General features: G+C 44.3%; 45 protein-coding genes and 1 tRNA gene (1 of these 46 running past the window's edge). 20 read left to right on the top strand and 26 right to left on the bottom strand.

Annotated elements, in window-relative coordinates; translation table 11 throughout:
- Positions 1-29: 29 nt before the first annotated feature.
- From PBAL39_RS20595 to PBAL39_RS20630, 8 genes are all read right to left on the bottom strand, one after another.
- Positions 30-1604, bottom strand: a complete 1575-nt coding sequence (locus tag PBAL39_RS20595; RefSeq protein ID WP_008245188.1) for a SusD/RagB family nutrient-binding outer membrane lipoprotein — start codon at positions 1602-1604, stop codon at positions 30-32.
- 27 nt (positions 1605-1631) lie between these two features.
- Complete coding sequence (locus PBAL39_RS20600) at positions 1632-4898, bottom strand: SusC/RagA family TonB-linked outer membrane protein (RefSeq protein ID WP_008245190.1); 3267 nt, start codon at positions 4896-4898, stop codon at positions 1632-1634.
- Between the two features lie 84 nt (positions 4899-4982).
- Positions 4983-6173: an ROK family transcriptional regulator gene (locus PBAL39_RS20605; protein WP_039867312.1), complete on the bottom strand. Its 1191-nt coding sequence runs from the start codon at positions 6171-6173 to the stop codon at positions 4983-4985.
- Between the two features lie 214 nt (positions 6174-6387).
- Positions 6388-7590 carry a signal peptidase I gene (lepB, locus tag PBAL39_RS20610; protein ID WP_008245194.1) on the bottom strand — a complete coding sequence of 401 codons (1203 nt, stop codon included), beginning with the start codon at positions 7588-7590 and terminating at the stop codon, positions 6388-6390.
- Positions 7591-7596: 6 nt separating this feature from the next.
- Positions 7597-8337, bottom strand: a complete 741-nt coding sequence (gene dapB / locus PBAL39_RS20615; RefSeq protein ID WP_008245196.1) for a 4-hydroxy-tetrahydrodipicolinate reductase — start codon at positions 8335-8337, stop codon at positions 7597-7599.
- Positions 8338-8416: 79 nt separating this feature from the next.
- Positions 8417-9049 carry a DUF5683 domain-containing protein gene (locus PBAL39_RS20620; RefSeq protein WP_008245197.1) on the bottom strand — a complete coding sequence of 211 codons (633 nt, stop codon included), beginning with the start codon at positions 9047-9049 and terminating at the stop codon, positions 8417-8419.
- A complete protein-coding gene (locus tag PBAL39_RS20625) occupies positions 9049-9978 on the bottom strand; it encodes a ParB/RepB/Spo0J family partition protein (protein WP_008245199.1) in 930 nt (309 codons plus the stop codon). Before PBAL39_RS20625 ends, PBAL39_RS20620 begins: the two co-directional genes overlap by 1 nt.
- A 10-nt stretch (positions 9979-9988) precedes the next feature.
- Positions 9989-10792 carry a ParA family protein gene (locus PBAL39_RS20630; protein WP_008245201.1) on the bottom strand — a complete coding sequence of 268 codons (804 nt, stop codon included), beginning with the start codon at positions 10790-10792 and terminating at the stop codon, positions 9989-9991.
- 182 nt (positions 10793-10974) lie between these two features.
- Between PBAL39_RS20630 and PBAL39_RS20635 the strand changes: the two genes are divergently transcribed.
- Positions 10975-11496 (top strand): NADPH-dependent FMN reductase, encoded by a 522-nt coding sequence (locus tag PBAL39_RS20635; protein ID WP_008245202.1) that lies wholly within the window; start codon positions 10975-10977, stop codon positions 11494-11496.
- Here the strand turns inward: PBAL39_RS20635 and PBAL39_RS20640 are convergent.
- Positions 11493-11942 carry a hypothetical protein gene (locus PBAL39_RS20640; RefSeq protein ID WP_008245203.1) on the bottom strand — a complete coding sequence of 150 codons (450 nt, stop codon included), beginning with the start codon at positions 11940-11942 and terminating at the stop codon, positions 11493-11495. The genes PBAL39_RS20635 and PBAL39_RS20640 overlap by 4 nt on opposite strands.
- 54 nt (positions 11943-11996) lie before the next feature.
- On the opposite strand from PBAL39_RS20640, the gene PBAL39_RS20645 reads away from it, so the two are divergent.
- The gene (locus PBAL39_RS20645) at positions 11997-13619 is read left to right on the top strand and encodes an ABC transporter substrate-binding protein (RefSeq protein ID WP_008245204.1); all 1623 of its coding nucleotides are present in this window, start codon (positions 11997-11999) and stop codon (positions 13617-13619) included.
- A 294-nt stretch (positions 13620-13913) separates the two neighbouring features.
- Here PBAL39_RS20645 and PBAL39_RS20650 read toward each other — a convergent pair whose 3' ends face one another.
- The 6 genes from PBAL39_RS20650 to PBAL39_RS20675 all read right to left on the bottom strand — a co-directional run bounded on the left by PBAL39_RS20650 (position 13914) and on the right by PBAL39_RS20675 (position 25651).
- Positions 13914-16346: a TonB-dependent receptor domain-containing protein gene (locus PBAL39_RS20650; protein ID WP_039867315.1), complete on the bottom strand. Its 2433-nt coding sequence runs from the start codon at positions 16344-16346 to the stop codon at positions 13914-13916.
- A 127-nt stretch (positions 16347-16473) separates the two neighbouring features.
- Complete coding sequence (locus PBAL39_RS20655) at positions 16474-18855, bottom strand: glycoside hydrolase family 3 N-terminal domain-containing protein (RefSeq protein ID WP_008245213.1); 2382 nt, start codon at positions 18853-18855, stop codon at positions 16474-16476.
- A 101-nt stretch (positions 18856-18956) separates the two neighbouring features.
- Positions 18957-20393 carry an alpha-L-fucosidase gene (locus PBAL39_RS20660; protein ID WP_008245214.1) on the bottom strand — a complete coding sequence of 479 codons (1437 nt, stop codon included), beginning with the start codon at positions 20391-20393 and terminating at the stop codon, positions 18957-18959.
- A 119-nt stretch (positions 20394-20512) separates the two neighbouring features.
- Positions 20513-21514, bottom strand: coding sequence for an exo-alpha-sialidase (locus PBAL39_RS20665; protein ID WP_008245216.1), 1002 nt, complete (start codon positions 21512-21514; stop codon positions 20513-20515).
- 536 nt (positions 21515-22050) lie between these two features.
- A complete protein-coding gene (gene leuS, locus PBAL39_RS20670; protein WP_008245218.1) occupies positions 22051-24858 on the bottom strand; it encodes a leucine--tRNA ligase in 2808 nt (935 codons plus the stop codon).
- 385 nt (positions 24859-25243) lie between these two features.
- Positions 25244-25651 (bottom strand): lipocalin family protein, encoded by a 408-nt coding sequence (locus PBAL39_RS20675; RefSeq protein WP_008245220.1) that lies wholly within the window; start codon positions 25649-25651, stop codon positions 25244-25246.
- 300 nt (positions 25652-25951) lie between these two features.
- On the opposite strand from PBAL39_RS20675, the gene PBAL39_RS20680 reads away from it, so the two are divergent.
- Genes PBAL39_RS20680 through PBAL39_RS20720 form a run of 9 tightly spaced genes read left to right on the top strand, consistent with a single transcriptional unit; the run spans position 25952 to position 34185 of the window.
- A complete protein-coding gene (locus PBAL39_RS20680; protein ID WP_008245227.1) occupies positions 25952-26830 on the top strand; it encodes an ABC transporter permease in 879 nt (292 codons plus the stop codon).
- On the top strand, positions 26830-27051 hold the full coding sequence (locus PBAL39_RS20685) for a DUF3098 domain-containing protein (RefSeq protein WP_008245229.1): 222 nt from the start codon (positions 26830-26832) through the stop codon (positions 27049-27051). The genes PBAL39_RS20680 and PBAL39_RS20685 overlap by 1 nt, the downstream gene beginning before the upstream one ends.
- Before the next feature lie 8 nt (positions 27052-27059).
- The gene (locus PBAL39_RS20690) at positions 27060-27854 is read left to right on the top strand and encodes an undecaprenyl-diphosphate phosphatase (RefSeq protein ID WP_039867318.1); all 795 of its coding nucleotides are present in this window, start codon (positions 27060-27062) and stop codon (positions 27852-27854) included.
- A 59-nt stretch (positions 27855-27913) separates the two neighbouring features.
- A complete protein-coding gene (truB, locus tag PBAL39_RS20695) occupies positions 27914-28657 on the top strand; it encodes a tRNA pseudouridine(55) synthase TruB (RefSeq protein WP_039867326.1) in 744 nt (247 codons plus the stop codon).
- Positions 28658-28666: 9 nt separating this feature from the next.
- The gene (locus PBAL39_RS20700) at positions 28667-29530 is read left to right on the top strand and encodes a YitT family protein (RefSeq protein ID WP_008245242.1); all 864 of its coding nucleotides are present in this window, start codon (positions 28667-28669) and stop codon (positions 29528-29530) included.
- Between the two features lie 3 nt (positions 29531-29533).
- A complete protein-coding gene (locus PBAL39_RS20705; protein ID WP_008245243.1) occupies positions 29534-30469 on the top strand; it encodes a bifunctional riboflavin kinase/FAD synthetase in 936 nt (311 codons plus the stop codon).
- A gap of 24 nt (positions 30470-30493) precedes the next feature.
- Positions 30494-30856, top strand: coding sequence for a hypothetical protein (locus PBAL39_RS20710; RefSeq protein ID WP_008245244.1), 363 nt, complete (start codon positions 30494-30496; stop codon positions 30854-30856).
- 53 nt (positions 30857-30909) lie between these two features.
- Positions 30910-33132 (top strand): cation:proton antiporter, encoded by a 2223-nt coding sequence (locus PBAL39_RS20715; protein ID WP_039867327.1) that lies wholly within the window; start codon positions 30910-30912, stop codon positions 33130-33132.
- Between the two features lie 15 nt (positions 33133-33147).
- Positions 33148-34185, top strand: coding sequence for a hypothetical protein (locus PBAL39_RS20720; RefSeq protein WP_008245246.1), 1038 nt, complete (start codon positions 33148-33150; stop codon positions 34183-34185).
- On the opposite strand, the gene PBAL39_RS20725 is transcribed toward PBAL39_RS20720, so the two are convergent.
- Positions 34186-34806, bottom strand: a complete 621-nt coding sequence (locus tag PBAL39_RS20725) for a LysE family transporter (protein ID WP_008245247.1) — start codon at positions 34804-34806, stop codon at positions 34186-34188. It abuts the gene before it with no gap.
- A gap of 14 nt (positions 34807-34820) precedes the next feature.
- On the bottom strand, positions 34821-37622 hold the full coding sequence (gene uvrA / locus PBAL39_RS20730) for an excinuclease ABC subunit UvrA (RefSeq protein WP_086000814.1): 2802 nt from the start codon (positions 37620-37622) through the stop codon (positions 34821-34823).
- 261 nt (positions 37623-37883) lie between these two features.
- Between uvrA and PBAL39_RS20735 the strand changes: the two genes are divergently transcribed.
- The 4 genes from PBAL39_RS20735 to recA all read left to right on the top strand — a co-directional run bounded on the left by PBAL39_RS20735 (position 37884) and on the right by recA (position 40608).
- Positions 37884-38459: an RNA polymerase sigma factor gene (locus tag PBAL39_RS20735; protein ID WP_008245251.1), complete on the top strand. Its 576-nt coding sequence runs from the start codon at positions 37884-37886 to the stop codon at positions 38457-38459.
- A 102-nt stretch (positions 38460-38561) separates the two neighbouring features.
- Positions 38562-38753, top strand: a complete 192-nt coding sequence (locus tag PBAL39_RS20740) for a hypothetical protein (protein WP_039867320.1) — start codon at positions 38562-38564, stop codon at positions 38751-38753.
- A 77-nt stretch (positions 38754-38830) separates the two neighbouring features.
- Entirely contained in the window at positions 38831-39493 is a 663-nt protein-coding gene (gene nth / locus PBAL39_RS20745; RefSeq protein WP_008245255.1) for an endonuclease III, read from the top strand.
- A gap of 98 nt (positions 39494-39591) precedes the next feature.
- On the top strand, positions 39592-40608 hold the full coding sequence (gene recA / locus PBAL39_RS20750; RefSeq protein ID WP_008245257.1) for a recombinase RecA: 1017 nt from the start codon (positions 39592-39594) through the stop codon (positions 40606-40608).
- A gap of 150 nt (positions 40609-40758) precedes the next feature.
- On the opposite strand, the gene PBAL39_RS20755 is transcribed toward recA, so the two are convergent.
- Positions 40759-40953 (bottom strand): hypothetical protein, encoded by a 195-nt coding sequence (locus PBAL39_RS20755; RefSeq protein WP_008245259.1) that lies wholly within the window; start codon positions 40951-40953, stop codon positions 40759-40761.
- 34 nt (positions 40954-40987) lie between these two features.
- Entirely contained in the window at positions 40988-41989 is a 1002-nt protein-coding gene (gene tsaD / locus PBAL39_RS20760) for a tRNA (adenosine(37)-N6)-threonylcarbamoyltransferase complex transferase subunit TsaD (RefSeq protein ID WP_008245261.1), read from the bottom strand.
- Between the two features lie 68 nt (positions 41990-42057).
- Here tsaD and PBAL39_RS20765 point away from each other — a divergent pair, with 68 nt between their 5' ends.
- Positions 42058-46479 (top strand): translocation/assembly module TamB domain-containing protein, encoded by a 4422-nt coding sequence (locus tag PBAL39_RS20765; RefSeq protein WP_008245263.1) that lies wholly within the window; start codon positions 42058-42060, stop codon positions 46477-46479.
- 6 nt (positions 46480-46485) lie between these two features.
- On the opposite strand, the gene PBAL39_RS20770 is transcribed toward PBAL39_RS20765, so the two are convergent.
- The 3 genes from PBAL39_RS20770 to PBAL39_RS20780 all read right to left on the bottom strand — a co-directional run bounded on the left by PBAL39_RS20770 (position 46486) and on the right by PBAL39_RS20780 (position 49614).
- Entirely contained in the window at positions 46486-47697 is a 1212-nt protein-coding gene (locus PBAL39_RS20770) for a bifunctional 3,4-dihydroxy-2-butanone-4-phosphate synthase/GTP cyclohydrolase II (RefSeq protein WP_008245265.1), read from the bottom strand.
- An 85-nt stretch (positions 47698-47782) separates the two neighbouring features.
- Positions 47783-49201, bottom strand: coding sequence for an LptF/LptG family permease (locus PBAL39_RS20775; protein WP_008245266.1), 1419 nt, complete (start codon positions 49199-49201; stop codon positions 47783-47785).
- A gap of 32 nt (positions 49202-49233) precedes the next feature.
- On the bottom strand, positions 49234-49614 hold the full coding sequence (locus PBAL39_RS20780) for an START-like domain-containing protein (protein ID WP_039867322.1): 381 nt from the start codon (positions 49612-49614) through the stop codon (positions 49234-49236).
- 103 nt (positions 49615-49717) lie between these two features.
- On the opposite strand from PBAL39_RS20780, the gene PBAL39_RS20785 reads away from it, so the two are divergent.
- Positions 49718-49791, top strand: a tRNA-Met gene (locus PBAL39_RS20785).
- Between the two features lie 848 nt (positions 49792-50639).
- Here PBAL39_RS20785 and PBAL39_RS20790 read toward each other — a convergent pair.
- From PBAL39_RS20790 to PBAL39_RS20805, 4 genes are all read right to left on the bottom strand, one after another.
- Entirely contained in the window at positions 50640-51389 is a 750-nt protein-coding gene (locus PBAL39_RS20790; RefSeq protein WP_008245268.1) for an SDR family NAD(P)-dependent oxidoreductase, read from the bottom strand.
- Positions 51390-51409: 20 nt separating this feature from the next.
- A complete protein-coding gene (locus tag PBAL39_RS20795; RefSeq protein WP_008245269.1) occupies positions 51410-51868 on the bottom strand; it encodes an ester cyclase in 459 nt (152 codons plus the stop codon).
- Between the two features lie 149 nt (positions 51869-52017).
- Complete coding sequence (locus PBAL39_RS20800) at positions 52018-52974, bottom strand: NADP-dependent oxidoreductase (protein ID WP_008245271.1); 957 nt, start codon at positions 52972-52974, stop codon at positions 52018-52020.
- 124 nt (positions 52975-53098) lie between these two features.
- The gene (locus PBAL39_RS20805) at positions 53099-54001 is read right to left on the bottom strand and encodes an AraC family transcriptional regulator (protein ID WP_039867328.1); all 903 of its coding nucleotides are present in this window, start codon (positions 53999-54001) and stop codon (positions 53099-53101) included.
- A gap of 546 nt (positions 54002-54547) precedes the next feature.
- Between PBAL39_RS20805 and PBAL39_RS20810 the strand changes: the two genes are divergently transcribed.
- From PBAL39_RS20810 to PBAL39_RS20820, 3 genes are all read left to right on the top strand, one after another.
- Positions 54548-55159 carry an RNA polymerase sigma factor gene (locus PBAL39_RS20810; protein WP_008245274.1) on the top strand — a complete coding sequence of 204 codons (612 nt, stop codon included), beginning with the start codon at positions 54548-54550 and terminating at the stop codon, positions 55157-55159.
- A 107-nt stretch (positions 55160-55266) separates the two neighbouring features.
- The gene (locus PBAL39_RS20815; protein WP_008245275.1) at positions 55267-56430 is read left to right on the top strand and encodes a FecR family protein; all 1164 of its coding nucleotides are present in this window, start codon (positions 55267-55269) and stop codon (positions 56428-56430) included.
- A 266-nt stretch (positions 56431-56696) separates the two neighbouring features.
- Positions 56697-57671, top strand: the start of a protein-coding gene (locus tag PBAL39_RS20820; RefSeq protein ID WP_198139862.1) for a SusC/RagA family TonB-linked outer membrane protein. It continues 2382 nt past the right edge of the window; only the first 975 of its 3357 coding nucleotides appear in the window; it begins with the start codon at positions 56697-56699; its stop codon lies off the right edge, out of view.

Consider the following 57671-nt stretch of genomic DNA (forward strand, 5'->3'; position numbering starts at 1 on the left):
CGGTCTTTTTTATACTATCTTTTAGATGACTATGGCATCCAGAAGATTTTTGCTGTACGTGTATCTTTACTTTGTACCGCCTGATAATTCTGTGAGTTATTCGTAGTCTCTACCGAAGGATATAACAATCTTGTTGGAGGCAACGTATTGCCAGCCAAAGTAGAAGGCACAAAAGTCAGTGCAGGAATGCCTGTGCGTCTGTACTCTGACCAGGCATGCTGTGATTGCAGTGTACCGTAGTGTAACCATTTCTGAGTTCCGATCAAGCGTAGCTTATTTGCAGTTGTACCTGCATAGGCAATTGTTGAATTCGCAATAAAGTTGTCGATTACCGATGCAAGAGGTTTTTCTTCTCTCTTAAGCGTACTGATGCTATTCAGATAGTAGTAGAAAGATACAGACTGGCCAACAGCTGTTTCGTATGCTGTTTTTGCAGCAGCAGTAGATCCCCAACGCTCCAGTGCTTCAGCTTTCAGGAAGTTCACCTCAGAAGAAGTAACAACCAATCCTGGCAAGTTCATATTCATCCAAATCGTAGCAGAGTCAATGGTTGCATAATCCTGATACTGATCAGTTACCTGCGCATCAGTGAATGTGATCGGCATTGCCCTATAGGTTGCATTAGGAATGAAAACGTTATTGGTGGTACGTCCGAATTTGTCAAAAAGCACAGGAATCCTTGGATCATTCGATGGGTTCATTACTGTGTTCAACATATAATCTGGTGCAAAATACTGGTTTAACTCTCTGTAGGCATCGGCTAAAGTCGATGTGTTGGTAGTTAACGGTCTAAGCAGGATATCACTGGTAAGTGGTGCGTAATCTCTGTTATTGCTACCATCCACAAGAGGATAATTAGCAGGATTGTTTAACATTTCCAATACTGCTGGACGAGCTACAGCTTCATTTTTAGTAGATATACGCATCAGCAAACGTAATCTCACTGAGTTCGCATATCTTCTCCACTTATCTACACTTCCACTGTTCAGAATATCCGATTTATTGAAATCAGCATTAGTAGTAGCAGTTGCGAAATACGTTGAAGCACCTGCCAACCCGTCAATGAACGATGTATAAAGTGCTTCCTGATCATCAAATTTAGGCAATGTGATGGTGTTTGTAGCCGGCAAACTTCCTGCTTCAGAAAAAGGAATATCTCCGAAGTAATCTACCATTTGAGCTGCCTGATCATATAAGATAATCTTAGCCGCCTCCATATAAATTTGCTTCGATGGTTTTTCAGCTTCAGGAAGTGCATTGAATGTCAGTTCCATAGCTCTGTACATCCCAAGAACACCTGGAGAATAGAAATCTCTCCAATAATCATTGGTATATCCATCTTGTTGCTGATATCTGGCAGGAGACGGTGAAAACGCCGCTGTTTGAGAATAAACTGATGAGTGCATCAGTAAAAACGTACGTAAGTTCCAATAAGAAGGTCTTACACGATCATTGTTGATCATGTCAGTCAAAAAGCCTGGCAAACTTGCAGTTGTTGACAACTCTGGGTTCAGAAATTTGTCTTCCAACGACTTCTTACATCCGCTGAAAACCGCAGTAATCAAGCCAAGGACAACGAATGATTTTATAGTTATGTTTTTCATTTCTTTATTTTTTATGCGTTGCAGCGTTTAGAAATTAGCATTTAGAGAGAATCCGAAACTTCTCGTAGCAGCTGTCGAACCAAAGTCAACTCCCTGAGAGAACCATTGGTTACCAGTTGGAGATTCTGGATCAAGATTCTCAATTGTTTTCCAGAAATAGAACAGGTTCCTTCCGATCAATGAGATGCGCAGGTTGTTCATTCCGATTTTCTTCGAAAACTTGTTGTCGACGGTATAACCTATCACAGCTTCACGCATCTTGATAAAGCTATTGTCATAAACCATTCCGATCTCATTTACACCATTATTACCCCACTGGAAAGTATTGAAATAGTATGCTTCACCATCCAATTGTACCGTATTTGGAAGACCGGTGTTCACATTCACACCAGGCAATGTGATGCCATTGTCTCTATATTCCAATGTGCTTTCATAAAGACCAGCAGCAGTTCCGTATTTCAATGGAGGAGATACCAGCTGTCCGCCGAAACGATAGTCTACGGTAAAATCAAGACTGAAGTTTTTGTAGGTAAACGTATTTGTCAAACCTCCAATAGCCTTAGGCATGATATTTCCGACTTTTTTGAAGTTTGCTGGATTCTTGTCAATTGTGTAATATCCATCGTCATCAATCAGGAAGTTTCCGTTATCATCTGTTGCACGTGGAAGTACATAAATATTTCCCAGTGATTCACCTGGTCTTGCACTGATCTTGGCAGAACTCTGATCAGCTTCAAAGAAAATCAGTTCAGGAACTGTACCGTTCAGATAATCTAACCTTGCAGTATTTTTTGAGAAATTTAATCTGGTTCTCCAGCTGAAGTCAGCTGTTTGAATTGGCGTACCATTCAGGGAGATCTCCAGACCTTTGTTTGAGATCCGACCTACGTTCACCAACTGACTGCCAGCACCTGTGGTTGGAGCTGTGGTTAAACTAAGAATCTGATCATCAATATAGTTTGAATAATAACTTGCATCAAAACCTAAACGGTTGTTCAAGAACCTCATCTCTGCACCAAATTCAACCTCATATTTACGCTCAGGCTTTAGCAATAAGTTACCATACTGACCTGGAAGTGTTAATGAAGGAACAGAACCATTAACGGTCTGGATAGGAGTTTGTTCGTATGCAATGTTTGCCCTATAAACTGGCGCGTCATTACCTACGATACCATATGAAGCTCTTACTTTACCGTAGCTAATTGCTTTAGGCAGTTTGAAGGCATCACTAAATACAAAACCAGAATTCAGTGACATATACTGGTAGTTGTTATTTGAAGGAGGCAATGATGATGAATATTCTGAACGGCCTGTAGCCTCTAAAAACAAGTAGTTTTTGAATGAGATATTCGCAATTCCAACATAAGCATATTTCAATAGTTCCTGTCTTTTAGTTCTGTCACCCAAAGAATTGTCAAGTACACCAACAGAGTTTCTCAAAGAAAACCAGTTTTCACTGATCAATCCATTAGCTGTACTTGCATATTGATCATCGTAACGCTCTGATCTTGACTGAAATCCACCCGTTAATGAGAAATCAATATCAGAAGTGATCTTATCATTATAAGTTAACAATGCATCTCCATAAGTGATGGCATAATTTCCTTTTCTGGTACTGTACGAACCAGTGCTGCTTCCTGGAGTGTTATACGCAAGCGAATACTCGTTATAACGTTTGTCTTCGATTCCTAAAGCTGTAAAGTCATTACCGATCCTACCTCTCAACTTTAGTTTAGGGATGATGGTATAGTTGACTGTAGCACTGGAAAGCAACCTGTTTTCCGTTTCATCATAACTGTTTTTATACTGGCTCCAGAAATAATCCATGATACCAGCAGCGTTGGTGTTGAAAGCAAAAGCCTCAGGTCTTCCTGTACCAAATCTGGAGAACTTGTAACCTTGAGAATTCTGGTAAACAGATTTCAGCATATCCATATCTTCCGCACGGTTGAAGAATCCACTGTTGGAAGCCAGAACATTACCCATCAATCCAGAACGGTTATGAGTTCTTGTATTCATGTAATTCACTACGATATCTGCGGTTAAATTATCTGCAAGCTTAACCGTACTATTGATATTAAATGTATTACGTTGTTGTTTACTACCAGGTGTAATACCTTTATAATCCATGCGAGTTGCAGAGAAACGGTAGTTCATCTTCTCTGTTTGGTTAGAGATACTCAAGTTAGCGTTTGAGTTGTATCCATGGTCGAAAACATCTGCAAAGTTATTCTCTTGCGCTGTATAAGGTCTGATCTGACCATCCCACCATAAAACATCTCTACCATCAAACTTAGGACCGAATTGAGCATAAGCGCTCCACCATGGTCTTACACCACCCGGTGCTGAAGCCAAAGGTAACCAGCTCTCTGCATCACCACCGTTCCCTGTACTTGTGGCAGCATCGTAACCCGGGCCATATATGTTTTGCATTTTCGGAAGAAATGCAGCCCTTTCGATCGAGCCTGAATAATTAAAATCGATACCTAAACCTCTATCTTTTGTGCCTTTTTTTGTAGTAATAACGATCACACCACTAGCCGCATCGGAACCATATAAAGCACTTGCACTAGCTCCTTTTAGAATGGTGAATGTTTCAATATCCGCAGGATTGATATCCAGCATACCATTTCCCGCAATGCGATCATTTGCCCAAATTGCCTGACCACCTGCATTTCCTAAACCACCATTGTTATTGACACCAGAAGGGCCGTTTTGCTGATCATTACGGATAACGACACCATCTACAACGTAGAGTGGTTGACGGTTAAAACCTAAAGAGTTGATACCCCTGATCTGGATGTTTACCGCACTACTTGCACCCCCGGGAGCGGTAGTTACTTTAACACCGGCTGCCTTACCATATAGTGCAGAACCAAAGTTCGTCGTACCTGCCTGTGTAATCTCCTTAGCAGTTACGGTAGCGACTGAATATCCCAATGATTTAGCTTCCCTCTTGATACCCAGTGAGGTTACCACCACTTCATTTAAGGATTCTGCACTTTCTTCGATGCTGACGTTATACGAAGATGCTGCTCCCACAGTAACATTTTTAGGCGTATATCCTACCATACTGAAGGTAAGGACTGCCCCTTCGGCAACGCTGATGGAGTACTTACCATTGCTGCCAGTAGTTGTACCTTTACTGGTACCTTTTTCTTTGACGCTGACGCCAGGTACAGGTTGCCCGGATTTGTCCGTCACAGTTCCCGTAACTGTTTTTTGTGCAAAAGCAGAGAATGTTATCAGGGAGAATAACAATCCTACAATGCACTTTAAGTAAATCTGTTTCATGTGAATAAGATTAATTGTTTGAATTTAGGTTATTTGGATATTGTGATTAGTTAGTATTCTATTTTATAATATGGTATGATGCGATTAATTAAACTGGCAATTTTCCACGACCAATATTGCTGCTCCCAGGAGTTCTGACCGTTCGGCGCTTGCAGATACTGAGATTTTGGTATGATCCGCCAGTCTGGGGATACAAAATTCATTGATGGCATGTTGTATAGGCGCCATAAATATTTTCCCTGCTGTTGCGCCACGTCCGCCCAGGACAATCAACTCCGGATTCAAAATATGGATCAGTGTCGATAAGCCCTTTCCTATTAAAAATGCCGCATCCGAAAGAATGGATACCGCTAATGGATCTCCATCCCGCGCAGCGATCAGGAAATGTTCCCCAGGCAACTTACTATCGTCCAGGAAAAGCTGCTCAAGTCTGGAGCTGATCCCGGCGGCAATTTCCGCCTTCGCTCTTTCCACCAAAACCAATAATGAAGTATCTACTTCCAGACAGCCTCTTTTACCGCAAGAACAAAGTTTATTACTCTGTGACAAAGGAATATGGCTAAACTCCCCGGCATAACCACTGTGCCCCCGAAAGATGTCGCCGTTGATGATCATCCCTAACCCAATGCCCCATCCGATATTCACGACCATCACGTCTTTCATATTTCTTCCTTCACCGAATTTCAGCTCCGCAAGCGCAATCAGACTGGAATCATTGTCGATATAAACAGGGAATTTCAATGCATCACTCAAATAGTTTTTCAGATTCCCTTCATTCTTGATTTTGAAGAAAGTGTGGTTTACACCAAGCTTAGCATTGATTACCCCTGGCATGCCGATACCAATTCCTAAAATTTGTTCCTCAGAAATTCCTGATTTAGCAATATATCCGGTAATGAAACTAATGAAAAGGGCCATTGAAGTTTGCTCATCAGCAAGGTTCAAATAAATTTTAGCCGGCTCCACCTGAATATTGTTCAACATATCATAAATCACCACTGTGGTGATCAGTTGATCAACAGATACAGCGACTATAAATTTTTGTTTCTCTTTGTTCAGCAGAAAAGTTAGTGCACGTCTTCCGCCCGTAGATGGAGCAAGGCCATGCTCGACAACATACCCATCCTGAACAAGATCATTCACGATACCAGTCACAAGTGGAAGGCTCTTATGCGTCAGCTTGCTCAAGTCTGTCAGCGTAAGCATTTTGTTATAATACAAATGCCTGATGACATCATTACGAAGCCGATGATATTTAGTCAGTGTGGCGGTCAAGGTTGGTTGGTTTAGTCATATCAAACTTATCTTATTTTTTCATAAATAACCACTACTTTTTAAATTATTTTTTAAGTATAGACGTCTTAATAATTTATTTTACAACAATTATTGGGTTTAAGTGCATCTAAAAGGTATTAGCATCAAAATAAAAAATGCAAAAAAAAACGGCTGATGCACCAAAGCACCAGCCGTTCCGACATATATTGGAATATTATTCTATTCCTTTAAGCAATCTATTCCATCTTATTTTGCTGAAGAAAGATCCATTTGTATCGTAACTCATCCAAATGAAGAGTGCTTTACCGACCACGTGATCTTCAGGCACAAAGCCCCAGTAACGGGAATCTGCAGAACGGTGCCTGTTGTCACCCATCATCCAGTAATAGTCCATTTTGAAGGTATAGCTGTCGGCGGCTTTGCCATTGATCAGCCAGCCATTACCCGATTTCTCCAGTTTATTTCCTTCATAAATACGGATGCTTCTCTCATAAAGTGGCATCGTCACACTATCCAGCTTTACCGTCCAGCCTTTTTTAGGAATGACGATCGGGCCAAAATTATCTACGTTCCAGTTCCTGTTTGGATCATAAGGAAAGATATCGGCATCACGTTTGGCACTCACCTCAAAGGTTGGCTTTACGGATTTCACAAAATCCAGCTTACTCACCTCATTCATCATTGGCTCAGTACCGGTAAACTGATAGATGTCCTGGGTCTGCTGATTGATCTCATCGCCGATGTTGAAGCCCATCTCCTTAAAGACATCAAAGTTTACATCCGTAGATTTAAAGGTCACATCATAAGTTACCTGTCCGGTGCTTTTAAGTTTTTCAGGCTTGCCATTTACATAAGCAGTTCCCCCAATCATACTGATGGTGTCGCCCGCAATACCTATACAACGTTTGATGTAATTCTCACGTTTGTCAACAGGCCTGCTTACAATGGTGTATTGCGAATTGACCTCTTTCCATCCCATGGCCCTAACCATCTGGTAGTAGTCCTGATCCTGGTATTCCAATGCTACTGTATCTCCTTGTGGGTAATTAAAAACTACCACGTCATTTCTTTTGATATCCGATAATCCGGGAAGGCGACGATATTTCCATTGCACTCCATCATAATAAGCTTTAGTACCTGTAATTGGCATCGTATGGTGGGCAAAAGGAAAAGCAACCGGCGTCATTGGCACCCTTGCGCCATAGTTAACCTTGCTGACGAAGAGAAAATCACCGATCAGTAAAGAGCGCTCCATAGATCCCGTAGGAATGGTGTAAGCTTCAATAAAAAACACCCTGATGATCGTTGCTGCAATCACCGCGAAAAGAATAGCATCGATCCACTCACGGCTTTTTGTCTTTTTCTTCTTTGGCGCATGATCAGTAGCCTTATTTTTTCGGCCGAATTTGAAATTCATAGTTCCCTATTTAAAATTGAATATATCGGCTATATTATAAAAGCCTTGTTTATTTTCCAGCCACTCCGCTGCTACAACTGCACCTAATGCAAATCCCGCGCGACTGTGGGCTGTATGTTTCAGTTCAATATCATCCACCTCAGAACTGTAGACCACGGTATGTGTACCTGGTATGTTCTCTACACGATATGATTCGATCAGTACCTGATCTGCCTTTACCACCTCTTTTGCGGGTTCGCTCACCACCTCATTTATCCATTCCTTTTTGGCATCCAACGCATCAATGATCCCTTCTGCCAGGGTCATCGCCGTTCCGCTTGGCGCATCCAGCTTTTGTGTATGGTGGATCTCCTCCACCTGTACCTCATACGCCGGGAAGTTGTTCATCAACTTCGCCAGCACTTGGTTGATGTGAAAGAAGATATTCACCCCTATACTGAAGTTTGACCCGTATAAGAGGGTATTGTTACTGTTCAGGCAGTCATTTTTCACTTGCTGCAGTTCGCCATACCATCCTGTAGTCCCAACTACAACAGGCACATTCGCATCAAAACAAGCATATATATTATCAAGCGCAACAGATGGTGCACTAAAGTCGATGGCCATATCTGCCTTGGAAAGATTCCCCTTAGTCAGATCTCCTGCATTGTCAATATTAATTTTTAAAACTACCTCATGCCCTCTCTCAAGCGCAAAACGCTCAATAATCTGACCCATTTTGCCATAACCAAGCAATGCTATTTTCATTTGAAATATTTTTTATTGTTCATTAAGTCTTCCTGTAGGCATCCGCGTGCTCCATTGTAAACAGGCATGCTCATCAGACCTAAAAGGAAAGTGAAAGTTTAAATCCGGGTGCCGGACTGGCAAACCCGTACATTGTATTTGTGTTCATGTCGATGAGTGTCGGACTGACCTTGAAGGCCACATCGCCCACATCAAAGTACTTCAGGCGTGTATCCACGTAAGCATCTACGACATTCAGGAGATACAAGCCAATAAAAGAAAAGATGACAACATCCTTATTTCTTCTAAAAGTATCCTTCGCCTGGATCACCCCGGCCTCAGAATAAGGTGCATAAAAACTTCCAGGCTTTGTTTGCCCGGGATTTTCACGCCTGTACTGCAAATCAGAAAGGGCCTCTCTGTAATTCTTGCTGTTGTCGATAAATGAGATAGTCAACAAAGTAGCGCCGGTATACAAACCGGCCACCTTAAGACCGCGGTAAACATTAAAGCCATTCCTGAATTGCCCCAAACCGGGAACGATCATAGAGCGGAACATCGCCTGCCGGCCGGCAACCTTACCCTGGTTGATGTATTTGGGCTTGACGGTATCTAATTTCTTGGAGTTGAGTGCTACGCTGTCTTTTTTATTGCGCAATACGGGCTGCGACTGTGACTTAACGGCCGACCCTACAAACAGCAACAATACAGATAAGACAAGAGCCCTTAACATTACCAATCCAATAATTCCAAGATTCTGCTCAGGTCGTCTTCAGAAACAAAAGGGATCTCAATGGCCCCTTTACCATTTTCACCAACTTTAAGTTTCACCTTCGTGGCGAACTTAGAAGCAAGGTCTTTCTGCAGTTTCTGATACTCAAAGGAGAAAGCTTTTGGCGTTCTTTCAAATCTGCTGGGCTTCACCTCCACGCTGTTGATGCTGCGCACCAGCTCTTCGACTTTCCTTACGGACAGCCCCTTATCGATAATCTCCTGATGGATGAAAAGTTGTTTTTCTACCTGTTCCACATTGATCAGCGCACGCGCATGTCCCATGGAAATCTTCTGGTCGCGGATAGAGATCTGGATGGCCGGCGGTAGCTTCAGCAAACGAAGGTAGTTTGTTACCGTCGTCCTGTTTTTACCCACACGCTCGCCCAGCTGCTCCTGCTTCAGGTTACATTCATCAAGCATCCGCTGGAAGCTTAAGGCCACCTCAATGGCATTCAGGTTTTCACGCTGGATGTTCTCAATGAGTGCCATCTCCAGCATCTGCTGATCATTCGCACTGCGGATATAAGCAGGGATTTCAGTAAGTCCGGCCAGCTTCGAAGCCCTCAGCCTGCGCTCACCCGAGATCAGCTGGTATTTGTTACCAGACTGCTGTCTGACAGTAATTGGCTGTATCAGTCCCTGAACCTTGATAGATTCTGCCAGCTCCAGAAGGGCAACCTGATCAAACTCCGTACGCGGCTGAAAAGGATTGGTCTCAATATCACTGATGCTGATGTGCCCAATCGGATTACCCGGATTGTTCCTTTCGGTACGTGTTTCGCTTACAGGATTAACACCACTGTTCTTTGGCGGATTTACAGCATCGCTGTCATCTAAAAGCGCACTTAGCCCTTTACCTAAACCTGTTTTTCGCTGAAAAGATGTCATTAAAATATTTTTATATAATTGCTGTACTTACACCCTCTACTTCAGTCACCAGGCCGTTCTTACGAACAATCTCACGCGCAAGGTTCAGGTAGTTGATGGCTCCCTTACAGTTCGCATCGTGCATGATGACAGAAACACCATAACTCGGTGCCTCACTTAAACGGGTATTCCGCTGAATGATCGTCTCGAACACCAGCTCCTGGAAGTGTGTCTTCACCTCTTCCACTACCTGGTTGGAAAGACGCAGACGTACGTCATACATCGTCAGCAGAATCCCTTCAATCTCCAGCTCGGTATTTAAACGGTTCTGAACGATTTTAATTGTATTCAGCAACTTGCCCAGACCTTCCAATGCGAAGTATTCACACTGCACAGGAATGATCACTGAATCTGCAGCAGTAAGTGCATTGATCGTAATTAAACCCAATGATGGAGAGCAGTCGATAATGATGAAGTCGTACTGGTCCTTGATTTTCTCAAGAACAGCCTTCATCTTATATTCCCTGTTGGTCAGGTTGATCATCTCAATCTCGGCACCTACCAGGTCAATGTGAGCCGGCAGCAGGTCGAGGTTGGGAGTTTCTGTTTTTTGAATCGCATCTGTAGGCTCGATGTCATTGATGATACATTCATAGATGCTGTTTTTGATACTTCTCGGATCAAAGCCGATACCAGAAGTAGAGTTGGCCTGAGGGTCTGCGTCAACCAATAATGTTCTGTATTCCAGTACGGCTAAACTTGCGGCTAAGTTGATGGATGAAGTAGTTTTTCCTACACCACCCTTTTGATTTGCCAATGCAATAATTTTACTCATTTATCTTTTTAATAATTACCAATTATTTACTGAAGGCTTGTTATTTACTTGAATTAAGTCTATAAAAAATGCTATTTTTGTATTGTTTTGGCACATTTTAAGGATTAGCTAAGATACAAACAATTTGACACATAAGGCATATAGCGCATAAGTGTTTTACACATCTTATTAACAATTTTTCGATGGTAACGATCATATCAGGCACCAACAGGCCTGGCAGCAATACACTGAAAGTAGCAAAGTATTATCAGAAGATGCTGGCTCAAAAAGGTTTACAAACCAACCTACTCAACCTGGAGGACCTACCTGATCAGTTGATCAGCTCTGATTTATATGGAAAAAGAAGCGCTGAATTCAGACCTGTACAGGAAATGATCACTGCTTCGGAAAAGTTCCTGTTTATCATCCCGGAATACAATGGAAGCTTCCCCGGAGTACTCAAAACATTCATCGATGCCTGTCTTTTTCCGGAAAGTTTTTACGATAAAAAAGCCTGCCTCGTGGGGATCTCTTCAGGGAAATACGGAAACATCAGGGGCATCGATCATTTCGGTGGCGTATGCAGTTACCTGCACCTTCATGTCATGCCACTCAGGATCCATGTTCCAGCAATAAAAACGGAACTGGATGAAAATGGCGACTTTTTTAAGGAAGACACCCTCAAGTTCAGTCAGGAGCAGATTGATAAATTCATCAGCTTCTAAACCCCGAAGCTCATCCAGTTTTTCCCTTCATTACCGAAGACAAAATATCCCGGATACAACATTTCAGCGATGTCTTCTACCAGCACAACCAAATCTTCGGCGCTTGTTGCAGACTGGTCGTCCAGGATGTATAAACGGTTGTACTCCACTGCGGGCCATTCCGACTGCATCATCGCAGGTACCAACCCCATCAGGTCCAGCATACTGCGTTGCGGCTCAAAATAAATAACCACCCGTGCCTGTGAAGGATTTTCCTCCAGCACCCCACCGGCAAAGTTGATGAACTCCTCCAGCGTAGTATTTAATCGGTTATCGCTGTCCATACAGGCTACCGGTACCTTGTCCATAAACTTAATCTTATGCTGAATGATCTCCAGCCGGTCCCGAAGTTCTTCGGTCTGCTCCCCCTCTTCCAGTTTATTTATCACCCCGTTTAAAAAAGACATATCGATTTATTTATTAATTTGTGCAAAAATACTATTCCTACGCCGATGCGTCATATGATCACCAACATTTTTTGCGGATTATTACTGCTGTCTGCCCTCTCCTGCGGCAACAACAATACAGATGCAACGAAAAAAGTATTCAACATCAACCTTGATCAGAACCTCACCTCCCTGGATCCCGCATTTGCAAGAAACCAGAATGCGCTGTGGATGATCAACCAGATCTTCAATGGTCTTGTACAGATCGACAGCAACCTCAACAGCGTGCCCTGCATCGCGAAGTCCTGGAAAGTTTCCGACGATGGCCTTCACTATACTTTCCAGCTGAGGAATGATGTTTTCTTTCATGATGATCCTATCTTCAAAAACGGCAAAGGCAGAAAGGTAGTCGCGTCCGACTTCACCTACAGCTTTTACCGGCTGATAGATCCTAAGGTGGCTTCTTCGGGAGGATGGATCTTCGCCGACAAAGTAAAGGACATCCATAACTTCAAAGCCCTCAACGACTCTACTTTCCAGATCACCCTGATTAAACCTTTCCCCGCTTTTATCAACCTGCTGGCCGCACAGTACTGCTCCGTGGTCCCTGAGGAAGTTGTGGAACACTATGGAAAAGACTTCCGCAGCCATCCTATAGGAACAGGCCCCTTCAAATTCCGCTACTGGAAAGAGGATGAAATCCTGGTATTGCTCAAAAATGAACATTACTGGGAAAAACAAGTCAACCAGCGGCTCCCATTCCTGGATGCTGTAAAAGTGAGTTTCATCAGCGACAAGCAAAGTGCCTTCATGAACTTCCTCAAAAAGGAACTCGACTTTTTTGACAAGGCCGACGGCAGCTACCGTGATGACATCCTGACGAAAAGCGGCAAGATCACCAGCAAATATAAAGGCCAGTTTCAGATCAGAAAAGGCCCTTACCTCTGTACTGAATATATCGGCATCCTGGTGGACACGACAAAGGATATCGTCAAACACTCTCCATTAAGGATCAAAAAAGTACGTCAGGCGATCAACTATGCCATCGACAGGCCTAAGCTGATCAAATACCTCCGCAACAGCATCGGTGTGCCTGCAACGGCTGGATTTGTTCCCCTGGGGATGCCTGGCTTCGACAGCACCGCCGTAAAAGGATACCATTACAACCCCGAAAAAGCTGAAAAACTCCTTGCCGAGGCCGGCTTTCCCAACGGCAAAAACATGCCCGAGATTACCCTGAGCACCTCCACCACCTACAAAGACCTCATTGAATTTGTGCAAAGTGAACTCCATGCGGTAGGGATCAATGCGAAAGTCGATGTGAGCCCCAATGCCAGCCTGCGAGATATGATGTCCAAAAATGCAGTGAACTTCTTCAGGGGCTCCTGGATTGCCGATTACCCGGATGCGGAAAATTACCTTGCTGTATTTTACTCCCACAATAAGGTGCCCAATGGGCCAAACTATACGGGATACTTCAATGCCGACTTTGACCGTCTATTTGAAAAAAGCTATTATGAAAGTGATGCGAAGAAACGCTTCCTGCTATATCAGGAAATGGATAGGATGGTGATCGAACATGCCAACATGGTGCCACTCTACTACGACCAATCGCTCATCATGACGCAAAATAACATCAGTGGTTATCAGATGAATGCGCAGAATCTGATGATACTGAAAACGGTAATAAAGCGATAGCGCTTCGGTCATGTATAAAAAACAGCTTGTATTTTTCGTCCTCAAATCTTTGAAGGAAAGATGCATGTCCTCAAAACACAAGCTGTTTTTTTTCGCCAACCTATCCGCGCCAACCTATCCAAAGGGAAGGATTATTGAAGACCTAACCACTGGTTGATTTATATTTTAGTAGAATTGCCAGGATATCTTACAGGCAAATCAAATCCGGATCAGATTATTCCGGATCTCTTTCCAATTCTTTGCTGAAAGCTCTTTTATGGTTCAAGGGTATATATTGATCTGGTCATTACTGGTTTACTTATTCTGATTTTCCTGTTGCAGACCACCGCCCATCTGCCCTTCTTCTTTTTTAAGGTCATCATTTTTCACTCCTTTTTTAGGTGCGGTGAACTTCAGCTTTCCAAATTTGTAGCTGAAGTTGATGCCAAATGAACGCAATGGGTAGTGGATGTTGGTCGTCTGAAGGGAATTACTGGTCCTGTTTTCCGTCTTGATGACCAGGTCACGATTGAATGGGTTCAGCACATTCAGTCCCACCGTGGCAGTCTTTTTCCAGATTTCCTTTTTTACGGCACCGCCATAGAAATACATGGCGTCTGTCTTACCCTGGAAGGTACGTTTTGGCGAATTGATCACCCCCCAGATCTCCGTGTTCCATCCGCCGGGTAAAGCATATGCAGAGCGCATGAATGCCGTGTAGTTCAGCAGCGTTCCGGTCTGGATGTTATTTGCAGCATTGTTGATTTCGTAGGTATTCAGGCCGATGTTGGCCATCAGCGTCCATTTAGGCTTAGGATTATAGGTTCCAAAAAGGTTCATTCCATAAGATTCACTCCTGCCGACGTTGATATAGCTGGTCAGGAAACGCTGTGCATCAGTTGTCGCATCGCTCGCGATTGGCATAACCGCACTCTCAATGATGTCGTTGGTACGCCTGTAAAAAACAGAAGCATTGATCATGGAACCTTTGATGAAAGTGGAATAACCAAACTCTACATTGTCGCTGAGCTCCGGATTCAGGTCAGGGTTACCCTGACTGACATTGAACTGGTCGCTTTTATTCTCGAAAGGGTTCAGGTAGGACAAACTTGGACGTTGGATCCTCCTGTTGTAACTTAACTTTAGAGATCCTCCTCCTTTCAGGGCTTGCGACACGATCATACTCGGGAAGAGGTTGAAGTAATCGTTGCTGAATTTCTGAGCACTGCCCGACAACCAATTGATTTTAGTGTACTCCGCGCGGACACCAGCCTTCGCTGTAATCTTTTTTGTCAGCTTAAACCCAAGAACACCATAAGCGGACGCTACGTTCTGGTCGTAGTCAAAATCCTGAAGCGACTCATCGTAGTCGCTGATGATGTTCCTGAAAATCCCCTTCGCACCCGTTTCCAGCGTAGTATTTTTTGTGATCGGGTATACGTAATCAGTTTGCAGCGTATACTCATTGTTTTTACCGGTATTGTTGCCCAGTACGAGCACATCCGGAACACCTTCCGTAATCAGCCTGTTGCTGAAATCACTGCCGTTCCTGCCGGACGAAAGCTGTGCCGACACACTGAACTCCTCACCTTCTTTTTTAGTGGTTTTACGGTAGTCGACGTTCCAGTCGACATTATTAAAGCTCATGTCCATATCCCTGATGTTCTGCGACATCAGCTGGTCGACCAACACATTGGAACTTCCAGGGCCGCCATTGGAGAAACGGTTATACTTTACCGTCGTGCTGATGTTGTTGTAGTTATTAAAATCATAATCCAATCCGGCGCTGCCATTATAGCCCAAACGCGACCACTTTGAAAATCCATCCTGGGTAACGGTTCTCGTCACGCCGTTGATGGTTGCACTGTTGAAAGAAAGTACATTGGAATTCTGAGGATAGGCGTGGTTCACACCAAGGCTTGTATTGACGGAAAGCCTCCCGGTTTTGGCATTCAGGCTGAAAGCCCCGTTATTAGAACGTGTACCCGCTGAGGTATTGACACTTCCACTGACCCCTTCTGCTGATTTCTTTTTGGTAATGATATTGATGATCCCTCCGGAGCCCTCAGCGTCGTATTTTGCTGATGGGTTAGTGATCACTTCTACACTTTTGATCTGCTCAGCAGGAATCATCTTCAATGCATCTGCAACGCTGTTCGCCATGGTACCTGAGGGTTTTCCATTGATGAGTACCCGCACTGCACTGCCCCTCATCTGCAGGTTTCCTTCTACATCGACAGACAACATGGGCACCTTACGCATCACATCCGTAGCATCTCCACCAGCATTGGTAATGTCTTGCTCCGCGTTGTACACCAGCTTGTCTACCTTATTTTCAATCAGGGCTTTTTGTCCGCTGATCTCCACCTCTTTCAGGTTACTTGACGTTGGCGATAGGTAGATGGTACCCAGGTTCAGGTCTGGCTTCTCAGGGGTTGTCGTTACCGGCAGCACCTTCGTTTTGTAACCCATAAAACCAACGGACAGCTGATAAGCCGCCGGTGTAACATTCGATAGGTTAACCTTTCCCTTTTCGTCAGACACGGCACCGTTGACAGACTTGCTGTCTTTTACTTTTATCAGGGAAACCGTCGCATAGTCGACCGGCTTTTTAGTTACCGAATCCAGGATCAAGGCGGTGATCCGTCCGGGCACCACCTTCTTCGCGGTGCCACCCATCATTGGAAACTGAGCGTTAGCTCCGTTAAACAATAACAGGCCAATAAAAAATAGTAGTAGTCTTCTCATCACAAATTCATTTGATCAATTAGTCGGCGAAAGGTAGGCTTTGTTACAAAACCTACCTATACACTTTAGACCTCTTACCTCATTATGACGGTGAACGGCGACTATAAACCGGTAAGTTTCCCTGAACTTATTGTACGGAGAACACTTTCTTTAACCGGATGTCACTGGATGATGCCCCAACCATCAGGCTGAAATCTCCTGGTTCCACCTGCCATTCCATTTGCTGGTTCATCAGCTGTAGATCTTCCGCGCTGAGCTCAAAGGACAGTTGCTGCTGTTGCCCGCTTTTTAGTGACAGCCTCCTGAACTGCTTCAGCTGCTGCATCGGTGTCACCACTGAGCTCTGCTCATCACGCAGGTATAGCTGCACTACCTCGTCGCCATCTCGGCTGCCTGTGTTTTTCAGATCAAAAGTTACCTGCACGCGCACATCTTTTCCGCGTCCTGAAACATTGGTCTTCAGATTGCTGTATTCAAAAGTGCTGTAGCTCAGGCCGTACCCGAAGCTATACAGCGGCTGCTCATCCAGCTCCACATAGTTATGTGGTAGTGGCCTTTTCTTGTTATAATATACTGGAAGCTGCCCTACTGATTTAGGCACGGAAACCGATAAACGTCCTGCAGGATTGTAATCTCCAAAGAGCACATCGGCAATGGCATTGCCACCTTCCTGCCCCGGGTACCAGGCGTCCACCATCGCTGCCACATTTTCGGCAGCCCAGTTCAGGGTCAACGGCCTTCCTTTGATCAGTACCACCACTACGGGCGTTCCTGTCTTTACTACGGCACGCAGCAACTCCATTTGCCTTCCCATCAGGTCCAGTGTGGAGCGGTCAAACCCCTCTCCACTTTCCATGTCACTCACCGCTACCGCTGAAGCCTTCACTTCCGCAGCACCCGTATTCTGATATTCAGTTTTGAAGTCCCGCGCACTTGATCCGCCCAAAACGACAATTGCCACATCCGATTTGCTGGCCAGAGCTACCGCAGCGGCAATCCCGGCACTTGCCGTATCCCTGATGGCACAGCCCTTCTGATAAAAAACACCCGTTTCCTTGGACACCTTTGCACGGATACCATTCAATACGGTAATCACTTTCCCATCTGCCTGCGGAGCGGTATAGTCGCCCAGCTGGTTGTACACATTGTCGGCATTGGGGCCGATCACGGCGATGTTTTTCAAAGCCTTACTCAATGGAAGGATGTTCTTTTCATTTTTCAGCAATACGACCGACTCCTGTGCTACTTTCCTGGCCAATGTTACATGTTTGGCATTCATCACTTGTTTTTCAGCCTGCTTAGGGTTGACATAAGGGTTTTCAAACAGGCCCATGTTGAACTTCAGCCGCAGCACCCTTGCCAGTGCAGTATCTACTGTAGCCATCTTCACCAGTCCCCCGTTTACGGCCTTTACCAATGCAGGGCCATAGCCATATCCGCTAAGGTCTGCATCCAGACCAGCATTCATGGCCAATGCCGCAGCTTCGGTTGCGGAGGAAGCCACATGGTGATTGCCCTCCAATCCGGAGATGCTGTTTAAATCAGACACTACAAATCCGTTGAAGCCCCACTGCCCACGCAGAATGTCGGTCAGCAGATAGCGGTTTGAAGAACATGGAATACCATCTACAGAGTTGTAGGCGGTCATGACCGACAAGGCTCCCGCCTTTACAGCTGCTTTAAACGGCGGAAGGTAGGATTGAAACAGCTCACGGTTACCAACGGTAACGCTTCCACCATTGTGGCCGCCCTCAGGCACGCCATAGGCGGTAAAATGTTTTAAGGTGGATAGGATATTCACTCCGCTGCCGATATTCGTTCCCTGAAATCCGGAGACCATGGCTTCCCCCATTCTGCTGTTCAGTACAGGATCTTCACCATACGTTTCTTCTACTCTCGACCAGCGTGGCTCCCTGGCCAGGTCGAGCACCGGGCCATAACCGATATGTCCGCCCTGCAGTCTTGTTTCCATTGCGATTGCCGCAGCCATCTCTTTGATCAATGCAGGATCCCAGGTACTGCTCTGTCCTATCGAAGTAGGAAATACGGTAGTACCTATGGCCATGTGCCCATGCGGGCATTCCTCAGAAAACAACATCGGGATGCCAAGCCTGGTGTGCTCCATCACATATTTCTGGAGTGCATTGGTGGCCATTGCCGACTGCATTGGATTGAGCCCGGTAAGGAGTGTTTTTTTTGTCCATGGGTCGGCCCTTAATGTTGCCCAGAGAAGGCCAGTATGCTGCTCAGCGACCGCCTTTTTGAAGGTTTCGCTTGCGGAAATCTGATTGTTGGTTTTGGTATACATGTCCCAGCCGAGTAAGGTAGACAGCTGGCCCACCTTTTCTTCGAGCGTCATCCGGCCGATCAGGTCCTTTACGCGCTCCTCGGTGGAAAAAGAAGGATTTTTATAAACAGGTTTCTTCTCCGCGGTTTTCTTTTGTGCAAAAGCTGAAGAGGAGAGACATAAAAAAGCAAGAGCGAGGATATAACTATAAGTACGTTTCATAAAAAAGTATATTCATAAAATAATGAAGACAGGACTACCTGTTGCAATTGACTACAGCACTACATGCAGTCATGAAAGTAGACTATATGCTGTCGCGTAAATCAGGATCCCTGAACAGCAAAGGAGAAGGCCAGTGCCGACTGTGCGCCTTTGGTGTTTTTCGGCAAGATCACTTCTACAACATCACCTTTCGTCTGCCATTTGACAGTGGCACCATTCTGCAGCCAGGTCATCTTTGCTCCTTTCGCAGGTACATTACCTTTCCAGAAGATCTTTGCAGGCTGCTTTTCACCATCTTTCAGACATACCAATGCATAGCAGGTTTTGCTGTCTTTACTTTGCGTAAACCAGGTAGCTCCGTCATGATACACCTTGGTTGGCCTTGTAGAATAGATTGCCGATCCATTCTTGCCAAGCCAGGCACCAATCTCTTCCATTTTAGCCACCGCTTCCTGTGGCAATGTGCCATCTGGTTTAGGGCCTACGCCCAACAGGAGACTGCCTCCTTTTGCGGTAATCTCTATCAGAGACTGGATCACTTTGGAAGCCGGTTTATAGTCGTCATTAGCTACAAACCCCCATGCACCACCAAGGGTCATGCAGCTTTCCCAGGGATGGTCCAGCTGGTGGTCAGGAATCCTTTGTTCCGGAGTCTGATAATTCTCATAAGGGCCATGCACCGTACGGTCTACAATCAGCAGTCCCGGCTGAGCCTTACGCCCCATCTCGGCAATCTTTGGCATATCAATATCCTGGCTCCATGCCGGAATTGCCGCACCCCAGGCACGCACCTCGTCATTTACAGTCTCCAATGGACGTACCCATCCCCCGTCGAGCCATAGAATATCCATGCTGCCATAATTGTGCATCAGCTCTGAAATCTGGTTATAGGTCTGCTCCTTAAACTTGTTCCATCTCCATGGATGCTTTCTGATGTCATAGTTGTTGTTGCGATCAGCAGTCGCATAATTAGACCACCAATAGTACTGAGAATGCCAGTCGGGCTTAGAGAAATAGGCACCAATCATGAAACCCTGATTGCGGAAGGAATCAAAGATATATTTGGCAACATCGGCCTTCGGGTTCCCCTTGAAAGGGCCGTTAGTAATTTTGAAATCGCTCTCTTTGGTATCAAACATGTTAAAACCATCGTGGTGTTTGGTCGTGAAGACCAGGTATTTCATTCCTGCATCTTTACCTGCTTTTGCCCATTGCTCAGGGTTAAAGTTCACCGGGTTAAACTTTTCGCTCAGTCCCCAGTACCACTTCTTATAATCTTCGTAGGCTACAGTGGTATCTCCTCTGGAGATCCAGTCTTCAGAACAAAGGTTCCAGGATTCAATAATACCCGGAACAGCATACAGTCCCCAGTGGATGATCATTCCAAATTTCTGGTCCTGCCATTGGTCCAGTTTCTTTTTCACCAGCGGATCTGCCGGCCATTCGTAAGTAGTAGACTGACCATGCACATTGGGCTGGCCTGAGACATTTGTTTTCAGTAACAAAAAGACTGCTGCGAACAGTATAATTTTATTCATATGTATTGGTTTTAATGGATTGGTTTATGTTGAAATATATTGTTGTTAAAGTCTTTTTTTCCAACGGATTGATGTGATCGCTGACCGGTTATTTTCAGAGGCTTTTTGTCCTGCTCCAGTTATTTCCCCTGCGCCAACACAACATACTTAATATTTTTCCTGTTGTAAGTATAGGTAATGTGGATTTTACCATCCTGAGATTGTATGATTGCAGGATAGCTGAATTCATCCGTTTCTTTTCCATCTTCCAGCATCAGCTGATCGAGCCAGTCCTTACCATCAGTGGATTCGGTCAAAGCAAGTTTATACCGGCCATTAAACCAGTCGTTTCCGGGTATTTGCGGATTGTAGACAAAGAGTTGTTTTCCGCTGGCTAAAGAGACCCCGTCTGTTCCGGAATTGGGGTTCAGCAAACTGGTTTTGACAAGCGGGCTCCAGCTGAGCCCCTGGTCTGACGACCATGACTCCATCACCACACCATGTTTACTGCGGCAAAGCAACTGGATCTTTCCATCAGGATAGACCATCACACTGGGCTGAATGACATCATAAGCCCCCTTTTCATCTACTGGAATGCGTGTCCAAGTTTCACCGCCATCCGTAGAGCGCTCTATATGTGCCTTCCATCGTTTTGTGGTTTCAGTGCTTGAAGGCGAAAGGATAATGCCACCGACAAGTTCTACCGGTTTATTCTTTATCGGCCCGAGTATGCCATCGGGAAGCCTTTTGGGCGCTGTCCATGTTTTCCCACCATCCAGGGAGCTCATTTCCATCCCCCACCATTCCCTGGGCGAGCGTCCCATCTTATAATACAGAAAAAGCTTGCCGCTTTTGTTCATGAACAACACCGGATTCCATAAAGGATAAGCGGTTTCCTCATCGCTTTTACCATCTGCGAGTTTACGAGGTTCCGACCACTTACCATTTTTGAGTACAGACGACCAGATACAGACGTCATTGCTCCCTTCATGCTTCCCACCAAACCATGCAGCCATGATTCTGGCACCTGAAATCTCCGCGATGGTAGACGCATGGCATTGCTGAAAGGGGGCATCCTGAAAAATCATCTCCTCAGTCACCTTTTTCCACTGCTTTTGTGCAATTCCATCACCAGTCATCATTAAGAAAAAGAAAAACGCCAGTAAATAAGATTTAGGTCGCAAAGAAAACAAGATGGAGAAGGGTAAAATCATTGTCTGATTAGGATTAGGCTAACAAATTCCTAAGATATGCAATTTTTTTGCAGAAAAACCTGAAAAGTTAAGCAATACGATCTCTGGCGATTGGCACAGCTATTGCCTGTTTTAAAAAGTAACGTTAACTATCTAAAAAACTACGAGGGTGTCTGAAGCAGATGCCCTCTTGTTGTGTAATGACTACTACCCACCAACCTCTTGGCATTTTCCTGTCTTCATGTCCTCCCGAATTTGTCTTACCCAAATCCCGGTTAGCGCGTGCCCCCTTTTACTGAGCTAACTAGATAATAGCGACGAATAACTTAACTAATTGCTTTCTGTAAAAAGCAATATTTAGCGAAAATGCTTTTTACAGAAAGCAATATTGGCGTTGACGTTAAACAAAAGGGTGCCTAAAAAAAATTTAGACACCCTCTTCTTTCATAATTTATAGTATGCTATAATCAGCGCACATCAGGCGATTAGATCACAATATTGACAATTCGTCCTTTCACTACAATTACCTTTTTAGGACTCTTCCCTTCCAGGTATTTCTGCACCTGCTCATCCGCAAGCACCAACGTTTCAATATCCGTTGCTTCCAGAGTTAAGCTGATGTTCATGTTCAGACGTGTTTTGCCATTTACTGAGATCGGGTAACTAAACTCATCTTCTACCAGGTAGGAAGGGTTGAATTCCGGATATTTTGCATAGGATAAAGATCCAGCCTCATGACCAAGGTTTGCCCACAGCTCCTCACAGATGTGCGGCGCATATGGAGAAAGTACAATCACCAGGTCTTCCAGTACCTGACGGTTTTTGCACTTCAATTCGGTCAGCTCGTTAACAGCAATCATAAAGCTGGAAACGGAAGTATTGAAAGAGAAACGCTCGATGTCGTCCTGTACTTTTTTGATGATTTTATGCAGCGATTTCAGTTCCGCTTTTTGTGGCATGGAGTCCGATACGTTGAACACCCATTCTTCATTGTGGAACAAGCGCCAGAATTTGCGAAGGAACTTAAACACCCCTTCGATACCATTGGTGTTCCAGGGTTTACTTTGCTCGAGCGGTCCGAGGAACATCTCGTACATCCGAAGGGTATCCGCACCATAGTTGGCAATCAGCACATCCGGATTAACGACATTGAACTTGGATTTGGACATCTTTTCCACTTCCACGCCACAGATGTATTTTCCGTTCTCAAGAATGAATTCCGCATCAACAAACTCAGGCCGGAAGACTTTAAATTGCTCGATATCGAGGATTTCATTGTCCACAATGTTCACATCCACATGCAATGCAGAGGTCTTATAATCTTTTCTCAGTCCCGCAGAAACCAATTTGTTGGTTCCCCTGCCAGACTCATCCACTACACGGTAAACAAAGTTACTTCTCCCCTGGATCATGCCCTGGTTGATCAGTTTTTTGAAAGGCTCTTCCTCATTCACATAGCCGAGGTCTTTCAGGAACTTGTTCCAGAAGCGGCTATACAACAGGTGGCCGGTAGCATGTTCCGCACCTCCAATGTACAGATCCACATCCTTCCAGTATTCGATCGCCTCTTTAGAAGCAAAGTCGCTGGAATTGCGCGCATCCATATAACGGTACCAGTACCAGCTCGATCCTGCCCATCCCGGCATGGTGCTCAATTCATACTCATATTCATCCTCATAGGTCCAGTCGGCAGCCCTACCCAAAGGAGGTTCACCAGTTTCAGTAGGGAGGTATTTGTCGATTTCAGGTAATAAAAGCGGTAATTCTTCTTCTTTGATGAGGTATGGAAGCCCGTCTTTGAAGTAAACCGGAATTGGCTCTCCCCAATAGCGTTGGCGTCCAAATATTGCGTCGCGCATACGGAAGTTCACCTTTGCTTTACCCACGCCCTGCTCTTCCAGCCATGCATTTAAGGTTTGGACAGCCGTAGCGTAATCCATTCCGTTGATCATGCCGGAGTTGATGTAGGTTCCTTCTTTAGTCGCATCTGCCTGCAGCTCAATATCTTTTTGTGCATCAAGGATCTGAATGATTGGCAGGTCAAAATGTTTCGCAAACAACCAGTCGCGCTGGTCGCCGCTTGGCACACCCATAACCGCACCAGTACCATATCCCGCAAGGACATAGTCGGCAATCCAGATCTGTACGCGTTCACCGCTCACCGGGTTAATCGCGTAACTTCCGGTAAATGCACCAGAAACTGTCTTTGTATCTGCCATACGGTCCAGTTCCGACTTTTTCTTCGTCTGCAGGATGTATCCGTTCACAGCAACCATCTGTTCCGTGGTGGTCAGTGCTGCAACAAGTTCATGTTCCGGTGCCAGAACAAGGTAGGATACACCGAAAATGGTATCGACACGTGTAGTGAAGACCTCAATGTAGTCGCTGGCCAGCAGGTTGCTCTCCGCAGATGGTTCGATTTTGAACCTTACGCTCGCACCAATGCTTTTGCCGATCCAGTTGCGCTGCATTTCTTTAACCGGCTCGGGCCAGTCGATCGTATTCAATCCCTGCAGCAGACGCTCTGCATAAGCAGAGATGCGCATACTCCATTGCATCATTTTCTTTTGTTCCACAGGGTGGCCACCACGCTCAGAGTAACCGTCTTTCACTTCGTCATTGGCCAGCACGGTGCCCAATGCAGCGCACCAGTTTACAGTACTCTCACGAAGGTAAGTCAAACGATATTTCAGTAATTCCTCCTGACGTTCCTCATCGGTCATCGTGGCCCAGTCGCTCGGCATGAAGGATTTAACATCTTCATCACATACAGCTTTCACATCGGCACTGCCGGAAGCATTGAATTTCTCTAGCAAGGTGGTGATGTCTTCCGCACGGTCTGTTTCCAGGTTGTACCAGGAATTGAAAAGCTGCATGAAGATCCATTGTGTCCATTTGTAATAGCCAGGGTCGCTGGTGCGCACCTCCCTGTCCCAGTCGAACGAAAAGCCAATCTGATCCAGTTGCCTTCTGTAGGTATTGATATTCACCTCGGTGGTCAATGCCGGATGCTGACCCGTTTGTATGGCATACTGTTCTGCAGGAAGGCCAAAAGAGTCGTAGCCCATTGGATGCAGGACGTTATATCCCTTTAACCTTTTGTATCTTGAAAATATGTCGGAAGCAATATAACCTAGTGGGTGACCAACATGGAGTCCTGCCCCTGAAGGGTAAGGAAACATATCCAGTACGTAAAATTTAGGTTTTGTGGTCTCATCACTCACCTTGAATGTTTGATGTTCAGCCCAAAACTTCTGCCACCTTTGTTCTATTTCTTTAAATTGATAATCCATTCCGCTATAATATAATAGCGCGAAAATAAGGAAATAAAGGTTGGATCAGAAACGCTTTGTCAAATAAGCGGTTTAGGGCGCGGGATGACACATTACGCGCTATACACGGGCTATACCACAGCTAAGGTTGGAGACGTAAAAAAGAGGGGTTGAGGAGGGGTTGAAAAGGCAAAAAGGCCATTTAGCCTCTTCAACCCCTCTATAACCCTACGTCAACCCCAGGTCAACCTTAGCCGTCGTATAGACGTCATATAGCCGACGTCTTATAATGGATATAACAACAATAAACCGACTATGCCAGTCGGCATACAGCAAAAAAAAAAGCTGCTGCCGACTGTAAAGTCATCATCTAACATCATTGAATATCGGTATATGGATTTCCCCGTTAACGGGTGAAATAATAGGTCTCTGTTATGACCGGGCTGCTGCCCTGAACTGTCCCGCGGTATACCAGGTCAGTATCTGTAATTGTGCTGATGTCACCAACGATCACCTTTCCGAAGATGGTCATATTTAAACCGGTGCCTTCCAATACCGTATAATTGCCAACAGAGCTGGTAGATTTCAGGTTGGCCACCACTTCATCCTCATCATTGCTCCTGAACTCAAAAGAGTCGGAGGACACGCCGGTATAATTTGTTGTCTCCGTGCCGGGAGCCATGGTTTCAATCCTGGATACCTTCCAGGTTCCTGTAAGTTTGCTTTTGTTGCTGTTCTGGTCTTCTTTCTTGCAGCTCGAAAAACCTGCGATCATTAAAAATAAGGTAAGGGCAAAAGTAATTTGTTGTTTCATAGATGGTGGTTTAAGATGTTTTAATTGATATCCATTGATGTTGTTTTTAGGACGCCTGCATCGGCAGTCCCTATAACAACGCGAAAAAAACCTTTTTGGTACAAGAATGTTACAAAGACTTGACAACGCGATTGTATTCCCACCGTTGTAATGAAGTAATCAGCCTGCACAAGGGAAGGGTATTCTAGCGTTTCCCTGGGATGAAAAAAGCCGATGGTGCATAAAAAAGGCATAATGGACGGATAATTTTAAATTAGTTGCTTATATTTTTTAATTTCGCAAAACATAAACACTGAATACATGGAAGAATTTGAAGTTAGCGATGCTTCTAAGAAGACAAAAACCATTTATATCTCAACAATTTTCAGCATAGCCCTGGTACTACTCATGCTGGGTATGTTAGGTTTGATCCTGGTGCACGCAAAGAACCTTTCGAACTATGTAAAAGAAAACATTGTTTTAAACATCATCGTGGATGAGAGCGCTAAGGAAGCAGATATCCTTGCATTTCAGAAAGAACTCAATTCCAATCCTGCCATCAAGAATACCCAATACGTCAACAAGGAAATGGCAGCAAAGAACCTGACCACTGACCTTGGCGAAGACTTCGTGAACTTTCTTGGGTATAACCCATTGTTATCTACTATTGACGTATACCTGAAGGCAGATTATGCCAATAACAAAAGCATCGAGGCATTGAAAGCCAACCTGTCAAAAAATCCGGCAGTAAAAGAGGTCATCTACCAGAGTTCGCTAATTGACATGGTGAACAATAACATCAATACCATCGGACTGATCATCCTGGTATTTGCCGCCATCTTACTTGTCATCTCTGTGGCTCTGATCAACAATACCATCAGGCTGGCCATCTATTCACAGCGCTTCCTGATCAAGAGCATGCAACTGGTAGGTGCTACCAGGAACTTCATCCGCAGGCCTTTTGTACTGATTGCAGCCTTGCATGGCCTGATTGCTGCTTTCATTGCCATCCTGATCCTCCTGGGACTTTTATACTACGCACAACGCGAAATTCCTGAAATTGTCATTCTTAGAAATTATACCGAATTTGGGATTGTACTGCTGGGTCTTGTCGGACTGGGCATCTTCATCACCGGTATCAGCACTTCCTTTGCAGTGAGCAAATACTTACGTTTAAAAATTTACGACCTTTACAGATAATGGCAGAAAAAAAATCAACCTCCGCAAACCAGGACAACAACGAAATGGTCTTTACAAAGAAAAATTATCAATTGTTACTGATCAGCATCGCAATTGTAGTTGTCGGTTTTATCCTCATGATCGGCACAACAGACATTTATGATTTCAGGAAAACCCTGTTAGCTCCTATGGTTGTTTTATTTGGCTTCGCCTTCGGTGTGTATGCCATCTTAAAAAAATAGGGCCTTTTATGAATTACATACAAGCATTTATTCTCGCTGTTATAGAGGGATTAACTGAGTTTTTGCCCGTCTCGTCTACAGGTCACATGGTCATTGCCAGCGGTTTCATGGGTATTGGCAAAGATGAATTTGTGAAACTTTTTGAAGTTGCCATACAGCTTGGCGCTATCCTCGCCGTTGTAGTACTCTATTGGAAGAAGTTTTTTGATTTCAGCAAATGGCAGTTCTACCTGAAGCTGATCATCGCCGTCATTCCAGCCCTTATTTTTGGAAAGCTACTCAACGACTTTATCGACGAGACACTCGGCAATCCGATATTTATTGCTGTGGTGCTCTTCCTGGGGGGTATTGTCCTTCTTTTTATCGACAAGTTTTTCAAAAAGGGGGAAGTGCACAATGAGGCAGAAATCACAAACATGACGGCCTTCAAGATTGGTTGTTTTCAGGTGCTGGCTGTTGTTTTTCCAGGGTTGAGCAGAAGTGCAGCCACCATCATCGGCGGTATGCAACAGAAGCTCACCAGGCATGCGGCGGCAGAGTTTTCTTTCTTCCTGGCTGTACCAACCATGTGTGCGGCAACTGGATATAAGCTGCTCCAAGGTTACCATCTATTGAATACTGATAACATTAAGCTTTTGTTATTTGGAAACCTGATTGCCTTTATTGTGGCCATCATTGCGATCAAATCGTTTATTGGTTTTCTTGCCAAGCACGGTTTCCGCGTATTTGGCTGGTACAGAATTATCATTGGTATCATTATCATCGGCATGTATTATGCCGGAATTGATTTAAATGTTGGCTAACACCCACAATTGGAAGTAATTAATAAATGAAAGGCGTTTTTTTAGAAACGCATATGGAGATGACAGAGCGCGAAAACTTATTAAAGACGACCACATTCCCGGAATTCAACTTCGCTGAAGGAGAGTTGTTGCTGATCAACAAACCCTACAAATGGACCAGCTTCGATGTAGTGGGCAAGATCCGCAATTCCCTGAAACCATTAAAACTTAAGGTGGGCCACGCCGGAACCCTGGATCCACTTGCAACAGGACTGCTCATCATCTGCACAGGAAAACTCACCAAGCAGATCGACAGCTTTCAGGCAGAAGAAAAAGAATATACAGGTACCATGGTTTTGGGTGCGACGACCCCTTCTTTCGACATGGAAACAGCTGTAGATCAGGAATTCCCGCTGGAAGGGATTACTGAGGAAGACATCTATGCCGCAACAGCACCTTTTAAGGGTGATATACAACAGTATCCACCGGCACATTCCGCGGTAAAAGTAAATGGTGAGCGGCTGTATGTCAAAGCACGTCGTGGCGAAGAAACAGAACTGCGCCTGCGCAATGTTACTGTTTCCGCTTTTGAAATTACCAGAATTGAACTGCCGGAGATAGACTTCAGGATCGTATGCAGTAAGGGTACTTACATCAGGTCGCTGGTATCAGACTTTGGCCGCCAGCTGAACAATGGCGCCTACCTGTCTAAATTAACACGGACAAGGAGTGGCAGCTTTCAACTGGAGAATGCCTATGAAGTAGCTGAACTTGTAGCCCACCTGCGCAGCAAAAAAGAAGTACCCACAGCACCAGAAATTTAATCTATACAGATGCAAAGCCAGATAAAAAGCAAAAATGCAAGGTTTATTAAAGACCTCCTGCTCATCTCTGCTGGCATCGTCTCTGCATGTTTCGGACTGAAGAGTTTTCTCATGCCCAATGAATTTATCGATGGTGGTGTGACAGGCATCTCCCTGATTGTACATACACTTACGGGTTATAACCTCTCCTACCTCATCATCCTGATCAACATTCCTTTTGTGATCCTTGGTTTCCGGCAAATCGGTAGAGGTTTTGCCATTAAAACGGCCATTGCCATTCTGGTGCTTGCCGTATTGCTGACGGCCCTTCCTTTTCAGCCCATCACCCACGAAAAGTTGCTGATTGCCTTTTTCGGTGGCCTCTTCCTTGGCGGAGGCATCGGCCTTGCCATGCGTGGAGGATGTGTCATTGACGGGACCGAGGTGCTGGCGCTTTACATCAGCAGGAAAAGTACACTTACCGTTGGCAACATCATCCTGATCCTAAACATCATCATCTTCGCCTTCGCGGCAATCTTCCTCAGCATCGAAACGGCCATGTATTCCATCCTTACCTACCTTTCCGCATCCCGGACAGTGGATTTTGTCGTAAATGGTATTGAGCAATACACTGGCGTAACGATCATCTCCGAAAGCAATGAGGAGATCAAACAGGTGATCATCGACAGGATGAAAAGAGGAGTCACCGTTTACAAAGGCGAGGGTGGCTATGGAGAGCAAAAAGACATCAATATTTTATATACTGTCGTGACCAAACTGGAGATCAGTACCTTGCTGACCGAAATCAGGAACATTGATCCCAACGCTTTTGTGGTGCAGCAACAGATTGCAGACATCAAAGGCGGCGTGGTGAAAAGACATGCCTTACATTAAATTATGAAAACGTATTACAATCTTTCTGATTTTAAAAAGCTGGACCATGCGGTGGTCACTATCGGTACTTTTGATGGTGTTCATTTTGGCCATCAGAAGATTATCAAAAGGTTATGTGAGCTGGCCAAAGCCAGCAATGGCGAGAGTGTTATCCTGACCTTCTTTCCGCACCCGCGCATGATCATTGACCCTGAAAATCAGGACCTGAAGCTGATCAATACCATCGCTGAAAAGGCCAGCATCCTGGAAGGTCTTGGCGTAGACCACCTCATCATCACGCCTTTCACCAGGGACTTCTCCAACCTGAGCCCGGCAGAATACATCAAAAACATCCTGGTAGATACCATCGGCGTAAAAGAGCTGATTGTAGGTTACGACCACCGTTTTGGCAAAGACCGTAAAGGGGGTATGCCGGAGCTGGAAGAGTTTTCAGATCCCTTTGGCTACAGCATTGAGGTGATCCCTGAGCAGGACATCGATGATGTGGCGGTCAGCTCTACCAAAATCAGGCAGTCGCTGCTCAACGGGGCTGTCGGACAGGCATCACATTACCTGGGTTACGACTTCTCCATGTATGGAAGAGTAATTAAGGGGGATAAAATTGGCAGGACCATAGGGTATCCTACCGCCAATATATTCATTGAAGAAACCTATAAGCTGATCCCTTCGGATGGCATCTATGCCGTTACCGTTGAGATGGAAGAGGGCATATATAAGGGGATGGCCTATATCGGTCAGCGTCCTACCATCAACGGAATGACCAGAAATATTGAAGTGAACATCTTTGATTTTGACAAAGAGATTTACGGTCAGTACATCACGATGCACTTTCTGGAATTCCTCCGTCATGATGTGAAATTCAGTGGTCTTGAAGCCTTGAAAATCCAGTTAAAAAAAGACAAAGAAGACACTTTAGCCTACTTCGGGCGCCTTTCTTAATGCTTTTTTAGTATATTTACTGCAATGAGGCTACTTATATCTGCAGTATTTTGCTTATTTATCCAGATAGTTTCCTTTCAGCATTCAGAAGGGAAAGCAGTTGCCGCGGCCATACAAAAAATGGCCAGAAAAGAACTCAAAGGTACATCCCTTTATTTCAGTCAGCATTCCCGCAGCAATGGTTTTCTGAAATCCAGCTTTTTTGAAGACCTTCCGGCACTGAGCCATACGCAGACAAAATGCTGTAAGTCGTCGCTCCTTTCACAGGCAAGGCAACAGCAGGGGCTGGTCAGCAGCACGGTCATTCCCGATCCCAGATACTTTTATTTCAGTTCCCCATATGATTATAGCCCGGACCACTGGTGTCCAAAACATGCTTTTTGGTAATTAAAAATTATGCTTCAGTTCATAATATTTATAACATTAAAAAAACATTTTCTATGATACATATACCCGTATTGATTACTGATCTGGGTTTAATACTTGCCGCTGCCGGAATTACCACGCTCCTCTTCAAACGCATTAAACAGCCCTTGGTACTGGGCTACATCCTTGCAGGCCTGTTTGTAGGTCCGCACATACATTTTATACCTACCGTAACTGACAACGAGAGCATCACCATCTGGGCAGAAATCGGGGTCATCTTTTTACTGTTCAGCCTCGGCCTTGAGTTCAGCTTTAAGAAGCTGGTCAAAGTTGGCGGCTCCGCATCCATCACGGCCATCGTGGAGGTGGTCTGTATGCTGCTCATTGGTTTCTTTGCCGGGCTCGCCATGGGCTGGTCTACCATGGACAGTATTTTCCTCGGGGGTATCCTTTCCGTCTCCTCAACCACCATCATCATCAGGGCCTTTGAGGAGCTTGGTGTCAAACACAAGAAGTTTGCAGGCCTTGTGTTCGGGGTGCTCATTGTGGAAGACCTCGTGGCCATATTACTACTTGTACTCTTGTCTACATTGGCAGTTAGTCAGCAGTTCGCTGGGGCCGACATGCTGGTGTCCATCCTGAAACTCAGCTTTTTCCTGGTACTCTGGTTCATCGGGGGGATCTTCCTGGTGCCTACCTTCCTGAAGGCGACAAAGAAACTGATGAATGATGAAACCATGCTTGTGGTATCCATCGCCTTATGTTTGCTGATGGTGTTGCTCGCCGTCAAGGTTGGCTTCTCGCCGGCACTGGGTGCCTTCATCATGGGCTCCATACTTGCTGAAACGACACAGGCAGAACGCATTGAGCACCTGACAAAATCGGTAAAAGACCTTTTTGCAGCCATCTTCTTCGTTTCTGTGGGCATGATGATCGACCCGGGAATCCTGGTAGATTATGCGGTACCCATCGTCATCATCACCATCGCCACCATCGTAGGTAAATTCCTCAGCTCCGGATTAGGAGCGCTGCTATCGGGGCAACCGTTAAAGACATCCGTACAGACAGGACTTAGCCTGGCGCAGATCGGTGAGTTTTCATTCATCATTGCTACACTTGGCCTCACCCTGAAAGTGACCAGCGACTTCCTCTACCCCATCGCGGTAGCCGTATCAGCCATCACGACCTTCACTACCCCTTATCTGATACAATCTTCAGAAGCGTTCTATCTTTTTCTGGACCGCACCCTGCCGAAAAAATTCATAGAAGGCATCAAACGGTACAGCAGCAGCACTGCGGGAATCACTACTTTGAGCGACTGGAAGATCCTGCTGAAGTCCTATACTTTCAATACCATCATCCACAGTGTCATCCTGATTGCACTGGTCTTTCTAGGGTCCAGGTACCTGCAGCCCTTCATCACCAAAAACATCATCAATGGTAACAATGGGATCATCATCAGCCTGATCTTAACACTGATCCTGATGACGCCATTTCTTCATGCACTTGCCATCCGAAGGATTGAACGCAAAGCCTATTCACATTTGTGGCTAAACAAAAAATATACCCGTGGCCCTTTGATTTCTCTGGAAGTGTTACGGATTTCCATTGCCCTCTTCTTTGTAGGGTTCCTCATTTACCAGTTCTACAGCACCTGGATTGCCGTTGCCTTTGCTACAGTACTGATTGTGGTTGCCATGGTCATCTTCTCCAGAAGACTGCAGTCATTTTACAACAAGCTGGAAAGCAGGTTCCTTGGCAACCTTAATGCACGTGAAGCACAGAAGGCGACCCCGGAAATCCTGCCCTGGGATACCCACCTTGCCGAGCTTGTCGTAGCCCCCGAGTCTAACCTCGTCGGCAGAACGCTGGTAGAGCTCTCTATCCGTGAGAAATATGGCGTAAATATTGCATTGATAGAGCGAGGCAAGATCATGATCCCTACACCAGGAAGAGACGAGCGCCTGTACCCGAATGACAAAGTCATGCTGATTGGTACAGATGCACAGCTGGCCACCATCCAGGAGCTCTTTGATGCTTCCAAAGAAGAGGTGCCGGAAGAGTCCAACTTCCCGAAAAAGGACATGACGCTGCAGAAGATTGTCATCAACAGCAGTTCCCCTGTATATGGGCAGAGCATACGCAGCTCGGGCATCCGTGAAAAAACACAGGGGCTGGTGGTAGGGATCGAACGCAAGGGAGAACGCATATTGAACCCGGACTCCAACCTGGTATTTGAGAATGAAGACGTCGTCTGGATTGTTGGAAACAGCAAAAAGGTGGAGTTACTAAAATAAATAACTGCAATACTCATGAAAATTGATCAGGAGAAAAGTGACTTTCTGGATGAGATGCTGGAGCACTGGCAGGAAGAAAAACTACTCTCCGAGGCAGATGTGCAGCAGCTGCGTGGCAGCTATGAGGCTAAGAGTTTCGACTGGCGCCGGCTCGCACAATATTCCTTCTGGATTGCCATGGCCTGCGGCGTAATCGCATTGGGTGCCCTTCTGATCGACGACAAAGTACTGAAATATTTAGAAAAGCTGTATGACACCTCCGATGGTGTCATCAGCCTTATCTCCGCTGCCGTAGCCGGATATTTATTTTACCTGAGTTTTAAGCGGCGGAAAACCATGTCGCACCAGATCTTCAGTAATGATGCCCTGATTTTTACGGCGGTGATGCTCACGGCAAATGCCATTGCCTACCTTGGCAAGGCGATCGACAATGGCAGCGGGCATTTGTCGGTACTGATGCTGATGGGCGTGATCATCTACGCCATCCTAGCTTATGTATTCAGATCACGCCTGATATGGGCATTTATGCTCATCTCCCTTGGCGCCTGGTTCGGCACTGAAACAGGTTACATCTCCAGGGGCAATTTTTACTTTCTGGGCATGAACTATCCGCTGCGCTTTGTTGCTTTTGGTGCACTGCTGACCGGCGTTTCCTTTTTCCTTAAAAACCAGAAGAAACTGGATGATTTTTTCATGACTACCTACATCAGCGGCATGATTTATCTTTTCGTATCCTTATGGTTGCTGTCGGTATTCGGCAACTTCGGGACACTGGAAGCCTGGTATGGCATCCGGCAGATCAGCCTCTTCTATTGGGCGATCATTTCTGCAGTGGCATGCCTGATCAGCATCTATGTGGGATTAAAAAACAGGGACGACATCGCACGAGAATTTGGCATTACCTTTTTATTCATCAACCTGTACACGCGGTATTTCGAATATTTCTGGGACAGCTGGCATAAAGCGCTGTTCTTTTGTGTGCTGGCCGCCTCCTTCTGGATCATCGGCCGGAGGGCAGAAAAGATCTGGAATGTCGAATTTCTAAAGAAATAATCACTTGATCAGGTGGATGTAAACCACCTTGCCGATATGGTAGGCCGACAGCGAGAAGAACAAGATGGCGATGCTCTTATTGATGACGTAACTGCTCAGGGTAAACTTCTCCTGGATGTACTGTGCAAAACGTGCAAAACCATACAAGGCAAGCGCTGCGCCAATCCCTGACCCGATACTGAAAATGGAAAGTGATAAGAACCCGGTATTGATCCACTCCTGGGAAATCAGGTAACTCCCCACAAACAACCAGTAAGGAATCTGCATTGGGTTCAGCACACCCAGCAACATGCCGTAACGGATACTGTCCTTTTTAGAATAGTCGGCCTTGGGCATCTCCCTTCGGGACCTCCATGTGATGAGCCCAAGGATGCCAAACATAAAGATCATCACCACATCAATAATGTTATCCAGTACGATTTCACTGGACAACCATTGCACAAAGCGCATCACGCCAAAGGTGAAGAGTATCTCTATGGTCGAAAAGGCACCTATAAAATATAAGGCCTGACGAATGCCACGCGTGATGGTGATCTGCACCACGGTAAGGTTGATATTTCCCGGAGGGATGTATCCCACCATATTCAACAAGATCCCCAGAAAGAGTGTTAAAAAAAGCATGGGCGAAGATACAATTAATTCATATGTGACAGTAAATACTTCGCTGTGTAAGAAGCTTTCTCCGATAGCAGGGCCTCCGGAGTGCCTTCAAACACTACATTTCCACCTTTATCACCACCTTCGGGACCGATGTCAATGACCCAGTCGGCCGACTTGATCATGTCCATATTGTGCTCAATCACCAGGATCGTATTCCCTTGTTCAATCAGCGTATTCATTGCAATCAACAGCTTTTTTATGTCGTGGAAGTGCAATCCCGTAGTGGGTTCATCAAAGATGAATACCGTTTTACTGGCATTGTTACCTTTGATCAGGAAGGACGCCAGCTTGATCCGCTGCGCTTCTCCGCCCGACAGGGTATTGGACGACTGGCCAAGGTGCACATAACCCAGTCCTACGTCCACCAGCGGCTGCAGTTTATTCAAGATTTTGGGCTCATTGGCAAAAAAGGCCACCGACTCATCTATGGTCAGGTCAAGGATGTCAGAAACATTTTTATCATTATAAGTGATGTCGAGTACCTGCTGCTTGAAACGTTTCCCTCCGCATGCCTCACAAGGAAGGAAGATATCAGCCATAAACTGCATCTCGATCTTCACTTCACCCTCGCCCTGGCATACATCACAGCGTCCGCCCTCTACGTTAAAGGAGAATGCGGCAGGTTTCAGGCCGGCAGCTTTCGAAGCTGGCAATGCGGCAAACAATGCCCGCACGTCATCCCATGCTTTCACATAAGTCACCGGATTGGAGCGTGAAGAACGCCCGATAGGGTTTTGATCTACCAGTTCCACCTGGCTCACCAGGTCGTAATTCCCAAAAATACCGTCATAAGCACCTGTCTGCTCCCCGGCGTAGTTGCCAATGGCTTTCTGCAGGGCCGGATAAAGGATTTTTTTGATGAGACTGGTCTTTCCTGATCCCGATACACCGGAGACCACTGTAAAGATACCGAGCGGGAATTTGACATCAATGTTTTTGAGGTTATTCTCCCGCGCGCCTTTAATCACGATATGATCTTTCCAGTTGCGTCTTTTCTTTGGCACACTGATTTTCTCTTCGCCGGAAAGGTACTTACCGGTGAGGCTGTTTTTATCTTTGATGATCTCTTCGTAAGTGCCGCTAAACACCAGGTTACCACCATGGGTACCCGCTTCCGGGCCAATGTCGATGATGTGGTCTGCCGCTTTCATCATTTCTTCCTCATGTTCTACCACTAGCACGGTATTACCCACATTACGGAGGGAGATCAATACTTCAATCAGCTTATTGGTATCACGGGGATGCAGTCCGATGCTGGGCTCATCCAGCACATACACAGAGCCTACAAGGCTACTGCCCAATGAGGTTGCCAGGTTGATGCGCTGCGACTCCCCACCGGAAAGCGTATTCGAAAGCCTGTTCAGGGTCAGGTAACCCAGACCAACATTGTTCAGGTACAATATGCGGTTGACAATCTCCGACAGCAGGCGTTTGGAGATTTTTACATCATTGGCAGAAAGCTCCAGGTTGTCAAAAAACTCCTGGATGGTCGACAATGGCATGAGCACCACGTCCATGATCGACTTTCCATTGATCTTCACATAAGAAGCATCCTTGCGGAGGCGTGACCCTTTACAATCCGGACAAACGGTTTTACCGCGGTAACGGCTGAGCATCACACGGTACTGGATTTTATAGGTTTGCTGTTCCAGTTCTGTGAAGAAGTCGTCGAGTCCCGAGAAATATTTGTTGCCCGTCCACAGCAAACGTTGTTGCGCTTCTGTAAGGTCATGGTAAGACCTGTGGATGGGGAAGTCAAATTTATCTGCGCTTTTGATCAGCTTGTTCAGCCATTCGCGCATTTTTTCACCACGCCATGGGGCGATGGCATTGTCATATATGCTCTTGCTTTTATCGGGGATCACGAGGTCTTCATCGATGCCGATCACATTTCCATACCCTTCGCATCTTTTACATGCACCGTAGGGATTGTTAAAGCTGAAGAAGTTGGGTGTCGGCTCGTCGAAGCGGATGCCATCCAGCTCAAAGCGGTCGCAGAAGTGACTGGTTTTACCATCGTGGTCCACATACAGATCTCCTTTTCCTTCAAAGAAACCAGTTTGCACGGAATCTGCAATACGACTCAGCGTCTCCTCTTCCTGGTTCAGCACAATCCTGTCAATCAGGATGCGTACCGTTTCGGCATCCTTCAGTTCGAAATCCTTGAACGAAGCATCCTCAAGGATGCTTTCAATTTTATGAATGGCATCTTTATAAAATACACGCAGGAAGCCTTTCTGTAGCAAGACAGCAAGTTCTTCCTTCAGGGATCGGTTGTTGTGTGGGAAGAGCGGGCAAAAGATGGTGACCGTGCTGTCTTCTTCCAGTCCGGAGATGAAATCTACCACGGTACTTACCGTATCTTTCTTCACCAGCTCACCCGATACCGGAGAGTAGGTTTTGCCAATCCTGGAGAAGAGGAGCTTCAGGTAATCATAGATCTCTGTGGAGGTACCTACCGTGGAACGCGGGTTGGAGGTGATCACTTTCTGCTCAATGGCGATGGCAGGAGCAATCCCTTTGATGTAGTCCACGTCGGGTTTGTTCATCCTGCCCATGAACTGCCGGGCATAGGACGACAAGCTCTCTACGTAGCGGCGTTGTCCCTCCGCATAAAGCGTGTCAAAAGCCAGGGACGACTTGCCCGAGCCCGACATTCCGGTGATGACTACCAGTTTATTTTTAGGAATTGCGACGTCTATATTCTTGAGGTTGTGCACTCTGGCACCTTTTATGATGATATGTTGGTGTGGATCTTTGTCGATTTCGTTCTTCATTGATTTCTGCATAGGAATACTGCGAATATAACCCAAAAAAAGGAATTAAGGTTTTTTAGGGAGGGTGCAAAAATAAGGCTATAAAAGCAGTTTTAATTTTTTTTAACACTTTTTATATTGTATTCTAAATAAAAAATGCTTCTTTTGAAAAACCAACTGACAAACTAACACACTAACTAACAGGAGAAACTATATAGAAAAAAAATTCTACTAAATATTTTATAGCAAATTAGCAGGGAACATATTAGTACGGATACTCCTATGAAATTAGAATTATATAGTGATCAGGACTTGGTGAAGATGTATTTGACCGGGGAAGAAACAGTCTTGCAGGAACTCCTGAGAAGACACAAGTCAAAAATCTACACTTCAATCTATTTATTAGTTAAGGATCAATATCTCGCAGAAGACATCTTTCAGGATGCTTTCATCAAAGTTATCAACACACTACGTTCGGGACGTTACAATGAGGAAGGTAAGTTTTTACCATGGGTGATGCGTATTGCCCATAACCTGGTAATCGATTACTTCCGCAGGGAGAAACGTGCACCTGTGATCACCAGTGCTGACGGCACCGACATTCTCAACCTGTTGCAGATCCAAGAAGAAAGTGCAGAAGAGAAGATGTTGCGTGAGCAAACCCATTATGACCTTCGGGCGATGATCCACCTCTTGCCGGACGATCAGAAAGAAGTACTCATCATGCGCCATTATGCAGACCTGAGTTTTAAGGAAATTGCTGAGCTGACAGATGTGAGCATCAACACTGCGCTGGGACGTATGCGCTACGCTTTAAGCAACCTCAGAAAAATGATGAAGGTGAAAGAAATCTCTTAATTTCAATTGTAATAAAATAGTTATACAAGATTAGTGGTTTAACTAAAATAAAGTGAAATGAATAACGTTTACCTTAGTAAACAATTATTTTTTAAATCGCTTATGATAGAAACCTCTACTTCACTTAACCAGTTCAATCACTTGGAACAAAAACAGGATAATCTGGGTCCTGAAACAATTATGGAAATTGATATGAATTTCTATGAGCAGATCAGCAAACAGCTGGACAGCCTTAAAATGAATCCTTCTGATGATACAATCGAGAAGATCCTGGCCTACTCCCGCTCCAAGTAAATCAGAAACGCATTTGAAGCTGCCCTCATCAGGCAGCTTTTTTTATGTCATGACCTTTCATTTTTTTATATTTGCTGATGCTTAAAAAAGAAAGATATCAGGCTTTTGTGGCCCATTTTGCGGCGAAACAACCTGATGCTGAAACAGAACTACATTACAACAATCCTTTTCAGCTGCTTGTCGCAGTCATTCTCTCCGCACAGTGTACGGATAAACGCATCAACCAGGTCACCCCCGCACTCTTCCAGCGTTTTCCAAATGCAAAGGCCCTGGCGGAAGTCACACCGGACATTGTATTTGATTACATCCGAAGTGTAAGTTATCCCAATAACAAGGCAAAACACCTCGTAGGAATGGCCAATATGTTGCTACATGATTTCAACAATGAGGTGCCTTCTGATGTGAAGGAGCTCCAGAAGATGCCAGGTGTGGGACGAAAGACAGCGAATGTAATTGCCTCTGTCATCTATAACGCACCGGCCATGGCTGTAGACACCCATGTGTATCGTGTGGCACGAAGAATCGGTCTTTCGACTGGAAAGACACCCCTTGCAGTAGAAAAAGATTTGGTTAAAAACCTGCCTCAGCATACCATACACATTGCTCACCACTGGCTGATCCTTCACGGTCGTTACGTATGTGTAGCCCGATCGCCGAAATGCAATGTGTGCGAGATTACTAATATTTGCAAATATTTTCAGCAGAATAATAAATTAACTAAAATAATTAGCGAAAATTAATGGCAATCAAAAAATATTTTACCAACCTCTTGTTAGGAACTAAACATTAACTTATATTTGCTAACATAATTAGCACTCCTACTCACAGATTTTACAATATGAGCGCAAACGCAGACAAATTAAAAGCACTACAACTAACTTTAGACAAGTTAGAAAAATCATATGGCAAGGGCACCGTAATGAAATTAGGGGACAATCCTGTAGAGCCTATCGAATCTATTTCCACTGGCTCCATCAGCCTGGACATTGCCTTAGGTATTGGCGGTGTACCGAAAGGAAGGATCATCGAAATTTATGGTCCGGAGTCTTCCGGTAAAACGACCCTGGCCACACACATCATTGCTGAGGCACAGAAAAAAGGTGGTCTTGCAGCGATTGTAGATGCGGAGCATGCCTTTGATAAAGGCTATGCAAAGAAACTGGGTGTAGATGTAGACAACCTGTTGATATCACAGCCGGACAACGGTGAGCAGGCGCTGGAGATTGCAGACAACCTGATCAGGTCGGGGGCGATTGATGTGATCGTGATTGACTCTGTGGCAGCATTGGTACCGAAAGCGGAGATCGAAGGTGAGATGGGTGATTCCAAAATGGGTCTTCACGCACGTTTGATGTCACAGGCTTTGCGTAAACTGACAGGTACGATCTCTAAAACAGGATGCTGCTGTATCTTCATCAACCAGCTGCGTGAGAAAATCGGTGTGATGTTCGGAAATCCGGAAACCACAACGGGTGGTAACGCTTTGAAATTCTATGCTTCAGTACGTCTGGACATCCGCAGGACTTCACAGATTAAAGATTCTGATGAGGTTGCAGGAAACAGGGTAAAAGTGAAAATCGTTAAAAATAAAGTGGCCCCTCCTTTCCGGATTGCAGAGTTCGACATCATGTTTGGCGAGGGTATCTCCAAAACAGGAGAGATCATTGACCTGGGTGTTGACTTTAACATCATAAAAAAAGCAGGTTCATGGTTCTCGTATGGTGATACGAAACTGGGTCAGGGAAGAGATGCGGTAAAACAACTGTTATTGGACAACCCTGAGCTTTCTGAAGAAATCGAAGCAAAGATCAGAGCAGAGGTAACCGGCGAGAAGCTGGAAGAAAAAGGGGAATAACCTCTATTAATATATAAAAAAAGCCGATAGTGTTTTCAGCACTGTCGGCTTTTTTTATAGATGATGATATCGGACGTATGCTTTAATTATCCAGCATATCAGCGGTATGAACCGGATCACAATGACGATGACCTCAGTACAGCAAACAGATTATTTTAGCTGCTGATGCAAATTCATAAACTTGGCGTCTACATAGATCGCAACAATCACCGCAACAATAATTGCAGCCGCAAGTACTGCAAGTCCAAGATAGTTTTTCCTGTTATCCTGCTTCACCAACCAAATGATAAAGATGACAAATGGGATGAGCATCAGACCGAAAAAGATAAAACTCGTTGTATTCATATTTTTTTGATTATATCATTCCCTGAGGGGACTATTAAAACTCCATTCTGGACATTGGTGATACCTCCTGTCCCACAAAATCCTGCTTCAGGTATTTCTGGTAACCGGCAATAGCAATCATGCCTGCGTTGTCTGTACAATATTGAAAAGCAGGAATAAATACTTCCCATCCTTCTTTCTCTGCGGTTGCGGCCAGCGTATTTCTCAATCCGCTATTGGCTGAAACCCCACCGGCAATCGCAATTTGTCTAATTCCATATTGATTAGCTGCTTTTTTCAGCTTGTTCAACAGGATATGCACAATGCTATGCTGCACTGAAGCACAAATATCCGCCAGTCGCTCTTCAATAAAGTTAGGATTTTCCAGCTCCTGTTTCCTGATAAAATATAAGATCGCTGTTTTCAGTCCGCTGAAACTGTAATTCAGGTCTTTGATCTGCGGCTCGGGAAACTTAAAAGCCAAGGGATCACCCAAAGCTGCATATTTATCGATCAGCGGACCACCAGGATAAGGAAGGTTCAGGATCTTTGCAGTCTTATCAAAGGCTTCTCCTGCGGCATCATCCAATGTCTCCCCGACGATCTCCATGTCAAAATAGTCTTTCACCAGCACAATCTGGGTATGTCCACCGGAAACGGTAAGGCATAGAAAAGGAAAAGAAGGTTTTGGATCATCAATAAAGTGGGCCAGGATGTGTGCATGCATGTGGTTTACCGAAATTAAGGGCAGGTCCAGCGCCAGCGCAAATGATTTTGCGAAGGACACACCGACGAGCAATGAACCCAATAATCCCGGTCCACGTGTAAAAGCGACCGCATTTAGCTCCTTTTTAGTTACATTAGCATCTTTTAATGCCTGCTGTATCACGGGGACGATATTTTGCTGATGTACCCTAGAAGCCAATTCAGGGATTACACCGCCATAATTTTCATGAATTGTTTGGTTGGCAATAACATTGGCAGTAATTTTGCCGTTGTTACAGATAGCAACTGACGTTTCATCACAAGAAGATTCGATAGCAAGTATTACTGGCACAATGATTATTATTAAGCTACAAAACTATTAAAAAACTATTAAAAATACTTCTTTGGATTGTCGCATCAGTGTTATTACTTGTTGTAGTCCTTCTATTTGCCATCCAATTCAAACCAATACAGACTTTTGTAGCTAAAAAAGCAGCCTCTTATCTTTCCAAAGAGCTGAATACAACCGTATCACTTACCGGACTTTATATCAAACCATTCAAGTCTGTCGTGCTGGAAAACCTGCTGGTTCTGGATCAACAGAAAGATACTTTATTGAGCAGCCCTAAGCTGATGGTAGACATCAGCAGGTTTTCACTCAAGGAAAGGGTCATCGACATCAGTACGGTACAGCTGAATGATGGTTTGTTTTTCCTGAAGTCATACAAAGATGAATCCACAAACCTGAGTTTCATCATCAACTATTTCAGTTCCGAAGAACCAGCTGTCAAAAAGAAAAGCAAACCCTTTGAAGTAACATTCGACAGGGTTATTCTCAATAACCTATCCTTTAAATATAAAAACCTGAAAATAGATACAGTGATCAAGGGCGTAAACTTTGAAGATGTACACCTGAGCAACCTCAACGGCATCCTCGAAAAGATCAATACCACCGATCACTTTCTGCAGGCAGACATCAAAAACCTGAGTTTTAAAGAGAAAAGTGGTTTCTACCTTAAAAACCTCAGTGCTTTTACAACGGTAGATTCCAACAGGATCGAACTGCAGAAACTGGTACTGGAAACGAACAGGAGTCACCTGACCGATTACTTCAGCATGAGCTTCAGCAGCTTCAAGGATTTTAACGACTACTTCAATAAAATCCGGATGAAGGCGAACTTTAAAAACAGCCATATTGCTTCGAAAGACATCTCCTTTTTTACGTCTGCACTGGACCAGATGAACCTGGAGCTCGACATTGATGGCCAGGTAACCGGGCTGGTCAACAACCTCAGGGCGAAGAAACTGAGCATCAAAGGCGGCCAGGCCACCTACATCAAAGGAGATTTTAATTTGAAAGGCCTGCCCTATTTTAAAGAGACCTTTATGGACCTTAAAATTGAAATGGCGGGCACCAACAAGAAAGACCTGGATCAACTGCTGCGCGGTGTGACCGGCAAACCTGTCAAAATCATTCCTGATATCATCAACAAATTCGGGAACATCAACTTCAACGGGTCCTTCACAGGTTTTCAGAATGACTTTATCGCCTACGGAGAGTTTAAGACCAAACTCGGGCGACTGGTCTCAGACGTGAACATGAAAATCGATAAGTCGGGAACGCCTTCTTATTCAGGAAATGTCAAAACGTACGACTTCAACATCGGCGACCTGATCAATGAAAAAAGCCTTGGCCAGATCACCGCCTCTTTAAACATCAAGGGTCGCGGCACGGAATTGAAAAACCTGTATGAGAAACTCGACGGCGACATTCAATACCTGGACTTCAATAAATACAGGTACAGAAATGTGAGCATCGACGGAACCTTTGAAAAGAGATATTTCGACGGGCAGCTGAGGGTAAATGATAAAAACCTGAAACTGGTGTTCGACGGCGGGGTGAACCTCAACAACAAACTCCCTGCATTCAACTTCAAGGCAACGATCAAACAGGCGAGACTCAGGGCGCTAAAATTATACAAAGACTCACTGCAGGTTGACGCCACGTTCAGCACCAACTTTACCGGTAACAACCTCGACAACATCCAGGGAAAACTATTGGTACAACACATTCTGCTCAATAACGTAAAGGGAATTTATCATATCGACTCAGTCCAGCTTTCTGCCAATGGTGTTGGCAAGGAAAGAAGCCTGACCATCAACTCCGATATTCTGGACGCCAGCATTAAAGGGCAATATGACCTGAATACGCTTCCATCCTATTATAAGGCATTGGCCAAGCAATACATTCCATCATTAAAGACCGACATCTTTAAATATAAGGACCAGATTTTTCAGTTCAACCTTACCATCAAAAAGTTTGAACCCATTGCACCGCTACTGGTGCCGGGGCTTGAAATTGATGAACAAGCGATATTCATCGGCAATTTTGATTCGCCCAACAACATTGCCACCCTCAATGGCTTTGTGAAAAAGCTGAAGTACCAGGGAGTAGTCCTCAATAACATCATCGTGGATGAGAACACGACCACCAATCAACTGCAAGCCATTGTGACCTCAGACCGGGTGGATCTGAACGACAGTCTTTACATCAAAAATGTCAACATCTCAAATATCCTCCGCAATGACAGCCTCACGCTGAATGTCAAACTTTCCAATGCAGAAGATGATAACCAACTCGATTTAAATGGATTGGTAGAATTTGGCGCGGATACTGCGGGGCGTGTCAGCATTCTCCCTTCCACACTTAAAATCAACAATGAAGACTGGAAGATCCAGGAGAAAGTACGCATCAGCTTCAATGCCGGAAAAACAGAAATCAGCAATTTCGACCTGAGCAACGGCGATCAGCTGTTGACGATCGACGGCACTTTGTCGCAAGACCCCAATGACCTGCTCACCTTAGGATTCAAGAAGTTCGACCTGAAAACCCTGAACCCTTTCGTCAAGACCCTTGGCGTCAAACTTGCAGGCCGTGTCAATGGAGAAACAAAACTACATCACATCTTAAAGGCACCCAGGATTTCCGACAACATCAAGATCGATTCCCTGACCTTCAATGATACCTATATCGGAGAGCTGACCGACACTTCTTCTTTTGATCAGAAGGAGAACGCCGCAAACATCTACACCTCCATTATTGCAGGCAACTCGGAGACCCTGAGTGCGAAGGGTAAGCTGGATCTGGAAAAGAAAGAAATTAACCTGGCTGTGAAGCTCAATGAAAGTAAACTTGCCGTGCTAGAGCCCTTTGTAAAACAATTGGTATCCAACCTGAAGGGTGACATCTCCGCTGAACTGACCGTCAAGGGACCTTTCAGCAAGCCGGAAATCGATGGCGACATTTCCTTTAATGAGGGGAATATGACGATCAATTATCTGCAGACCGCCTATACCTTAAATGATAAGGTTACGGTAAATAATAGCGTCATTAAAATTGAAGACCTGAAATTACTGGACAAGGACCGCAACGAAGCGGTCGCAAATGGCACTGTAGATTTGAACAACATCAATACGCCTACAATAGACGTGGTCGTCAAGGCTAAAAACTTCATGGCGCTCAATACCACAGAAAAAGATAACCCCGTTTATTTTGGCCAGGCATACGGCAGTGGTACATTCATTTTCAAAGGACCAACCAACAGGATGTCGATAGACATCAATGCCAAAACAGAAAAAGGAACCGTTTTCAATCTTCCGCTCAACAGTTCGGAGACCGTTTCCACAAAAGATTTCATCACTTTCGTATCCAGAGATACGACCAAGATTGTCAGAAAACAAACCAGCTTTGACGGCCTTACCATGAACCTTAAACTGGATGTTGACCCCAACAGCACCGCCAACATTTACACAACTCTTGGAAAACTGAGCGGAAAAGGAAATGCGACGGACCTGACCCTGAAGATCAATAGCTTGGGGGATTTTGAGATGTCCGGTGATTACATCATTGAAAGCGGAAGTTTTGATTTCACGGCACAGGAGGTCATCAATAAGAAATTCACCATCCGCCAGGGAGGAACCATCCGTTGGACGGGAAATCCGACGATGGCCCAGATCCAGCTGAAAGCCATATATGCGCTTAGAGCGAGCCTAAGAGACCTTTACACAGCTGCAAACAGGGACGGTGGTAGTGACGACAGAGTACCTACCGAAGTAGAGATGGGTCTGTCCGGATTGCTGATGAAACCCGACATCAAGCTGGACATCTTTTTCCCTTCAAATCCCGCCATCAAGGAAGAGATGCAAACCTATTTCAATGATTCCAACAACCTCAACCTGCAGGCATTGAGTCTGATCATCAGGCGGAGCTTTGCTCCCGGAACGGGACAGGAAGACCTTGGAAGACAACTTACTTCGGGGGTAACCAGCACAGCTACAGAGTTGCTTTTCAATCAGTTCAACAACGTGTTGTCTTCATTGAACCTGGATTTTGTGGACATCAACATCCGTTCTTTTAATGAGGCTAATGCTTCATTCCGCTTTTTCAACGACAGGGTAATCCTCAACGCCGGTATTGTTAATAGAGGAAATTTGAATGACCTGTCACTGTCAGGCTTCAGCAGGAACAATGTGGGTGGCGAAGTGGAGATCCTGGGGCTGATTAAAAAAGATGGTACCCTGATCGGAAAACTGGCCAACAAACCGCCAACACAGCAGACCATCTTTACGAATACCGGTGTCAATCAAAATAACAATGTCACCTCAATGGGCCTCATCTATACCCAACAGTTTGACAGCTTCAGGGAGTTCCTGCAAAAGATTACCGGAGAATACCGCAGGGCCCAAAAGAAGAAGGCAAAAGAAGGCCTCCCTGCCAAGACCAAACAATTGATCAACAGAGAGGCCATATTAATTGAGCAGCAGAAAAATCAAAAGAAATAGCCAGGGCTATCCTTTCATAATCTGATGACCCATTTTATCTCTTTTAGTTTTCAGGTATACCTCATTGTGTACATTACTTTCAATTTCAATAGAAATGTTATCTACTACTTCCAGACCATATCCAATCAGACCGGCACGTTTGGTGGGGTTGTTTGACATGAGTTTCATTTTGGAAATGCCTTCTGCCCTGAGGATTTGAGCACCTACTCCGTAGTCACGTTCATCACCTTTGAATCCCAGTTCAATATTGGCTTCAACGGTATCAAAACCAGCATCCTGTAAATTATAAGAACGAAGTTTATTGATCAGTCCGATGCCGCGACCTTCCTGGTTCATGTAAACGATCAGTCCTTTCCCTTCCTTATCAATCATCTCCATTGCTTTGTGCAGCTGAGGACCACAGTCGCAGCGGCAAGAGCCGAAGATATCACCGGTAACACAAGAGCTGTGGACCCTGACCATTACAGTTTCATCCACTGTCCACTCGCCTTTGCTGATGGCCAGGTGCGTTGCACCATTATCCAGCTGTGTGTAAGCCGTCATTTTGAAATCGCCCCATTGTGTCGGCAAGTTTACGGTTACTTCCTGTTTGATCAGACTTTCTTTACTTAAGCGGTAAGCAATCAAATCTTTGATCGATATAATTTTCAGCTGATGCTGAGCAGCAATTTTTATCAAATCCGGAAGCCTGGCCATTTCACCATCTTCCTTCAGGATTTCCACGAGCACACCTGCGGGCTCCATACCTGCAAGTTTGGCCAGATCCACGCAGGCTTCAGTATGCCCTGCCCTTCTGAGCACACCACCATCTAAAGCACGAAGCGGAAAGATATGTCCGGGTCTGCCGAGTTCAGCAGGATCTGTATTGGGGTCAATCAATGCCTTGATGGTCTTTGACCTGTCGGATGCAGAGATCCCGGTAGTACAACCATGGCCCAGCAGATCCACCGAAACGGTGAAATTGGTTTCATAGGCAGCAGTGTTCTTGCCCACCATAGGCTCCAGGTTAAGCTCGTCGCATCGCTGTTCTGTTAAAGTAGCACAAATTAATCCTCTACCATAAGTAGCCATGAAATTAATCACTTCAGGGGTTGCATTAGAAGCGGCGGTCAGAAAGTCACCTTCGTTCTCTCTGTCTTCATCATCAACAACGATGATTACTTTACCAGCTTTAATGTCAGCGACAGCTTCTTCTATCGCATTTAATTTGATTTCCATTTTCTAAGATTACTGTACAAAGTTACAACCTTCCTGAGCAATTTCCACGCTCCTAGTATCATATATACGTAAGGAATAAAGGCGCTTATTTTTTCTTTTTGAAAAGATTGATAAAGAATTGTTTGATGGCACTGATGTCAAATAAAGCGGAATCTACTGTCGCCTTATAAGTAAGAAATGCACCCAGTGGAGACAATACAATTATGGCCAGCCATGGACCGAAAAAAGGCAGCAAGGTACCTGTCAATGCCGATTTTTCCGCTACAGTACTGATCACATGGTAGATCAGGAAGAACACGACTGCCATTACCACCGGAAGACCCAGTCCGCCTTTCCTGATGATGGCCCCCAGGGGAGCCCCGATAAAGAACAGCAGCAGACAGGAAAAGGCAAGGGTAAATTTCTTCTGGTACTCAATCTGCACCTTAATGATGTTCTTGGTACGCTCCTCGAAGTCGCCAACACGTGCGGAGACGTTCTGCTTGACCGAATTGGCCTGATCGTAAGCACTCTGGATCACCGAGCGCTTCTGCGGTTGCGGAACCATATTCAGCAGATCTCCTTTGATCACCTTCGGTATAGCTTTCACCCTGGTGTATCCTTTTACGTAGGTATTTTGTTTGAAGTAATTGTTGATGACCGTGGCGTTATACTTATTGGTACTATCCAGGTCTTTAGTCAGCGAGTCCTGCTTTTTGGTAAGCCCCTTCAGGTTGAGCATCTGCGTATTGTTGCGGAAGCCCTGTTCGTCTGTCCGCTTCATATTGAAGCTGGAGATGTCGAACTTCTGGTCCGTTTCCTTAAAGCGCATGCGGGTAAGCTCCTGTCTGGGGTTGTAAGATGCATTTTTGCCGCTGGACTCTTCATAACGTACGCCGTCTTTCAATTTCAGCAGCAGGTATTTGTCGTCACTGGCCATCTTCCCTTCCTTCGCAATGATGATCTTGGCAATCCCGTTGTTACTGGTGTGATCGTAAATCATCACGTTGTGTAGGGTAACACCGTCAGCACCTTTTTTATCTACGCGGATGGAGTAATTCGGTATGCTGCTATTGAACACGCCTTCTTTAATCAGAAATGAAAGTTTTTTGTTCCTGATATCCCACAAAAGAGAACCAAATTTAAGGTTGGCTTTCGGAAGCATGTAATCGGAAAAGAAAAAAGAACTGATGGAGATACAGGTAATGAGCACCAGCAAGGGCATCATTGCCTTCTGCAGGGAGATACCGGCAGATTTGATGGCTACCAACTCGTAATTTTCCCCTAAGGTGCCAAAGGTCATGATAGAGGAGAGCAGGATCGACAGTGGCAGCGCCATGGAAACGTTAGCTGCGGATGCATAATACATCAACTCCAGAATCACATACCATTCAAAGCCTTTTCCGATTAAGTCATCTACGTACTTAAAAAGAAAGAACATCAATAGAATGAACATCACAATAAAAAATGTGACGAAGAATGGCCTGATGAATGCTTTGAGCAGAAGTACGTGGATCTTTTTCAATACACAAAGGTAATCAAAGCAAGCGAAAAAATCTAGGCACCCAGCACGCTATGTAAATAGGTAATCTGGTTATCCCAGATCTGCCTGCGCTCAGCGAGGGTTTCATCGGTCGCAAAGTCGGTGATGGCCAAGGCCACATCATTGGTCAGCTCGTCCTGTACGATTTCCATCTCAAAATAACAATGAGGTTCATCGTCTACCCATTTAAACTTCACCAGCTTATTTTCTTTTACGCTAAGGAGTTTTGCCTTCTGCACTTCATCATCCCATGTAAATGTATACACCTGGTCCCGGAAAATCACGTCGTCAGCAAACCATTGAGACAAGCCGTTTGGCTCACTTATAAAACTAAACAAAATACGTGGAGACGATCTCAATTCATATTCTAACGTAAATTTCTTCTTTTCTGACATCGATAAACCCCTTATACTTTGATTGATTGGACTTTTTTTAAAAATATATTTCTAAAGAAAAGTAATTTATTCTATATTTGCAACTCTTTAGAAAAAAGAGCCCGGCGGGGTAGCTCAGATGGTTAGAGCGCAGGATTCATAACCCTGAGGTCGGCAGTTCGATTCTGCTCCCCGCTACTAGACCGGAAAAAGCGGAATAATCGAGACATAAATCGGGTATTCCGCTTTTCTTTTTGCTTATAACTTGCTGAAAATAAGCCAAATACAAAAACACAGAATTTATTTCATTGGTTCGATATTCATCGGTTTTCCTGTTGTAAAATATACCTTGGGGAAACAGTAGATGCTGTAATTGTTGCTTAGTATGGCAATCGCCAGAAAGCCACTTTAAAGGTAATCAGTGGCATATTCGACAGCTAAATCAACGCATTCTTTAAGGTTAGATATTTGATTTGACAACTTCATCAAAGTTCCCTCTATTTCCAACTTTTCAACATCGTATCTTGACTTGTATTTGGTATACAATTCTACCTATCTCTTCTTCAATATAGCGTTCTTCTAAACGGAGGACCTCGCTTTTGATTGCAGAATGCTGATTTAATAAGTCCTGGTAATCGTCCTGGTTATCGCTAATTAGCTGTTTGCTTCCGCAACTAATAACCCATTTCAATGTTGATCACGGACTCACTGGACTCCTTGAGCTCTTATATGTGAATTATAAAGCATTAGCCGCAGAAGAATTTGAACTCAAGAGGTTTACGGTTGCGTAAAAAATCAAATGTCAGGTATGATATCTACTGCACAATTCAGCTCCAGATTCGACACCTGTCAGATCCGGAATTGAAGACATAAGCATTTTTTTACCAAGGGTTGTTTACATTTCGTGATCTGCATGAATGGCAGGACATGCCAACAACCCATTGGAACGGTGAAAACCAGAAGAAGAATTGGAATCATTCAGATTCAGAAATACATGGTTAAGATTTAGCCTATTCTCATAACCGCATGGCGGGTGGACTGTAGACTTAAAAATTGGAACCACCATTAGCTTTAATATGTTCACCGTTGATATAAGCGGCCTCATCAGATGCCAGAAAAGCAACTACTTTTCCTATGTCCTCCACGGTACCAAGGCGTCCAAATGGTGAACTGTCGCGAACAAATTGCTTGAATTCCTCAGAGATTTCGGTAATAACCCCCGCTTGGTCGATGACACCCGGCATAACCGAATTAACAGTAATATATCTGTTCCCGAGCTCTTTACTTAGAATGTCTACAAACTTTTTCCCTGCACTTTTGCTAGATGCATAAACCGCCGCACCGGTCTCAGCATTTAAGCTTTGAGTAGAGGAGATCAGAATTATCCTGCCTTCATTCCTAAGATATTTTGCTGCCTGTTGCATGACAAAGAAAGTCCCTTTGACATTCAGATTGTAGATTTTATCAAAGTCTTCTTCTGAATAGTCAACAAATGCTTTATCTACCAGCTCCACACCCGCATTTGCTACCACAATATCAATATGACCAAATTTATTCAATGCCTGCTGGTACAATCTTTCAATCGCTGTCAGGCTTGATACATCCGCTTTGATTAAATGGTAATTGACTCCATAGTCGTCCATAAGCTTTGCCGTTTCATGAGCGGCCCTGTCATCTGAACTATAATTAAGTATGAGCTGTAAACCTTCAGAAGCTAATTTTTCAGCTATGCCCCTCCCGATGCCTTTGGAAGCACCCGTAATCAATGCAACTTTTCCTTTTAGTTCCGGATACATATATAATAAAATCTCTTTAGTTAATTTGATTTCGCGGGCCACGCACCGGTTTGCAGCAGCATAGTCAACCAGTCTTCCAGGTGCCAGGTCTTTTCCAGCCTCCCATTTTTCAAGTGATGAAATTCATGGATAGCAATAGTGAGTTTCTGATTGGTCGGTGGTATACCCATAAACTCATTGCCATGAGTAAATACCATTTCTGCCCGTACGCCTGCCCGTTCGTGAGTGCCAAAGATTTCATGTACGTTAACGATCACATCAGGAAAGGCCTCGGTAAATCCTTGTACTAAAACTTTATATCCTGCAGGACCGTCCTGCTGATCTGGGCCTAGGGGAATATCCTGCCAATCCGGAGCTAGAATTTGTTCGATCACACTGTAATCACGTTTACTGAATAAGCCATAAAATGTTTTTAAGGTATCGATTTCCTGTTGGGTCAAAGCTTTTGCTAAGCCATCTGTTGTTTGATCTGTAATCATTGATTTTTATAAAATAATAGGTTTATTGTAATATCCACTTAGCTTTAAAAAGCCTTATTTTTAGGTGCATATAAATCAGAATCGGTCAATTGCCTCCCAAGTATCACGAGATAATCTTCGTATTGCTCCGCACATAAATAAAATATTGTTTATTTTACTTCAACAGCTATCTTACCTGTTGCTCTTCCGGATTCTACCGCAGCTTGCGCGTCGGGCAGTTGATCAAATTGAAATACCTGCGTAATTTTGGGCGCCACTTTGCCTGCTTTGATAAGGGTACTGATTTCGGTAAGTACTTTGCCCGAAGAATTCACGAATACACCTAAGCCACTTACAACGCTTTCTTCCAATTTTGCCGAAAGTGCTTCTGCAAAATGCGGTTGCAAGTAAACTAAACGTCCTCCTTTTTTAATTACAGAAATCGAGCGCAAGACATGTTCGACAGAGTTGATAGTATCAATCACTACATCTATATTACTCACTTTGGTTTCAAAGGGGCTTTCTGTGTAATTCAAAAATTGATCTACGCCTAAACTGCGTACAAATTCTTCATTTTTACCTGAAGCCGTGCCAATGACGTAAGCACCACGCTCCTTTGCAAATTGTACAGCGAAGTGGCCTACACCTCCAGAGGCTGCATGGATAAGTACTTTATCGCCTTTTTGGATATTGGCAAGCGTAATTACCGCTTGCCAAGCTGTCATAGCGGACATTGGGGTAGCCCCTGCGGAGGTGAAAGACAAATTTTCTGGCTTATGTGTCAACTGATCAGCCTGCGCCACTACTTTGGTAGAATATGTACTGCCTAGCCCGGGCATGTTTAATAAACCATAAACCTCATCTCCTGGTTTAAAAGCAATTACTCCATCTCCGACTTGTTCAACAATTCCCGCGACATCCCATCCCAGAATTACATGCTCATGAAAAACACCTCCAGTGATCATACCAAGAATATCTTTTGAACTACGGACCTGAATATCGATCGGGTTGATGCCAATCGACTTAGTCTGAATCAGCACTTCACCAGCTTTGATTGTTGGTGTAGCTAAAGTGGTTTTTTTTAAGTTTTCTAATCCTCCGTTTTTTTCCAAAATATAAGCTTCCATTTTTATTATTTAAATTATTAGTAATAATATAGAAGCAAAGTTATTGGTCAACGAAAGCCAGAAAAAGGCTCATTCAAACTAAAAATAGTGCATAACAAACAATTTTAATAAACGACTATGCCGTTTAAGATCGGAATTGATGAGGCGTAGTCAGATTTTGTTTTTTGAAGAATTTAATAAAATTAGAGGTATCATCGAACCCCAAACACCAGGCAATTTCCCCGATATTCCAGTTGGTATGTTTCAATAAGGCCCTTGCTTCGGAAGCCAGACGCTCTGAAATCAACTGTGTAGTTGTTTTGCCTACTGTATTTTTTAATACCCTATTAAGGTGATTGATATGAACGTTGAGCTGGCCTGCAAATTCCCCAGCGGTCTTTAGCCTCACTTGTTGTACCGTAGATTCAATAGGAAACTGCCTTTCTAAAAGTTCATGAAATAAAGAACCAATACGATTACTTGCATTAGACTCCACTTCTCTCTTAACTGTTAATGCCGGTCTTAGTTTAAGACCTACATGAATGAGTTCGAATACCTGGTTTCGTAACACATCATATTTATAAACGTAATCTGAAGAAATTTCAGCGAACATTCGTTGAAATAATTCCATCACCTTTGCAGCGTCTTCATCGTTAAGATCTAATATGGGAGTTCCGCCAGGTTGATAAAGCGGATAGTCCGTAATGCTTCCAAATCCCTTCATATAATCTTCAGTAAACACGCAAAAAGCCCCAACTGGCTGAACACTCGAAGGAGTCCAGTTATACGGTATCTGAGGATTGGCAAACATGAGCATATTGTACTGAACTTCAAAGGTCTGGTCAGCATATTCTACCGTATGCGCTCCTTTAATCAGCGCAATTTTGTAGTAGTCCTTACGACTGTACGGCATAGGATATGCAGGTTTAGGACCCGTATAATCTTCCATTGTAAATACATTAAAGTGTCCCGTTCTACGAAAAATATCGCTGGGGAGAATGCCCATTTTATCCCGATAGAACACTTCCAGTGATTCCATTTCTTTCATGATTATCATTATAGCTATAACAGGTAATAAAAAAAATCAAGCCATAGCACGTATTAACCAGACGATCACATCACATTGATCCCCATGCGACCTATTTCATATACAAAGATACAGGTGCGCTGCTTTACCACCTATGAAACAGTAGCAGCACCTATACCTATTGAATCACCGTTAACCGGCTAGCCTTTTCCATTTAATTTATGCATATCGCCTTTTAATTTATATTCAAAATTAACAAATACTTGATGATATAAATAGTTCAAATCAAACACTCTAAGGTGATAATCAAACAGCTACCAACGTCTTTATCGTTGTATGCCTACGCTATCTGCCCAAAAATAGCCACCTTTGCCCGAAATAAATTGTCAATTACGAACTGAGTATAAGGTCAGATTAACTGCGGAACAAGTGGCCACTTTGGCTAAATACCCAATCTTAAAACAGGCGGAAATCAAATCAATGAAAATAACATTTTCGAGAAATCCGAAAATTATAATTATCATTGGAATTGAGTTTCATAAATTTAAGAATAGAAGTTAATTGTCAATGGCAGTAAAGCCCCTGGAGGATGAAATAGCTGTATTAGCTAAAATAGCTGAAGGTGATCAACACGCATTCGGCATTTTATTCAACCACTATCAAAGTGATGTGTTTGTGCATAGTAAGCGATTGACACATTCTGAAGACCAGGCGCTGGAAATAGTGCAAGATATCTTTATTAAAATATGGGTAGGCAGGAACCGGCTCAAAACTATTGATAATTTTGGCGGTTATTTAAATCGTACCGTCCGCAACCATATTTTTGATGTACTTAGGAAATTGTCTAATGAAGCGGAGTCTAACCTTAAATTTCAAAAAAATCATACAGAGTTTGATGATTCTACCGGACAATTGCTTGATTACAACGATGCCGTAAATATCCTCAACATCGCTTTACAAGAGCTTGCTCCGCAGCAAAGGCTGGTTTATAAGCTTTGTCATCAGGATGGTTTGAAATATGAAGAAGCCGCGCTGCAAATGAATATCTCAACAGAAACAGTGAGGGCTCATATGAAACAGGCGCTCCGAAAAATTCGCTCACATTTCAGAAAGCATGCCTTGCTATACCCCGTGTTGATAGCTGCTTTATTTAAATTAAACACATTGAATATCAACTGATTGCTATCTTTTTATTAAAAAAAAGACTTACAACTAACCCTACACTCCCACTTTTTAAGTCAACATTAGTAAAGGATTAAGCTACACTCACCTTAATACCAATCCTGATGGATAAGACAAATAACAGACTTCGTGAAATCTTCAATTTATATGCGGATCAAAAGGCATCAGAAGAAGAAAAATATGAATTGTGGGATTACGTAAACGATCCCGTATTTGCTAATGAGATCGAAGAATTGATTAGCAATGATTATGAGCGTCCAAATCAGGAGTGCGGACTGACTGAATATCAAAAATCTACTGTTTTACGAAATGTTTTTCAACATCAAACGCATATAAAGCGTACAAAAGTACGTCTTTGGTCAATTATCACTGCTGCCGCTTCGGTTTTATTGGTTGCAAGTATAGGTTTCTATTTTTACGTAGCTTATCCTACAACTGATCTAAAAATTGATTATGTAAATGATATTGCACCAGGAAAAAACAAAGCAACACTAACCCTTGCCAGTGGCGAAAAGATCCCGATTGATGAATTGAAACCTGGAAAAATAGCCACTCAATCCGGTGTGAGGATCTTCAAGAACAAAGATGGGCAGATCATTTACGAAATTGCGGACAACGGTTCGGGAAAATTAGAGTACAATACGCTGACCACTATCCGTGGCGAGCAGATGCAGGTCCGCCTGCCTGACGGCTCACTTGTGTTTTTAAATGCAGCCTCTTCCTTAAAATACCCAACTTCTTTCAATAACCTCAAAGACCGAAGGGTAGAACTTTCGGGTGAAGGCTATTTCGAGATCACTAAAGACAAAGTACATCCCTTTATCATCAAAACAGTCAAACAGAAAGTAGAAGTTTTGGGTACCCATTTCAACATCAATGCTTATGCCGATGAACCGGCACTAAGGACAACCTTATTAGAGGGTAGTATTAAGCTCAGCACCGCGGATACCTGGAAAATACTTAAACCAAATGAGCAGGCCACTGTAAGCAATAATGGAGTTACTGTTCAGGAGGTCGATCCAAGGGAGACCGTTGCCTGGAAAAACAACGAGTTTTTATTCAAAAATGACGATTTCAGAACCAATATGCGCAAGATTGCCAGATGGTACAATGTCGATATCGTATATGAATCAGATGTCCCTGAAAACTTCCGGTTTGGTGGTTTTTTATCAAGAACAAGGAACTTGTCCACCGTGCTGAGGTTAATGGAAAAAACGGGCATTGTCCGGTTCCGGATAGATGGGCGGAAAGTATATGTAAGCAAATAACCAGTTCATATCAAATCAACTTAAACCAACCAAAATGAAAGAATATTTACGACAGGAAAGCTAAGGCTTAAAAAACCAAATCCCGATGGTGATCGGGACATGGTCGATGTTTGGCATCGTCAATAACTAAATCAACTATTTAAACGCAGGTGCCCCAGGCTTCGAAACTTAAAGGCAGCTGCAAGAACCAAACTAAACAAATGTATAAAATTTATACTAACAAAATTGGTATGCCCTGCCGGTTTACCAACCAAATTTGGCTGATTATGCGATTCACCACCGTAATATTAATAGCTAGCCTGATGCAGGTCAGCGCCGCCACGCTCGCGCAGCGTGTTACGCTAAACCAAAAAAAAACGACTTTAGAAAAGATCTTCAGGGAAATCCACAACCAGACAGGTTATGACTTCCTGTACAACAAAGATCTGCTGGATACCAAAAAACCGGTAAGCATTACCGTGACCAATGAGCCCCTGGAAACTGTACTGGAAAAATGCCTGGCCAACCAATCTTTAGAATATGCCATAGAAGAAAAAGCCGTGGTGATTAGAGCAGTGCAGAAATCCATATTTGAAAAGATTATCGATTTTTCCAAAACTATCGATGTTTCCGGGAAAGTGACAGAAGAGAATGAACGTCCGCTGGCCGGTGCTACAGTAACGGTCAGAGGCACGAAAAGATCAGTGACGACTGATCAAAGCGGTTCCTTTTATTTACAGAATGTTGAAGAAGCGGATGTGTTAATCGTCAGTTATATCGGGTATCTAAACCGGGAAGTGAAAGCAGCTTCCCAGCTGAATGTTAAACTGTTAATTGCAACAAATGACCTTTCTGAAGTCATTGTAAATAAGGGCTATTATACGGAAACACAAAAATTAGCTACCGGTAATACCGTTACCGTTACTGCAAAGGACATTGAAAAACAGCCGGTCATCAATCCTTTACTTGCCCTGCAGGGCCGAGTTGCCGGTTTGCAGATCACGCAAACCAGCGGGGTAACCAATGGATCAGTAAATATTTTGATCAGGGGCAGGTCTTCCCTAAACAACTTGGTTGGCAATGATCCTTTATTTGTGATTGATGGTATTCCCTATCAGTCTACCCTGCTGATGGATCCGCTCGGAAATAACGGCGGTAACGGCGTTTTAACAAACAGTCCGCAAGGCAATCCACTAAACTATATCAATCCGAATGATATTTCCAGTATATCTGTTCTAAAAGATGCCGATGCCACCGCGATC

The organism is Pedobacter sp. BAL39 (genome assembly GCF_000170795.1).
Taxonomy (GTDB): Bacteria; Bacteroidota; Bacteroidia; order Sphingobacteriales; family Sphingobacteriaceae; genus Pedobacter.

Bases quoted from the DNA above. Each gene is read 5' to 3' on its own strand.
- PBAL39_RS20595 (WP_008245188.1), bottom strand. From the start codon at position 1,604: ATGAAAAACATAACTATAAAATCATTCGTTGTCCTTGGCTTGATTACT.
- PBAL39_RS20600 (WP_008245190.1), bottom strand. From the start codon at position 4,898: ATGAAACAGATTTACTTAAAGTGCATTGTAGGATTGTTATTCTCCCTG.
- lepB (WP_008245194.1), bottom strand. From the start codon at position 7,590: ATGAATTTCAAATTCGGCCGAAAAAATAAGGCTACTGATCATGCGCCA.
- dapB (WP_008245196.1), bottom strand. From the start codon at position 8,337: ATGAAAATAGCATTGCTTGGTTATGGCAAAATGGGTCAGATTATTGAG.
- PBAL39_RS20620 (WP_008245197.1), bottom strand. From the start codon at position 9,049: ATGTTAAGGGCTCTTGTCTTATCTGTATTGTTGCTGTTTGTAGGGTCG.
- PBAL39_RS20625 (WP_008245199.1), bottom strand. From the start codon at position 9,978: ATGACATCTTTTCAGCGAAAAACAGGTTTAGGTAAAGGGCTAAGTGCG.
- PBAL39_RS20630 (WP_008245201.1), bottom strand. From the start codon at position 10,792: ATGAGTAAAATTATTGCATTGGCAAATCAAAAGGGTGGTGTAGGAAAA.
- PBAL39_RS20635 (WP_008245202.1), top strand. From the start codon at position 10,975: ATGGTAACGATCATATCAGGCACCAACAGGCCTGGCAGCAATACACTG.
- PBAL39_RS20640 (WP_008245203.1), bottom strand. From the start codon at position 11,942: ATGTCTTTTTTAAACGGGGTGATAAATAAACTGGAAGAGGGGGAGCAG.
- PBAL39_RS20645 (WP_008245204.1), top strand. From the start codon at position 11,997: ATGATCACCAACATTTTTTGCGGATTATTACTGCTGTCTGCCCTCTCC.
- PBAL39_RS20650 (WP_039867315.1), bottom strand. From the start codon at position 16,346: ATGAGAAGACTACTACTATTTTTTATTGGCCTGTTATTGTTTAACGGA.
- PBAL39_RS20655 (WP_008245213.1), bottom strand. From the start codon at position 18,855: ATGAAACGTACTTATAGTTATATCCTCGCTCTTGCTTTTTTATGTCTC.
- PBAL39_RS20660 (WP_008245214.1), bottom strand. From the start codon at position 20,393: ATGAATAAAATTATACTGTTCGCAGCAGTCTTTTTGTTACTGAAAACA.
- PBAL39_RS20665 (WP_008245216.1), bottom strand. From the start codon at position 21,514: ATGATGACTGGTGATGGAATTGCACAAAAGCAGTGGAAAAAGGTGACT.
- leuS (WP_008245218.1), bottom strand. From the start codon at position 24,858: ATGGATTATCAATTTAAAGAAATAGAACAAAGGTGGCAGAAGTTTTGG.
- PBAL39_RS20675 (WP_008245220.1), bottom strand. From the start codon at position 25,651: ATGAAACAACAAATTACTTTTGCCCTTACCTTATTTTTAATGATCGCA.
- PBAL39_RS20680 (WP_008245227.1), top strand. From the start codon at position 25,952: ATGGAAGAATTTGAAGTTAGCGATGCTTCTAAGAAGACAAAAACCATT.
- PBAL39_RS20685 (WP_008245229.1), top strand. From the start codon at position 26,830: ATGGCAGAAAAAAAATCAACCTCCGCAAACCAGGACAACAACGAAATG.
- PBAL39_RS20690 (WP_039867318.1), top strand. From the start codon at position 27,060: ATGAATTACATACAAGCATTTATTCTCGCTGTTATAGAGGGATTAACT.
- truB (WP_039867326.1), top strand. From the start codon at position 27,914: ATGACAGAGCGCGAAAACTTATTAAAGACGACCACATTCCCGGAATTC.
- PBAL39_RS20700 (WP_008245242.1), top strand. From the start codon at position 28,667: ATGCAAAGCCAGATAAAAAGCAAAAATGCAAGGTTTATTAAAGACCTC.
- PBAL39_RS20705 (WP_008245243.1), top strand. From the start codon at position 29,534: ATGAAAACGTATTACAATCTTTCTGATTTTAAAAAGCTGGACCATGCG.
- PBAL39_RS20710 (WP_008245244.1), top strand. From the start codon at position 30,494: ATGAGGCTACTTATATCTGCAGTATTTTGCTTATTTATCCAGATAGTT.
- PBAL39_RS20715 (WP_039867327.1), top strand. From the start codon at position 30,910: ATGATACATATACCCGTATTGATTACTGATCTGGGTTTAATACTTGCC.
- PBAL39_RS20720 (WP_008245246.1), top strand. From the start codon at position 33,148: ATGAAAATTGATCAGGAGAAAAGTGACTTTCTGGATGAGATGCTGGAG.
- PBAL39_RS20725 (WP_008245247.1), bottom strand. From the start codon at position 34,806: ATGCTTTTTTTAACACTCTTTCTGGGGATCTTGTTGAATATGGTGGGA.
- uvrA (WP_086000814.1), bottom strand. From the start codon at position 37,622: ATGAAGAACGAAATCGACAAAGATCCACACCAACATATCATCATAAAA.
- PBAL39_RS20735 (WP_008245251.1), top strand. From the start codon at position 37,884: ATGAAATTAGAATTATATAGTGATCAGGACTTGGTGAAGATGTATTTG.
- PBAL39_RS20740 (WP_039867320.1), top strand. From the start codon at position 38,562: ATGATAGAAACCTCTACTTCACTTAACCAGTTCAATCACTTGGAACAA.
- nth (WP_008245255.1), top strand. From the start codon at position 38,831: ATGCTTAAAAAAGAAAGATATCAGGCTTTTGTGGCCCATTTTGCGGCG.
- recA (WP_008245257.1), top strand. From the start codon at position 39,592: ATGAGCGCAAACGCAGACAAATTAAAAGCACTACAACTAACTTTAGAC.
- PBAL39_RS20755 (WP_008245259.1), bottom strand. From the start codon at position 40,953: ATGAATACAACGAGTTTTATCTTTTTCGGTCTGATGCTCATCCCATTT.
- PBAL39_RS20770 (WP_008245265.1), bottom strand. From the start codon at position 47,697: ATGGAAATCAAATTAAATGCGATAGAAGAAGCTGTCGCTGACATTAAA.
- PBAL39_RS20780 (WP_039867322.1), bottom strand. From the start codon at position 49,614: ATGTCAGAAAAGAAGAAATTTACGTTAGAATATGAATTGAGATCGTCT.
- PBAL39_RS20790 (WP_008245268.1), bottom strand. From the start codon at position 51,389: ATGTATCCGGAACTAAAAGGAAAAGTTGCATTGATTACGGGTGCTTCC.
- PBAL39_RS20795 (WP_008245269.1), bottom strand. From the start codon at position 51,868: ATGATTACAGATCAAACAACAGATGGCTTAGCAAAAGCTTTGACCCAA.
- PBAL39_RS20800 (WP_008245271.1), bottom strand. From the start codon at position 52,974: ATGGAAGCTTATATTTTGGAAAAAAACGGAGGATTAGAAAACTTAAAA.
- PBAL39_RS20805 (WP_039867328.1), bottom strand. From the start codon at position 54,001: ATGAAAGAAATGGAATCACTGGAAGTGTTCTATCGGGATAAAATGGGC.
- PBAL39_RS20810 (WP_008245274.1), top strand. From the start codon at position 54,548: ATGGCAGTAAAGCCCCTGGAGGATGAAATAGCTGTATTAGCTAAAATA.
- PBAL39_RS20815 (WP_008245275.1), top strand. From the start codon at position 55,267: ATGGATAAGACAAATAACAGACTTCGTGAAATCTTCAATTTATATGCG.